A 57671-nucleotide genomic window follows, 5' to 3' on the forward strand; every position below is an offset into this window, starting at 1 on the left:
CCGGCGACGTCGTCGCTGTCGGCGAGAAGTTCCGTGACCTCCTCCCCATCAAGGAGGCCCTGATTTCCTCCGAGCGCTTTGAGGTCCCTGGCTGGCTCGAGGTCGATATCGAGAAGCTGTCTGGTAACGTGCTCGCTCTGCCGACGCGTGAGCAGATCAGCGGTGATATCAACGAGCAGCTCATCGTCGAGCTCTACTCTAAGTAGTCCATCCGGGCTGCTGAGGCTGGAGGTAATACATGTCAGAATTCATTAGGCCTCAGGTTCAGGTCGAAGAGATCAACGAGACGTCTGCTCGTGTCTCCGTCGAGCCGCTCGAGCGTGGTTACGGCGATACGCTGGGTAACTCCCTTCGTCGCGTTCTTCTGTCCTCGCTCGAGGGTGCCGCCGTCGAGGCTATTCAGATCGATGGTGCGCAGCACGAGTTCATGACCATCCCTAACATGGTCGAGGATGTCACCGACATCGTCCTGAATGTCAAGGGTCTTGTCTTCAGGGCTCTCGGCACGACCGACGAGGCGACCGCCACCATCTCGGTTGACGGCCCCTGCGAGGTCACCGGTGCGGACTTCTTTATTCCGTCCGAGTTTGAGCTGGTCAACCCCGAGCAGCACATCGCTACGCTCACCGAGGGTGGCCATCTCACCATGAGCATGCGCATCGGCTATGGCCGCGGCTATGTCTCTGGCGAGGCCAACAAGCGCGACAACGATCCCATCGGTGTGATCCACGTCGACTCGCTGTACTCGCCGGTTTCCCGTTGCGCCAAGCTCGTTGAGGCTTGCCGTGTCGGTCAGCACACCGACTACGACCGCCTTGTCCTCGAGATCGAGACCAACGGCTCCATCGCCCCGCGCGACGCCGTGGTCCAGGCTGCCAATATCATCAATCAGCATATGGCCGCCTTTATGAACCTTGCCGAGACCCCCGAGGTTGAGGAGGAGGCTTCGATCTTCGCTCCCGAGGTCACCAACGACAACGCCGAGCTGGACAAGCAGATCGAGGATCTGGACCTTTCCGTCCGTTCTTACAACTGCCTTAAGCGCGCCAGCATTCACTCGGTCCGTCAACTCGTTGAGTTCTCGGAGAACGATCTGCTCAACATCCGTAACTTCGGTGTTAAGTCGATCGAGGAAGTGAAGGACAAGCTTGAGTCCATGGGCCTGAGCCTGAAGGCTTAATGCTTCGCATATTTGAGGAGAAACTAGACCATGCGTCACAACGTTAAGAAGGGCCTGAAGCTCGGCACCGATGCGAGCCACACCAAGGCCATGAAGAAGAGCCTTGCTAAGGCCCTCTTCGAGAACGACCGCATCAAGACCACCGAGACCCGCGCTAAGGCGCTGCGTTCGGTCGTCGATCCGATCATCACTTGGGCCAAGAAGGGCGACCTGCACTCTCGTCGTCTGGCTATCGCCAAGCTCGGCGATAAGCAGCTCGTTGCCGAGATCTTCGACAAGGCTGCCCAGGGCATGTGGCAGGACCGCAACGGCGGTTATACCCGCATCATGAAGCTCGGCAACCGTAAGGGCGACAACGCTCCTATCGTTATCATGGAGCTCGTCACCGAGCCTTGCACGCCTAAGGCCAAGAAGGCTGCTCCGGCCCCCAAGAAGGCCGCTGCTCCCAAGAAGGTCGAGGCCGTCGAGGAGGCTCCTGCTGAGGAGACCGCTGAGTAGACAATCCGTCTGCATAGGCTATATTCGAGGGGTACGTTCGCGTACCCCTCTTTTTTTGTCGCGATACCGTTGATTGTTTGTTGGGAGCGCCCATGACCGCGCCGTCTGATTTCAATTCGATTCCTGAGCTCGATGCCACGCTTGTATTCTGTGTTGCCTATGATGGCTCGTCCTATAGCGGATTTGCCGAGCAGCCGGGCCAGACGACCGTTGCGGGCGAGTTGCGCCGCGCTATCGAGACGCTGCTGCGCCGCCCGATCGATCTGACGTGTGCGGGTCGTACCGATGCCGGCGTGCATGCGGTGGCCCAGTACATTAGCGTGCCCGTAACGGACGCTGAGCTTGCTCTGACGCGCCGTAGGTGGCTGAGGGCTATGGATGCCCTCCTGCCCAAAGATATCGCCATAAACGAGGTCTACAAGGCCCGTAGGGGCTTTTCTGCCCGCTTTGACGCGCGGTCCCGTACGTATACGTACCGTATTGCCGATCGCGATGCGCGCCCCGTGCTCTCGCGCGGTGCGGTGTGGTGGCATCGCTATCCCCTCGACGTCGATGCGATGGCGGCCGCCTGCCCTGCGCTTTTGGGCGAGCAGGACTTTAAGAGCTTTTGCAAGGTTGCCTCTGCTGTGGGCAAGCCCACGCACCGCTGCGTGATGCGTGCGGAGTTTGGCCACGAGGTCGCTTTTGGCGAGGATATCCTGACCTTCACTATCGAGGGCAATGCGTTTTTGCACTCGATGGTGCGTACCATTGTAGGAACGCTCGTGGAGATTGGCATGCATCGTCGCGATCCCCAGTGGATGCGCGAGGTTATTGACGCCCGTGACCGAACCGCTGCGGGTCCCACGGCGCCTGCCTGCGGCCTTACGTTTATGGGTGTGGATTACGGCCCCGACGAGCTTGTCGTTCTCGACTAGGGGAGTGCTCGGCGCGTCTGTGCCTTGCACATACTATGTGTGAGCTGCGCGTGTGCAACATCTGTTCTTGGCGTGCAACATGTTAGGCGGCTCGTTGCTTTTATAGCTCGGGTGTACCATGAACGACAGTTTGATTTGGTGCTATCGAGAGGATGGAAAACTTGGTTCGACGTTGTTCGCATCCGCGACTTTCGGTGATCCTTGTGGTAGAAGGTTCGCCCAGCTATGCGATGCGTGCGCTCGAGAGTATCCAGAACCAAGACCTCTATGATTTGCAGATTGTCGTTGTCTGCCGCGATGCTGTGCCCGGTGTGCGCCATTCGCTTCAAGTTGCTGCCGACAGGGACATCCATATTGATTTGATTGACGTCGAGGACGCGAAGCGCGGCGCTTGTCTTCGTGCCGGTTTTGATGCCTCGCGCGGCTCTCAAATCATCGCCATGAACGCCGATGAGTGGTTTGCTCCGCAGGCCCTTTCCAAGATGGTCGATATCGCGTGCGATACTGCGGCAGACATTGTGCTCCCCTCGGTGTCGCTCGATCGATACGATGCGCATCGCGAGCGTCATTCGCGCGTCTTGGATGCTGCCTCTATTGCCATAGAAGACGAGTCTTCTATGGTGACTGGGCTGCCCCAGTTGATTTTAGGCGGCTTGGTTGCTCAAGTCTCTGGCGTGATGTACAGCCGTCCACTGTTTGAGGCATGTCTTTTGTGCGATAAGACGTTTCGCACGGTTGGGTTTATGGCGTGCGCGCTCTCGCAGGCACAGCGCGTCTCCGGATGCGGCGACGCTTGTTTCCACGCGGCGGCGCCTAAGCTTACAGATGCCTTTGATCCCACCATGTATGCCAAGGTATCCGATGACGCCCGGGCGCTCGACGAGCTTGCGGACTCACTCTCGGAAGCAGATAGCGGTGGTCGGCTCAAGCTGGCAAGCCAAAAGTTCTACTTTGCCGGACTGGTCGCCTGCATCGAGAATTTGTGTCTGAGCCCGCATGGAGTGTCGTCAATCGAGCGTTCCGCCCGCATGCGTGATATGCTCGAGGCGCCTCGAACCCGTCAGATGGTCGCCGCGCTCAAGGATAACCATCGGGGACTCGGTCTGTTGTTTGGGCCGATCGCCAGCGCCAAGCCCGCGCGCTGCGTGATGTGTACGCATCTGGCAGCTTTTCTTAACCGGACGGGCGCAAAAACCGCCTAAACGGCTCATTACGAAACAAACTTGCATAGAATTGTTTCGAAATGCGTTCTTATACACAAAAGCCTTCAAATAGCGTTAAACTATTCAATCACTGATTGATTGTCTCCGCCATCTTTTGGAGAGAGGGTTTGTATGGCTAAAAAACGCAATGGGCGCCAGGATGCCATTAGAGATATTGTGCGCAATAAGGATGTCCGCACGCAGCGCGTGCTGGTCGATGAGCTCCGTGCTATGGGCTTTGATTGCACGCAGGCGACTGTCTCTCGCGATATTGCCGATATGGGGCTGCGTAAGCTCCCTGAGGGCATCTATGTTCTGGCAGAGGACCTGCACCTGCAGCGTATGGTTTCCGAGCTCGTAACGGGCGTTCTGCGTACCGATAATCTGGTTATGATCAAGGCTCAGCCTGGCACGGCTTCCGGCATCGCCGCCGCCGTTGATGCGGCAGAGTTGCCCGATGTGCTTGGCTCGCTTGCCGGCAACGATACGATTTTGGTTATTGCCCAGACGGCCGAGGACGGCGAGCGCCTCGAGGCGCTGATCAATAAGCTGAGCAATTCTCGCAAGTAGGTGTGCGGGCCGCGCGCTCGGCATTGCGTGCGCTGACATAGTGGCTTGTAAGGGGCATCGACGTTGGTCGGTACCCCTTTTTGTTTGCCGGTATAAAGACCGCCCACCAGGTCGCTTCAAACTAAAAGGCCCCGAGCAGTTCAATAAGCTGCTCGGGGCCTTGTTGGCTTTAGTCGCGTACTTCTTAGCCGACCGTATCGTCAGGCGTGGGCGAGGGGTCGGGAGTGGGCGTAGGCGTAGGCGTGCCGCCATCGCCGCCGGTCGAGCCACCAGTGGAGCCGCCCGTCGAGCCACCAGTGGAGCCGCCCGTCGAGCCACCGGTCGTACCGGTGCCGCCGGTGGTGTCGCCGCCCGTGGTCTCGGTGGTCGTGGTCGTCGTGGTAGTTGTTGTGGTGGTTTCCTCTTCCTCTTCGTCCTCGTCCTTGTCGTCGTTCTCCGACTTCTTGGTGTTGTTGGTGCCGTAGAACTTCCAGACGCTGTTGTTCTTGTAGGTGGGCGCCGTTCCGGTCGCAAACTCCTCGCGCTCGGTACCGGTCAGAACGGTGTTCATAAACCGCTTAAAGACAGGCAGGTTGGTGCTGTCGCCCAGCAGGTCCGTGCCGTACTTTTGGATGGGGATCTCGCCCGCGGAATAGCCGGTCCACAGGGCGCACGCCAGCTGCGGGGTATAGCCGCAGAACCAAAGGTTGGTGGTGTTGTCGGTGGTGCCCGTCTTGCCGGCATAGGGCTGGTTGACACTCAGGGCGCCGGCAGCACCCGTACCGCTGCCCTTCATGACGCCGGACAGAACATCGGTGACCGCGGCGGCCTCGCCCTCGGTAAGCACCTGTGAGGGATTGTCGGTGTGCTGGTACAGCACCGAACCGGTACGAGAATCAATCTCGGTGATGGCGATCGGCTGGCGATAGTAGCCGCCGTTGGCAAACGTCGCGTAGGCGGCGGCCATCTCGAGTGGCGAGATCGAGCCGGTGCCGAGCGTCATGACGGGAACGTCCTCGATGTTGTCCTTGGCGGGGTCGATGCCGAGCTTTTTGACGAGCGAGATGATCTTGCTGTTGCCGACGGCTTCCGCCACCTGGATGTAGCCGGTGTTGGAGGAGTATGCCGTCGCCTGCTTAAGCGTGATGTTGCCGTAGCTCTGGTTGGCGTAATTTTGGACCTCGGTCGTGGTGCCCTTGGCCTTGAGCGGCGAGTTGCAGTTGAGGGTGACGTTGGGGTTCATGCCGTTTTGGATGGCAGTTGCCAGCGTAAAGGCCTTAAAGGTGGAGCCGACGGGACGCTTGGCCGTGGCATGGTTTACGTGGTTCTCGTCGGCGTTGTAGTCGTAGCCGCCCACCATGCACTTGATGTAGCCGGTCTTGGGGTCGACGACGACCATGCCCATGTCCAGGCCGTCAAGCGAGAGCGTGTCGAGCTGCTCGCGGACGGCATTCTCTGCCACCTGCTGCATCGTGGGGTCGATGGTGGTCTTGACGGTCAGGCCGCCCTTAAAGAGCACGTCGGTCGAGAACTCCTGCTCCAGCAGCTGCTTGACGTAGGAGACAAAGTAGGGCTGCGAGTATACGTCGACGCCGCTGCCCGAGATTTCGGTCACATTGAGGGTGATGGGCTCGGCCTGTGCGGCATCGTGCTCCTCCTGGGTGATGTGGCCCAGGCGCAGCATGTTGTCGAGAACCTTGTTGCGGCGAGACAGTGCCAGATCGGGATTGACCGTGGGGTCGTACTGCGAAGGCGAGTTGGGAAGGCCGATGAGTAGCGCGGCCTCGCTCAGGGTGAGGTCGGCGGCGCTCTTGGACAGATAGGTCTCGGCTGCGGCCTCGATGCCGTAGGCGCCGTGGCCGTAATAGATGGTGTTGAGGTACATCATGAGGATCTCGTCTTTGGAGTACATGTCCTCCATCTTGATGGCGATGTAGGCCTCGCGCACCTTACGCTCAATGGTCGAGTCGAATTGCTCCTCCTGCAGGATGGTGTTGCGCACAAGCTGCTGGGTGATCGTCGAGGCGCCTTCGTGCCCGCCGCCGAGGGTTGCCACCGCAGCACGCGCGATACCCCACAGGTCGATACCGCCGTGCTCGTAGAAGCGCTCGTCCTCGACGTCAACGGTGCCCTGCAGCACGTAGGGGGAGACCTCGTCCTTGGTGATGGACTTGCGGTTTTGCGTGTAGAAGCTCGCGATCTTGTTGCCGTTACAGTCGACGATCTCGGTGGGCTCGCTCACCAGATACGCGTTGGCGTCGGTGTAGTCGGGCAGATCGGACAGCCAGCGGTTGACGTTACCGACCATGCCGATGCCAAACGCCACGCCCGCAATCAGCAGAAAGCCCAAAAACGAGAGCAGGATTATGGGCAGGGCGTGCGTCTTTGAACGGCTGTGTCCCTGTCGTTGGCGAGGACCCATATATTGACCTCCAGGTATGTCGTGCCAGACGGTGGATGTGCCGTCGGGGCAGGATGGACATAAGTTATTACACGATAAACCAAACGGGGCGCGCGAGGCCTCGTGTATGCTGGAAGACGGCATTTTTCAGAGTGAATGCATACCTTGGTAAGGAGTTTGTCGATGGCGATTCGGACGATGGGGCCGAGCGGACAATACGAGACTGGATTGGATGTTGTCAGTGCGGCGCTGCCCGAGCTGCTGGCGCCGGCGGGCGGACTCGACCAGATGCTTGCGGCTATCGCCGCGGGTGCCGATGCCATCTATGCGGGGTTGGGCGGCTTTAACGCCCGTGTGAGCGCCCATGGCTTTACGGATAACGAGTTTGCGCGCGGCTGCGCCGTGGCGCATGCCCATGGCGTGCATGTGTACGTAACGCTCAACGTGTTCGTGTTTGACGATGAGTTGTCCGACGCGGTGGCGTTGGGAGCTCATGCACTGGAGCTGGGCGCCGATGCTCTGATTGTCGCCGATGCCGGGTTGGCCTGCGCGCTGCGCGCGGCGATTCCCGGGGTCGAGATTCACCTGTCCACGCAGGCGGGCGCTCATAGCGAGGGTGCCGTGCGGCTTGCCGCCGATGAACTGGGGGTCGAGCGCGTGACGACGGCACGCGAGCTGACGGTCGACGAGATTGCGGCGCTATGTGCCACGGGCGTGCCCATCGAGGTATTCTGCCACGGTGCGATTTGCATCGGCTATTCGGGGGCGTGCGAGTTCTCGGCCCTGCGGCGTGGGCGCTCGGCGATGCGCGGCGACTGCACGCAGCCGTGCCGTCTGGCGTACGACCTAGTGGACGAGGCGGGGCAGAGTGTTGTTGCCGTCGAGGGAGACCGCCTGCTTTGTCCGCGTGACTATCTGGGTATCGCGCACCTGCCCGAGCTTGTTGCCGCCGGCGTGGCATCGCTCAAGATCGAGGGACGCATGAAGAATCCCGATTACGTATTCAACGTGGTGAGGGTGTGGCGTCGGGCACTCGATATGCTGTGCGACGGCGCGTGGGACTCCGGTGCCGTGGAAGAGCTTGAACGCGAGCTGGGAAGGTCGTTTAACCGTGGGTTTACCGATGCTTACCTGCGGGGTCGTTCGGGTGCCGAGCTCATGAGCTTTGAGCGCGCGATCAACCAGGGCGTGCGCGTGGGGCGCTTGGTCGCTGTGGGCCACGAAGAGGTGACCGTTGAGCTCGATGCCGCCGTGGCGGCGGGTGACACGCTCGAGATTCGGTTCTATCCGGGTGTCGACGCGCGTCCCGATGTGCCCAAGCGCTGGCCGCAGGTGCCCTGCCCGGTGGATGCCGCAGCGGGGAAGCGCGTCGTCGTGCATTGCAAGCGTAAGGTGGACGCGGGCTGCGAGGTCTATCTGATTCGCAGCGCCGGCGTGTTGGATCAGACGACGGCGGTGTTGGAGCGCATGCGGGCCGAGGCGGATGCGATTGCGCCCGTTGCGCGTGCCGTTGAGGTGCTGCCCTTTGAGGACGCTGCGGTGGATGGCGGCGCGTCGACGGAGTTGGCGGGGTCGGCGGGGCCGGTAAAGCGCGAGGATTTTGCTCGTATGGTCTTTGCCTGGGAGCTGATGGATGTGGGTCCGCGCGATGAGCGAGATCTGTCCGATACAACGGTGGTGCTCGACGAAGTGTGCCGCGCGGGCGACGCCGAGCGGACTCGGGCGCTTATGCAGCGTGCCGGGCGCGTCGTCTGCCGCAATCTGGGACAAGTGGCGATGGCCCGCGAGCTGGGCACAACGTTTGACGTGGCGGCGCCGGTGTTCTGTGCCAATCGGGCCACGCTTACCTGGCTGCGCGGACTCGGTGCGGGGCGGGTGTGCTTGTCGGCCGAGTTGCTCGGCAATGATGCGGAGCGTGTTGCCGAGCTTGCCGCTTGCCCCGGTGTCTTGGGGCCTGTCGATGCCGACCGTCCCGAGCTCATGGTGTGCGAGCACTGCTTGCTGACTGCCGAGGGCGCCTGCGCCACGGATGCAACGGGGCAGGTCCGTTGCCGTGACTGCTCGCGCCGTCAGCAGGCGCGCTTTTTGGTCGAACGTGACGGCACGCGTTTGCCGGTCGTTATCGACGCGTGCGGCAGGACGAGGATTTTCCTGTCGTAGGTGCCGCGTCGCGCTGTTTTGGTTATTATTAGTGGGTTTATGAACTTCCAGCACCGCCGTATCCGGTGAGGGTGCTATAGCAAAAGGAGGATACCCAATGCTGTCTGTTGACGAGCAAATGCGTATCATCACCTCGGGTGCAGCGCAGATCGTCCCCGAGGCCGACCTTCGCAAGAAGCTTGAGAAGGGCGAGCCCCTCAACATCAAGCTCGGCGTCGATCCCACCAGCCCCGACCTGCACCTGGGCCATGCCGTGCCCCTGCGCAAGATGCGTCAGTTCCAGGACCTGGGCCACAACGTCACCCTTATCATCGGCAACGGCACTGCGCTGATCGGCGACCCCTCGGGCAAGAACTCCACCCGCCCGCAGCTTTCGCAGGAGCAGATCGAGGCCAACGCCGAGACCTACGTGAGCCAGGCCATGAAGATCCTGGACCCCGAGAAGACCACCATCGTGCACAACGGCGACTGGATCCTTTCGATGGACCTGGCCGGCCTGCTGCAGGTGTGCTCCAAGTTCACCGTCGCCCGCATCCTTGAGCGCGACGACTTTACCAAGCGCTACCAGTCCCAGACGCCGATTGCCCTGCACGAGTTTCTGTACCCCGTGATGCAGGCCTTCGACTCCGTTCAGATCAAGGCCGACGTCGAGATGGGCGGCACCGACCAGCTCTTCAACCTGCTCGCCGGCCGCGAGCTCATGGAGAAGATGGGCATGGAGCCGCAGATCGCGCTTACCATGCCGCTGCTCGAGGGCACCGATGGCGTGCGCAAGATGTCCAAGTCCTACGGCAACTACATCGGCCTGACCGATGCTCCCAAGGATATGTTCGGCAAGACCATGTCTATCCCCGACGAGATGATCGGCAAGTACTATCGTCTGGCTAGCTCGCTCGCCCCGGCCGAGGTCGACAAGATCGACGCTGCCCTGGCCGACGGTTCCGCCGATCCCTATGAGCTCAAGCGCGCGCTGGGCCGCGACCTGTGCGACACCTATCACGGCGCCGGTGCCGGTGACGAGGCTCAGGCCGAGTTCGACCGCGTGTTCAAGGAGGGCCAGCTTGCCGACTTCCCCGAGAAGCATGTCGAGCTGACCGTCAACGACGAGGGCCAGATCTACCTCGCCGGCCTGCTTAAGGACCTGGGCCTTTCGGCGAGCGCCGGCCAGGCCCGTCGTGACATTGACGGCGGCGGCGTCAAGATCAACGGCGAGGCGGTGGCTCCCAAGAGCTACAACATCGACCCGAGCGCCCTCAAGCTGGGCGACACCCTCTCAGTAGGCAAGCGCAAGGGCTTCAAGTTGGTCTAACGAGCGAGTTGACCTTACAAGTGCAACAAGGCCGCAGCCGGGATTCCCGACTGCGGCCTTTTTAGGGCACTCATTGGGGACGTACTTAAATGAGTGCCCGCAGATTGAGAGTGGATAATCTCCCGTTTTTTGCCTGTCTGCGGGCTCAAAGTGGGAGATTGTCCACTCTCGTCATTTGCAGGGGGTGTATTCCTGGTCCTCCTTTTGGGCATACAATGGCTATTGGCTTGCTGCGGTGAAGGCCCGTCCGCCCCGCAGCTTTTTTCTACGGTTAAAGGAGTATGTATGTCCGTTGAGGTCATGAGGTCTGTGATCGACGCTGCCGAGGGTCGCGTGCCCGTCGACACGCTGTTTACCAATGCGCAGATTGTCGACGTATATGGCCAGCGCGTGGCGCCCGGTAGCGTTGCCGTCAAGGATGGCGTAATCGTCGGCGTGCTCTACGACGGTCGCGATGACGCTGCTGGCACCTACGAGGCGGCTGAAGTCATCGACTGCCAGGGCCGCTATCTTGCCCCCGGTTTTATCGACGGGCACTTGCATATCGAATCTTCGAACATCCGCCCTGCTGAGTATGCGCGCATGGCGGCGACGCGCGGCACCACCACTGCCATTGCCGACAGCCACGAGATTGCCAACGTTTCCGGCCTGGACGGCCTGCGCTTTATGATCGAGGACGGCCGTCGCGCGCCCATTTCCATCAAGTACATGATGCCCTCGTGCGTGCCCGCGCTGCCCGATGAGCAGGCCGGTGCCGTCATTACCGCCGCCGATATGCAGGCGTTTTTTGCCGAGTATCCGGGCGATGTCTTCGGTCTGGGTGAGATGATGAACCTGCCGGGCGTCTTTATGGGCGACCCCGAGACCTGTGCTCGCATCGATGCTGCCAACCAGACGCCGTCCAAGCAGGTTGACGGCCACGCGCCGCTCGTTGCCGGAAAGGACCTCAACGCCTATGCCGCGGCGGGCATTATCGCCGACCACGAGTCGACGATTCCCGAGGAGGCACTCGACAAGCTGTCCCGCGGCATGTATGTGATGCTGCGCGAGGGTACGTGCAGCCATGACCTGGCCAACTTGTCGCCGATGCTGCTGGAAAACCCCGCCCGTGCCCGCCGCTGCTGCTTTGCGACCGACGACCGTGCTCCCTCCGACGCGCTTTCGACCGGTATGATCGACAACGCCTGCCGTGTGGCTATCGAGGCCGGCATTGACCCCGTGGTTGCCATCTCTATGGCGTCCCTCTCCACGGCCGAGGCGTTTGGCCTGGATCACGGCTGCCGCGACCCGTACGAGCTACGCGGTGCGATTGCCCCGGGCAAGCGTGCCGACCTGCTGGTGCTCAATGATCTGACGTTTGCCACGGCTCCGCATCGCGTATATGCCGCCGGTGCCCTGGTGGCGCAGGACGGCACCTTTGTGGGCGAGATTGCACCCGAGATGGCCGAGGTTGCGGCCCTTGCCGATGAGCTGCGTGCCTCCGTTAAGCTGCCGAAGCTTTCGCTCGATGTGTTCGACTATGCCTTTAAGCCGGGCGAGGCCGTTATCGATGTGATCCCGGGCATGGCTATCACGGGCATGATTCGCCCCGAGACTGACGAGGACTTGCGCCGCATTATGCTGATTGAGCGCCATGGCCGTGGCGTGTCGTTGCAGGTCGAGGGTGTCGACGGCGACGGCCCCGCCGGTCTGGGCTTGGTCGGCAAGCATATCGGTCGCGGTTGGGTGCGCGGTTTCACCATCACCGGTGGTGCCATTGCCTCCACGATCGGCCACGATTCGCATAACGTGTGCGTGGTGGGCGACAATGCGGCGGATATGATGGCTGCCGTTGAGGCCGTGGGCCAGGGCGGCCACGTGCTGGTGCGCAACGGCGAGGTCGTGGCGCGCATTCCGCTGGCGCTCGGTGGCCTTATGAGCGAGGGTACGGCCGAGGACGTTGCCGCGCAGCACGACGACTTTATGGTCAAGGCGCGCGCCATGGGTATTGAGCCGCCGCTCGACCCCATCATGGGCATCATTTTCCTGCCCCTGCCGGTGATCCCGACGCTCCGCATCCGCCCCGAGGGCATGTTCGACGTTACAACCTTCACCTACGCCGACTAGTCATCGGGGACGTTCTTAAACGACTAGTCGTTGGGGACACTCTTTGGCGTGTCGCCTGACGCCGCGACCGTGAGACCTCTGGCATGTGTGAGCTATTTGCCAGGTCCTTGTAACGTTTACGCCCGCGGAGTCTTATTTGAGCTCCCTTTGGGTACGTTGGAATCGGATACACGTTCGATTCCAACAAGCCCGAAGGGAGCTTTTCTATGTTTAAACTGATTGCATCCGATATGGACGGCACGTTGCTTGACGAAAACGGCCAGGTGCCTCCCGAGACCTACGAACTGATTCTGGCGCTACGCGAGCATGGCGTGCATTTCGCCGCATCGTCAGGTCGTCGCTACGATCGCCTGTGCGAGTTCTTTGCGCCCGTTCGCGACAAGATGGACTTTGTCGCCGCTAACGGTGCCCAGGTCTTCGCCGACGGCAAGATGGTAGACCGTGAGGTGTATTCGCACCTGGCGATTCGAAGGCTCGCCCAAGCCGTCGCGACGTTTCCCAATCTGCATCTTGCGCTTTTTGACCGAACCAAGTCCTTCTTGCTCGATGACGAGTGCAAGTTCGTGCGTGAGGTCGATAAGGACCTTCCCAATGCCGAGCGTATTTGGGAGCTGCCCGATCCCAGCGTAAATATCATCAAGGCGAGTATCTTTTGCGATGACGGTGCCGTTATGGACAGCGCTTACGTACTGCAGCGTGAACTCGGTCAGCTCTTTACTTTTGCGCCTTCGGGCAACGCGTGGATCGATGCCATGCAGCCCGGTGTGTCGAAGGCCTCGGGCATCGCACAGCTCATGGAGCACTATGGCGTCGAACGCGACGAGGTCATGGCGTTTGGCGACTCGATGAACGACTACGAGATCATTCGCTTTGTCGGTACGGGCTGTGCGATGGGAAACGCGCGCCCCGCGCTCAAGGCGGTGGCCGATCGCGTGGTGGGTTGTAATCGCGACCACGCCGTCCAGCAGGAGCTCCGTCGCGTGCTGGAGAGTCTCGCTTAATCCGGCAGATGGGGACGTTCCTTTTCTGCCGGCAGTGGGGGACAGTCCTTGCAGCTTTTTCGCGAAGACTGTCCCCAACGACTAGTCATTCAAGAACGTCCCCAGTGACTGGCCAATGACTAGGCGAGGGCGGCCATGATGGTGCGGGCGACGCCGTCGTGGTCGTTGTCGAACTCGGTGATGGCGTCGGCGGCGTCGCGGTCTTCGGGCTCGCCGTTGACCATGGCCATGCCGTGGCCTGCTGCCTGCAGCATGGGAATGTCGTTGATGTTGTCGCCGAACGCCCAGGCGTCGGCGAGACGCTCGCCCAAGTGCTCGCATAGCCACGTGAGGGCCGTTCCCTTGGTGGCGCCCTCGCCCATGACCTCGATATTCATGGCGTACGAACGTGTGACCTCAATGCCTCCGAGCGTGTCGAGCTCCGCCGCGATGGCGTCGCGATCGGCCGGGTCGTGCCAGTACATGGCGATGCGTTCGAGCGTCTCGACCTCGTCGATCTTGCTGTCGATATTCATGTCGATCGGTGTTCGTGTGCGCTTGAGCGAAGCCGCGATGTGGGGGTCGCCGCCGCAGAATTCGTCCAGGCGCGTGTAGAGCGAGCGGGGGAGGAAGCACTGCCCGTCCGCGAAGATATCGAAGGTCACATCGTGGCCGGCGGCAATGCGATGGATGCGGTGGGCAATGCCACGGTCGAGCGGACGGCTCAAGATGCACGTGGCGCGCGAGGCGTCGGTGGGCGTATCCTCGTCGAGCTGCCAGACGCTGGCGCCGTTGGCACAGACCGCGTAGTGCACGGCGGGATGGGCGAGAATGGGCTCAAAGATGCCCGACAGTGGACGTCCCGTGCAGGGAACAAACTCGATGCCACGATGTGCGAGCTCGTCGAGCATCGCCCAGGTGGCATCGCTCATTTGCTTATCGCTCGTCAGCAGCGTCCCATCCATATCGGAAAACACAATCATTTGATGCGGTCCTTTCTACTGGCATAAAAAGCGTGGCCGAGGGCTTGGGTCCCTGGCCACGCTCGAGTTCTATAACGGTCCGCGTCCTAGCGGTCGGCGAGCGGCTTGTACTCCAGCGGCTCGATCACCGGACGATAGGCGGGGCGGATGATACGGTGCGCGCAGAAGAGCTCTTCCATGCGGTGTGCCGACCAGCCGGCCATGCGGGCGACGGCGAATAGCGGCGTAAAGAGCGTTTCGGGCACGCCGAGCATCTTGTAGATAAAGCCTGTGTACAGGTCGATGTTGGCGCAGATGGGCTTGGTCATGCCGTGGTCGCGCATCACCTGCGGTGCCAGGCGCTCGATGCGCTCGATGAGTGCGAACTCTTCGCCCAAGTCCTTCTTGGCTGCCAGTGAGCGCGCGTAACGGCGGCACACCTCGGCACGCGGGTCGCTCAGCGTGTAGACGGCGTGGCCCATACCGTAGATGAGACCCGTGCCGTCGAAGGCCTGCTTGTCGAGAATCTTGCCCAGGTAGGCTGCAACCTCGTCCTCGTCCTCCCAGTTGGAGACATGCGCGCGGATGTCCTCGTGCATAGACACGACCTTGGCATTGGCACCGCCGTGGCGCGGGCCCTTGAGCGAGCCGATAGCCGCGGCGTAAGCGGAATACGGGTCGGTTGCCGAAGAGGACAGCACGCGGCAGGCGAAGGTGGAGTTGTTGCCGCCGCCGTGCTCGGCATGCAGCATGAGCATAACGTCGAGCAGCATCGCCTCATCGCGGGTGAATGCCATGCCGCCGCGCAGGACCTGTAGGATGGTCTCGGCGGTGGAGAGACCGGGCGTGGGGTGCGGCACGTGAACCTCGGAGCCGCGAAGCTTGGCGATCGAGGCCATGTGTGCGAAGGCGGCGATGCGCGGGAGACGTGCGAGCATGGAAATGGCGACGTCGATTTCGTGCTCGGGCGTGATCACGTCTGGTTCGGCATCGAAGGCGTAGAGCAGCAGCACGGCGCGCTGGAGCACGTTCATGATGCTCGACGACACCGTGGTCATAGGGAACTCTTTGACGTACTCGTCGCTCAGATGTCTAAAGGCGCCCAGGCGCTCGCAAAAGCCGTCGAGCTCTTCCTTGTTGGGTAGCGAACCCGTGATAAGCAGATAGGCGACTTCCTCGTAGCCGTAGCGATTCTCGGCCTGGGCATTGTTGACCAGATCCTCGATGCTGTAGCCGCGAAGCGTGAGCTTGCCCTGATCGGGCACGACCTTTCCGTCGACCTTGTTGTAGCCGTGCACATCCGAGATGCGAGTGAGGCCCGCGACCACGCCCGAGCCGTCGGCATTGCGCAGGCCGCGCTTGACATTGTGCTCAACAAACAGGCCCTCGTCATAAGGGTCGGTCGGCAGGCCGTGGTAGAGGTTTTCGCTCTCAGACGAAATCTGGCGGCTTGCTTCGTAATCCAAGACCAGACGGCTCAGGTGGTCGTCGAAGCGGTAGTAGATTTTCTTGGCGTCGTAGGCCATGTGCGCTCCTCTCCGGGCCATGTGGTGACGTTGCGCCTGGGCGCACGTTGGGCCGTCTCCACGCAGCCTGTTCGCTACAGGCGGTACATAAAGTTAAAGACGTCCTCGCGCTGGATGGACACGTTGACGCCCGAAAGCTCGCCGGCCTCGGCCAGGGCCTTCTGCAGCTCGGCAAAGTCGAGCTTGGACTCGGCGGTGTCGGCCAGCATGGTCATGGTGAAGATGTCCTCGATAATGGACTGCGTGATGTCGCGGATGTCGACGTTGGCCTCGCCCAGAACGCGGGTGACGCCGGCGACGATGCCGGGGCGGTTCTTGCCAAGGACGGTGATGACGATACGGGAGGACGAGATCTCGGCCATGGGAAACCCTTTCGCGTGATTGCGGCGCGCGCGGGGCGCTCCGCTACGGTACAGTGTTCATCATTGTACCTGTCTGGCGCAAAAAAGGCGCGCTCGCTGCGGCGTTACATGCCTGCAACATGAGCGTAAGGGGGAAGGCCGCACGGGGAAGAGCCGTCTGGCGCGTGTCCGGCTCGTGTTGGGTTGATTTCCGATCTCAGCCGAACACATTGAGCGGACAGGCCGTTCCCGCAGTCAGCCGAACGCCTCCGACGGCTGATTCCGAACTGGAAGCGGAGGGCATCCCCGCCCTTCGGTAGGGGATACCGCTCCGCGGCGCATGCCGCGGGCGGCGCCCCTATCGGACCACCGTGACCTCAGTTGGGATGGGCCCAGCACTGCCGCGTACTCGGTGAGCTAGAGCCAACTGTTCGTCTTCACGTCGCGTATGGCGATATTTCGGTCGTCCGGCTCGGTGATGCCGTAGCCGAACGCCTGGAGCGTCTCGATGGACTCCTGGATCCTCTGTTGGAACATTGGACCCGGATCGACCCTCGGCCCGAGGTGCCCGCGCCAAAGGCACGGCGTGGCGCGCAGCATGTTATGGATTTTGGAGATGGGCTCGATGTCGGCGTAGACGTTGAGCGTCGCCATGGCGTCCTTGTGGCCGAGGATCGATTGGAGCGCCTTGATATCGCCGCCTTGGCGGATCCACTGCGTTGCGAACGTGTGGCGAAGGCCGTGGAACGTGATCAGCTCATCGTTGGTGCCCATGAGGCCGTTGGTCTCCGAGAACGTCTTGAACGCCCTGCGGATATAGCTTGTCGTCGCGAAGGTCGCGCCCGGCTCCGACAGGATGTAGCAGTCCCCGATCTCGACCGCCCCGGTAAGGCCGCGCAAGCGCAGCTTTCCGCAGTCGATCTCGTGGGTCTCCTTCAGGAAGGGGAGTAGGCCGACCGGGTCGATGGGGATACCCCTGGCGTCATGGGTCTTGGTGTCCTTGATGAACGAACCCATTCCCTTCGCGTACGCCACCGAGTGTCTGATCGAGATCAGGCCCGTCTCGAAATCCACATCGCACCACCGAAGGCCGCAGACCTCGCCGATTCGCATCCCCGTGTGCAGGGCGAGTACGACCGCCCTCTAATCCTCGGCGGACCAATCGAGTCCGAACTCCTTTCGGGCATCCTCTTCGCTCATGACTTCGAGAAGGTCTCCGGGTTGGCAACGAAGGGCGAGGCATAGCTGCTCGAGTGTGTTGAAGCGAATGCCGCGAATATGCCCTTTTTTAATACGGGACAGGTTCACGGGCGTGGTTCCAATCCTTTCGGCAAGTTCGTTCGAGGAAATCTTTCGCTCGGCCATGATCTTGTCGAGGCGAACAATTACGGGCATGGCGTTTCCTTACGCAATCTCGTCGGAGTCGAGGTACAGCTCTCGGGCGTACAAGAAGAGCTGGGAAAGCATGAACAGGACGATGCCGAGAACCAGAGAGGTCCAATCGAATGATGAAGCGATCTCTTGGGCGCCGACGGCCCCCTCGCCGCCAAACATCGAAACGGAGGTTTTGAGTGAGCCGGCGTAGAGGCTGGTGGCAGCTTGAACAACGAAGAGAATGCCGAGCACCTTCAAGCATGTCGCAGACCCTTTCTTGAAGGGGTCTCCGCTCTTGATCGTCCACACGAGAACGGCGCTGAGGATGGTCGTAGCGATACCGATGACGGCAGGGACCAATGTCGAGATCGCAAGGGCTGGATACGCGGGGGAGTCTGCAATTACAGGGTTGTCGAGCACTTCGATTGCTGGCTTTAAGGAGAACGCCACTTGTGCGATGGCGGTGGCGCAAAGGGTCGCAGAGGCTATCGCACATGCGATGCGGAAGGAATGAAGCCGGGGAGTGCGATTGTCGGAACTCATAATAACCTCCGAAGAATTTAAAAAACTCAGGTTACTTTTTAACAGTTTATGTTAAATTGACTTTGCCGGCAAGTAATCACAGCATACTGCAACCGAAACCCCTCTAGATTGGAGAGGATTATGTTCAGTACTGTTAAGTCGTGTAAGCTCTTGGTTTTCCTCGGCCTCGCTCTTTGTTTGTTGCTGCCGGGAGCCCCCGCTTTTGCGGATACCCCGATGCCTCCTTCCCATGAGAGCAGCCAGTGTGCCCTCGTTGAGCCCCTCGGGTATACGGACGACGTCGTCGATACCTACTGGAGCTACAGCTGTCCTCGCGGCGTAAGCGGGCACAGCATCTCGATGTTCAACATCTCTTACAAGACGATTTCCTACCGAAATGGCTATCGCCGATCCGCGCATCATAGGGAATCCCGCCTCGCTGCAATGTGCTCCTGTGGTGTTCTTGGCACAACTGATAAATGGCAATTTGTCTATAGCACCTACTAGATGCGAGGAAGGGCCGAGCATTTTGTTCGGCCCTTCTGTTCCGACTGGATGAGGTTAAGGTTGGCGATGAATATGCTCAAAATCTCGAAGGCGATCTTTAGGTCGCTTCTCTCCTCCAGGTCGCTCTGTGTTGTCGTTGTTGCGTTGATGGTTCTTTGTGCTCTGCCCGTCTTCAGGAGCGCGGCTGGCATCGACGGACGGGTCGAATACCTCGAGTCGGGAATAACCCGTGTTGAGCAGGAATTGTCAGCATCCTATGCGGATGCGCTTGTGAATGCGGGGGAGGACGGTGTCTGTACCTCTTCATCAAGCATGCCCGCGCTTCTGTACCCTCTTGCCGCGGGACGTCTTATCTTGGCACCGCTCTCTCCCCTACTTCCGTTTCTGCAGATATCGGATGGAGAGTACACCTATTATGACGGATCGAAGGAGTACTTGCTATGGGTCGCAACGGCCGTTGCCGTCTCGTTCCTTGCCGCGCGTCTTAACAAACGTGAAAAGCTCATCATCCAGGCACCGATGGGCGAGCTGGGTAGACTTGTTGCATCGAGCGTATGGGCGAGTGTTTTTGCAATGCTTGCCGTCCTCGCCATCAATCTTCCAGGGATAATCGCCGCGCTTGTGAAGAATGGCCCGGGCTCGCCGTTCTATCCGATAGGCTACATTCAATATGCGACTCCGGTTATCAAACCGGCTTGGCTGGTGTTCGCGCAGACGGCCATCTTGCAATTCTTGGTGGCAGCGTTCATCTCGCTTGTCGTTCACCTTGCCGTGAAGATTGCCAATAACCCTACGCTTGGAATCGTGTTCGTATGTGCCCTGATGGGGGTGACGATGGTTCCCGGGTATTACGGAAGATCCATCGCTTTACGTGAGTTCGCCCTGTTGAATCCCCTTACGTATGCGAACACTGAGTTGACCGTCGGCGCCTATAGCCCGTACCCGACAACGCAGATAGTGAATCTGCCTGGACTTTGCTTCGAGCGTGGCGCGATTGCCCTCGTATGCGCAATCGGGATCGAGGTGCTGGCAATTAGCCTGCTTTGCGTTGCTGGAAAGAGCGGCTGCGCGTGCCCGATATCCCCGATTTGTCTTGAGAGAGGTTCCTTCACTGCATCGAGAACGGCAACTCGTTCGAGCGCTTGTGCCTTCGCCGTTGCATACGTAAGAACGATGGGGAAACTGCTCCTGCGTTCTCCTACCCTCGCCGTATGCGCGATTGCAATGTCGACGACGATGCTGGCCCCGGCTCTGGTCGAGATGTTTCCTGACGCTGATAACGTTTCCGCTGTTCGGTATAGGGATGGAGAGCTCCGTTCAATAGATCGGTATCTAGAGCAGAACGCTGCGAATATGGACGTCGAGGGCAAAGCGGCCCTGGAAGACATGCGGGATGCTCTTTCGGGTTTCGTGTACGCGCCTATGCCTGCGGAGGGGTTTCGAAGCCTTGCGACGTACGAGCGCGCTCGAGGTGAGCTGGGCGCGGCAGATGCGACTCTCCTGCAATCGATCGGAATCGAGCCGGAGACTCCTTCTCGTGCGGAGGCGCGCGCCCTTCTGCTTGAGTCGATCGCGAGCTTGCCGGACCCCAAGGTTTACGAGTTAAGTACGAAGATGCCCCCATTAATCCTCCTTTCGTATCTCCAGGCAGCGCTTCCCTCCTTATTTTTGCTGTTGCCCGTGGTTGTCACATCGCTCGCGTGCACCCACCTGCAGTGTCGTTCCCTTCTGGTTCTCCAGATCCCCGCAACAGCGCATGTGCGTTTTCTGACGGCTGTTGCGCTGGCTCTCCTGCTTGGCTTGGTGCTGCTTTTGGTGTCGATGGTTCCCGCTGTCGTTGTGTCCGTGATTAAGAACGGTGCGGGTGGATCGGAGTATCCCGTCGCTCTCATTCGGGCGGGAGCTTCGACAACGTCCACGGTAGGGGAGGCGGTGTTGTGCAGTATTCCGTTGCTGGTCATGGCATACGGCGTGATTTCCGTCGTCGCTGCGTTGACAGCAGCGATTAGCCGCAACTCCGTTGTCACCGGAATGGTTTGCGCGGTTCTCTTGGTGTTGGGTTCGTTGAGCGCTCATGTTGAAAGCGTGGGCATGGGCGTCGCGCTGCTGGCTCCATTCGCCTCGTTTGATCCCGCTTCCCAGGTGGGGACGATTGGGTTCCTTGGGCGAGGGACGAACGCGATGCCTTTTGGAGAGGTCGTCGGCGCATCGGGCGCTCTGCTGGTGGTCTTGGGCGCCGTATCTCCGTTGATGGTGCGCCTGAGTGTTCCAAAGATCGAAAGGGGATGATCTCGATGATTGACCTTCAAACGCTGACGATCTCTTATGGAAAGAAGGTGCTCGTAGATTCGGTGAACGCTGAGTTTGCCCCGGGTACGGTCTACGGTCTCGTCGCTCCGAACGGGCATGGAAAGACGACGTTGCTGCGTGCGATGGCAGGTTTGCCGGGTCCTCGCGTGGACGGGAGCATCGTTCTGGATGAGGTGCAGGGTACGGGTGCGAGAGAGGTCCGTTCTATGATCTTCTATGCACCTGGTGAGGGGACGCTGCTGTATCCCGGATTGCGTGCGGAAGATCACCTCAAGATGGTTTGCGATATGTGGCCGCATGCTCGCGATATCGAAGAGATAGTGGAACAAACGCAGATAGGCGAGTTCGCGAAGATGAGGATCCGCACTCTGAGCCAGGGCATGAAGCAGCAGCTTACCCTGGCGATTGCGTATGCGACGGGCGCGCGGTACCTTCTATTAGATGAGCCCATGAACGCGCTCGACCCCAGCAGGGTGGACTTGCATTCCGAGATTCTCAGGAAGCTGGCCGATTCTGGTACGTGCATCATCATGTCATCCCACATCTTGGATTCGGTCGATAGGCTGTGCGATGAGATTCTGTTTTTGAAGGATGGGAGGCTCATTAGAAGCATTCCGCAAGATGATGCTGCGCCGAAGTCTCCTGGATCCCATTTCGCAAAGCCTGCCGGACGCGCCGAGGGTGCGCTAAGCACGTATCGGCGACTCTACGAAAAGGGCGGGTAGAAATGCAAGTTAAAAATCTATGTGGCCAATGTGATACCGTTGAACCCGCGTATCGATACCGCTCAGCCATTCGCCTCGCCCCCGTCGCACGTATCTTCATCCGGTCTGTTACTTTTAATCTAACGATTCTTTGAGGAACGTAGGTGCTTCTGAATGTACTGTCGACTTCTTCTCAAACTGATCCTAAGAGACAAGGCCGCATGGATTTGTACGCTCGTTCTCGCTGCAGCCTTTTCCGTCCCCATTGCGTTCAATTCACCCATCTACGGGCCCTTCTTTATGAAGCAGGGCATGCAGGGCTTTGTCGACGCATTCAATACGCGCGCGCCCCAGGCCAGCGGCACAGACCTATCGCCAGAGCAGCAAGCTGACGCGGAGCTTGCAAGATACGCGAACGCCGCCCTTGCCGCTCAAACCGACGCCGCCTTTCTCGATTCTGCCGAGAGCTACTACGCGCTCATGGGCGAAGGCTTCCAATCCGGGTCCATCGTGGGAGACCGAGAGACCAATGACGCAGCGCTCGCATATTGCCGTGCCCTGAGCAGCTCCGGCATCACGGATATCCCGGCCTCCGCAAACGACCTGCCATTCCTTTCCTTCCTGCCTTACGCCATTGCCACGGCGCCGTCTTTCCTTCCCTTCATCCCCTTCCTTCTCTCGTCGATACTCGTGCTCGGCGCCACAAGGCCTGCGACCCTGGCGGCAAAGGCGCCCGCGCCCAAATTCCGGCGCCTTATCCAGATCGTGTTTTCGATAATCGTCGCGGGGACCGCGATGCTCCTCGCCGGCCTCGCACCCGGGGGCATTTACGCCTTGGTCCTAAACGGCTTCGGGCAAATTGGGTACCCGATCGCCTTCTTCCATGACGGCGCGCTTACCACCACGACCGCGGGAAACGTCTTCACAGCCCTGCTTCTCGCGCTGCTTGCGGGCGGAACCTTGATATCCGTTTGCTCCGCCGTCCTATCGACCGCAACGAGGCGCGTCCTCGCGGGCCCCCTTACCTCAGCGCTGCTTGTCGCGGCCCCGGCATTCCCGTTGCTGTCCGATTCGGCACTAGGGCATAACGCCGCGCTCAATCTCCTGCCGCTGGCCGTGTTCTCGCCTATCGAGGCAACGGGCTACGTAGGATGCTTCCCGACAGAATTCATTGGCTCCGGTTCAGGCAGCGCATCGATGCTTGCCGTGGCCCTGGCATACGTCGCGGTCCTTTTTGCGGTCGGCGCCGTTGCGACACGTTCCCCCAAACAGCCTGGACCCGCGAAAAAGCACCATGGGCTCGAGCTTCTAGACGCGAGCGTGGGATACGGAAGCACGACGATACTTTCAATCGGGTCGCTTTTCCTGAGCCCGGGAACGGCGGCGGGCCTCGTTGCTCCCAACGGCTCGGGGAAAACCACCCTTCTTGAAGCGCTGTCGGGCCAATTTCCCACCCGCATCCGCTCGGGAAGCCTGGCGGCAGACGGAATCTGCCAACGTCGATCAGCCGAATTTGCAGAACTCGTCTACCTGAGCTCTTCGGGCGGCGCGGATCTCTATCCCACGCTATCGGCCATCGAGCACCTTGCTTTCGTTAGGGAGGCGTGGAAATCGGCCGCCGACATCGACTCGCTCTGCGACTCCCTCGGAATCTCCCCATATCTCGACAAGCCGACCCGTAAACTCTCGACAGGAATGAAGCAGCAGGTAAAGCTTGCCATGGCGATAGCGACCGATTGCCCGTACCTCATCCTCGATGAACCGCTGAACGGCCTCGATCCGGGAAAACGGAAAACCTCCTGCGACGCGATGCGCAGCGAAGTGGCGCGGGGACGCAGCGTGCTCATTTCAAGCCATCTGCTCGACGACCTGGCAGACCTCACCAACTCGTTCTACTTCATCGAGGCCGGCACGCTCGTGGAAAAGATCGAGTCGTCCTCGCAGACGCTCAAGCAGGAATACCTCGATACATACGAGGGAGATGAATGACATGAAACTATTTGAACAGCTGAAGTCCAATGCGTCGCGCATGGCTGTCTACGCCATCCTCGTGGCAACGGCTTTATGCGGAATCGCGGCACCCGTCTATGCGCTCAACGGAGAGAAAGGCGATGTCGAACCCGCGTACATGGCTTCGACGGTTAAAGACCGGTACAAAGCCTTCTCTGGAGACACGTTTTACGTAGCAGAGTACGACACGACCTACCGTCAGCTTCGCTACAACAAGGGCTACGACTATCTAGGCGCAGAGGCAATCAGCTATACGTCGGGTTGGTACCGCTCCAACTATGGACACATAACCCAGTTCAAGTGTAACTACCGTGTGTACAACTAAAGCAACCGGCCGGGACGAGGGGTGACGCAAAAGCGTCGCCCCTCGTTTTTAACCATGTCAACTGAACCTAGTTCAGTTTGGTTGATTTCCGATCTCAGCCGAACACATTGAGCGGAAAGGCCGTTCCCGCAGTCAGTCGAACGTCCCCGGGGCCCTTCTCAGGCCCCGGGGACGGCATTTTCCCAGTTGAAGGAACGGTGGAGATGTGTTTCGATGGGTCAGATTCGTGTCGTTCCGAAAAGACCGTGAACCTTTTGTGGGACGCGCGGCGCCGTGGTACCATAGCCGAGTTTGTTGTCTTGGTCGGAAACCAAGACGCCTTATGCGCTGATCGGTAACCAGCGCCTGACCAATAAGGAGTCCTACCATGAAGCAGGGTATCCATCCCCAGTATGTCGAGTGCACGGTGACGTGCTCCTGCGGCAACACCTTCAAGACGCACGCTACCGTGTCCGAGATGAAGGTCGAGCTTTGCAACGAGTGCCACCCGTTCTACACCGGCCAGCAGAAGTTCGTCGACACCGGTGGACGCGTCCAGCGCTTCGCCGACAAGTTCGGTGGCGCCGCTGCCGCCCAGCTCAAGAAGGCTGAGGAGGCCAAGGCTGCCAAGGCCGCCAAGGCTGCTGAGGCCGAGGCTGCTCGCAAGGCCGCCGCTGAGGCTAAGGCTGCCGAGAAGGCTAAGCGTGCCGCTAAGTTTGCCGAGGAGGCTGCCAAGCAGGCCGCCGAGGCTCCCGCAGAGGCTCCCGTCGAGGAGGCCGCTGCCGAGGCCGAGACCACCGAGGCTGCTGAGTAAATAGCTCGCCGCGGAATCGCTCGCATTCATGGCATAAGGGCCGTGCATCCGTTCGGGTGCGCGGCCCTTTTCTTTTTATTGGTGCAAGCTAGCTCGTCCCCATTGCACCAGATTGGTGCGAAGGGGACAGGTTGGTTTGCACCAAATGGCAGAGTGACGGCGTTTTCCCAGATAAAACCTGCCAAAATAAACCAGTCCCTTTTTGGCAGGTCGGTCGGGTCGTAGTTATTACGTGGCGGTCGAGGTCGACCGTATAGGCCGCGTCCTGTTTGGCTAAAGTACATTTATCTGTGTTTAACTCGCCCGAGGCTGCATGGCGTGGGCGATGGCCAAAAAGGAAAACCACATGGGATTCATGTCAAAGCTGCTGTCCTTTGGATCCGATAAGGACCTTAAGCGCTACTACAAGATCGTCGATCAGATCAACGGTCTTGAGCCCCAGTTTGAGAAGATGACCGAGGAAGAGCTCCGCGCCCAGACCGATAAGTTCCGTGAGCGTTACGCCAACGGCGAGTCGCTCGACGACATGCTCCCCGAGGCTTTTGCCACCGTGCGTGAGGCTTCCAAGCGCATCACGGGCATGCGTCACTTTGACGTGCAGCTCATTGGCGCCATGGCACTGCACGAGGGGCATATCGCCGAGATGAAGACCGGCGAAGGCAAGACCCTGGTCTCCACGCTGGCCGGCTACCTCAACGCTATTGCCGGCAAGGGTGTACACGTCGTTACCGTCAACGATTACCTGGCCAAGCGCGACTCCGAGTGGATGGGCCGCATCTACAAGTACCTGGGAATGACCGTCGGTCTGCTCCAGAACAACATGCCGCTCGAGCTCAAGCGTCCGGCCTACCAGGCAGACGTCACCTACGGCACCAACTCCGAGTTCGGTTTCGATTACCTGCGCGACAACATGGTCACTCGCCCCGAGCAGCGCGTGCAGCGCGGCCACCATTACGCCATCGTCGACGAGGTCGACTCCATCCTGATCGACGAGGCACGTACCCCGCTCATCATCTCGGGTGCCGGCACCAAGTCCGCCAGCACCTACAAGGATTTCGCGCGTGCCGTGCGCGGCCTTGAGCGCGGCGAGGACGTCTCGCACGACATGCTCACCGCCACCGAGGACGTAGAGCCCACGGGCGACTACGTCATGGACGAGGCCAAGCACACTATCGCCGCCACCGAGCGCGGCCTTAAGAAGATTGAGCGCCGCCTGGGTATCGATGACATCTATGCCGATCTCTCCGGTCAGCTGGTCAACCACCTGCAGCAGGCGCTGAAGGCCCAGTACATGTTCCACCGCGACAAGCAGTACGTGGTCACCAACGGCGAGGTCAAGATCGTCGACGAGTTCACCGGCCGCATCATGGAAGGCCGCCGCTACTCCGAGGGCCTGCATCAGGCCATCGAGGCCAAAGAGGGCGTGCTCGTGCGCGAGGAGAACCAGACGCTGGCCACCATCACCTTGCAGAACTACTTCCGTCTGTATGACAAGCTCTCCGGCATGACCGGTACGGCACTCACCGAGGATGCCGAGTTCCGCGAGATCTACAAGCTGCCCGTCGAGGTTATCCCCTCCAACAAGCCCGTTCAGCGTGTCGACCACGAGGACCTGGTGTACCGCACCATCCAGGCCAAGTACAACGCCGTTGCCGACGACGTCGAGCGACGTCACGCCAAGGGCCAGCCGGTCCTGGTGGGCACCGTCTCCATCGAAAGCTCCGAGAAGCTGTCGGCCGCCCTTACCAAGCGCGGTATCGCGCACGAGGTCCTCAACGCTAAGCATCACGAGCGCGAGGCTCATATCGTTGCCCAGGCCGGACGCTACGGCGCCGTGACCATCGCTACTAACATGGCCGGTCGTGGTACCGACATCCTGCTGGGTGGCAATCCCGACGAGCTGGTGCGCGAGCGCCTTGAGTACGAGGGCCTGACCATGGAGGACGTGACGCCCGAGCAGCTCGAGCAGTTTAACGCTGAGGCCAAGGAGACCTGCAAGGCCGAACGCGAGCGCGTGCTTGCCGCCGGCGGCCTGACCGTCATCGGCACCGAGCGCCATGAGTCCCGTCGTATCGACAACCAGCTGCGTGGCCGCTCCGGTCGTCAGGGCGATCCGGGCGAGACTCAGTTCTACCTGTCGCTCGAGGACGACCTCATGCGCCTGTTCGGCGGCGACAAGATGGACCGCGTTTCCAAGATGATGGTTACCGCCGACATGGGCGACGACATGCCCATCCAGCACAAGATCATCTCCAAGGCCGTCGAGAACGCCCAGCACAAGGTCGAGAGCATCAACTTCTCCATGCGCAAGAGCGTTCTTGAGTACGACGACGTCATGAACAAGCAGCGCCAGGTCATCTACGCCGAGCGCAACAAGATTCTGGACGGCAAGGACCTGACCGATCACATCACCGAGGTCATGCACGATACCGTGTACCGCTGTGTTCAGGAGTTCTGCACCAAGGACAGCCACGATGGCGAGCGCGATCTCGAGGGCCTGCGCAAGTGGGTCGTGGAGCTCACCGGGCATATCGACACGCCCAAGTTCCCCGACGAGGACTTCGAGGCCCTGGCTGCCGATGTCCTGGCCTACGTTGAGAAGTGCTACAACATGAAGGCCGAGCGCCTGGGTGAGGACCTCATGCGCGAGCTCAACACCCAGGTCATGCTGCGCGTCATCGATACCCGCTGGATGAACTACCTGCAGGAGATGGACTACCTCAAGACCGGTATCGGACTGCGCGGCTTTGGCCAGCGCGACCCGCTGGTCGAGTACAAGACTGAGGCTTATGGTGCCTTCCAGATGCTCGTTGACACCATGTACGAGGATTACCTGCGCACCGTTCTGCGCATCGAGATCAAGGCCGCCCCGCAGGCCGTGGAGCACAAGGAGGACCCCGCGCTCGAGGGTGCGCGCTTCTCCGGCCCCGCCGACGTCGATGGCGACAACGGCAGCTCGGTGCTGCGCAAGCAGGCACAGGTTCAGGCTCGTACGGCCGTCCAGGGAGGCCCGGCTGCTGTCAACAACGGCGGCAAGGTGACCACCTACCGCAAGTCCGAGAGCGATGACCCTTATGTCAACGTGGGCCGCAACGACCTTTGCCCCTGCGGCAGCGGCAAGAAGTTCAAGTACTGCCACGGCAGGAATCGTTAATGGCCGAGGCTTTAGAGGTAACGCCCGCCGAGCTGGACGCGTTTGCGGACCGGCTCGGCGAGGTCGAGTCGTATCTTCATTTGGACGAGAAGCGCACGCGCGTGACCGAGCTCGAGGCAAAAAGCGTGGCCTCCGGCTTTTGGGATGACGCCGACGCCGCTCGCGCCACCATGGAGGAGATCGCTCGCGCCAAGGAAGATATCGCTGCCGTGGATACCGCGCGCGGCGAGCTATCTGACGCCCGCGCGGCGCTGGAGCTTGCCGAGGAGATGGGCGACGACCCCGATGCCGCCGCATTGCGCGAGGAGGCTGCCGCTACGGCAGAACGCCTGGCCCGCGCTATCGACGAGCTCGAGCTTTCGAGCTGGTTTACCGGTGAGTTCGATCACGGCGACGCGATTGTGACCATCAAGCCCGGACAGGGTGGCCTGGAGGCACAGGACTGGACCTTCATGCTCTTTAAGATGTACATGAAGTACTGCCAGCGTCGCGGCTGGAAGGTCACCATTAACGACTGCCCCGCGGCTGAGGTCATCGGCATCGACCGTGCGACCTTTACCGTCGAGGGCAAGGACGCGTTTGGCATGCTGCGCGCCGAGGCCGGCGTTCACCGCCTGGTACGCATCAGCCCCACCGATGATAAGAAGCGCCGCCAGACCACGTTTGCCGGCGTCGAGGTCATTCCCGTGTTGCCTGACGATATCGACATCGAGATCAGTCCCGACGATATCCGCGTGGACGTGTATCACGCGAGCGGTCCGGGCGGCCAGGGCGTCAACACCACCGACTCTGCCGTACGCGTGACGCATTTTCCCAGCGGCATCGTTGTCACTTGCCAAAACGAGCGCAGCCAGATTCAAAACAAGGCCGCGTGCATGCAGATTCTCAAGGCCCGTCTGTACGAGATCGAGCTCGAGAAGCGCGCCGAGGCCCTGGATGAGATTCGCGGGCCCAAGACCACGATCGGTTTTGGCAACCAGATTCGCAGCTACGTGCTCTACCCGTATCAGATGGTCAAGGACCTGCGCACGGGCGTGGAGACCAGCAACGTCGAGGCCGTTCTCGACGATGGCGATCTGGATCCGTTTGTGATCGGCTACCATCGTTGGGCAACCGGCAACGCCGATGCGGAAGCATCGTCTGCCTAGGCACATGATTGGCTCCGGGTCGATGCAAACACTGCGCAGGGGTGGTATTTGCCCGGTGAATCGGTAGAATCGAATACAGCAAGAAGTTCAAAGCGCACTCGTTTGGGTGCGCTTTTTTGAGGGAGGCAGCATGGCATATCGTCTGGACATCAAGCGCATTCTTTCGATGAACTTCTTTCATGACTTGCCCAAGATTATGTTTGGCTGCGCCCTGGCAGCTATCGCGACAGACTTGTTTTTGATCCCCAACGGCCTTGCCGCCGGCGGCGTCACAGGCCTTGCCACCATTATTCAGGCGGTCGGCGCCTCGCATGGCATATCGCTTCCCGTCGGTATCCAGACCATCGTGATGAATGCCTTGCTGCTGCTGGTTGTTATGCGCGAGGGTGGCATGTTCTACGTGGTGCAGACGGCGACCGGTTTTGTGCTGCTGGGTTTTTTCACCGACCTGTTCGCTCCGTTTGTGGCGCCGCTGGCACATGCCGACCTGATGCTGCCCGCTATGTGGGGCGGCATTATCACGGGCATCGGGTATGGCATGGTGTTGCGCGCCGGTGCCAACACTGGCGGCTCTGACACGATCGGCCAGATCATCTCGCGCAACACATCGCTGCCGGTTGGCTCGACCGTCATGGCGATCGATGTTGCCGTGTGCGCGCTGTCGGCCCCGGTCTTTTCGGTCGAAAACGCGCTGTATGCGGGCCTTTCGATGGTCATTAGCGGCTACGTGATCGATGCCGTGGTCGACGGTGGCAACAGGCGCCGTATGGTGCTCATCATCTCGGACAAGTTTCCCGATATCGCGGCCGACATCATGTATGGCCTGGGCCGCGGCTGCACCAAGTTTAGGGCGACCGGCATGTACTCGGGTGCCGAGAAGCCGGTGATCATGGTCATTGTGAGCCGCCGCGAGCTCAACACCCTCAAAACGATCGTGCGCGAGCGCGATCCTCACGCCATTGTGACGGTCGCCGACGTTACGGAAACCTTCGGTGAGGGATTCAAGGACATTAACGCGTAGGGCCGACTGCGTTCCATCCAAAAGACGTTCACATTGATAAACCGTTTCATCAGCGGTTCTGCCTGCTCAATTGTTCAAATAATGATAAATACTCTGGTAAAGCTTCCAGTTTCCAGCATAATGAATGACGTACGTGCATCGCGGCTGTGTTGGGACTACCTTTCCGTGCCGTGCGCATCTTGTCTTAAGAGGATGAAAGGAAGGCACAATGAGCGACGAAGAGCTCAAAAAGGTTGCCAACGAGGTAAGGAAGGGCATCGTCACCGGCGTGCACGCTGCCAAGTCCGGCCATCCGGGCGGTTCGCTCGGCGCTGCCGACATCATGACCTATCTGTACTTTGAGGAAATGAACGTCGACCCGGCCGACCCCCGCAAGGCCGACCGCGATCGCTTCGTGCTTTCCAAGGGTCATTGCGCGCCTGGTCTGTACGCTGTGCTCGCCGAGCGCGGATTCTTCCCCAAGGAGGATCTCGAGACGCTGCGCCACATCGGCAGCCACCTGCAGGGTCACCCCAACATGAACGACACCCCGGGCGTCGATATGTCCACCGGTTCGCTCGGCCAGGGCATCTCCGCCGCCGTGGGCATGGCCGTTGCCGCCAAGCACTGGGGCGACGACTATCGCACCTACGCCCTGCTGGGCGACGGCGAGAGCGAGGAGGGCCAGGTTTGGGAGGCCGCCATGTTTGCCGGCAACCAGCAGCTTGACAACCTCTGCGTGATCGTCGACCACAACGGCCTGCAGATCGACGGCCCCGTCGAGGAGGTCAACGACCCCATGCCGCTCGCCGACAAGTTCCGCGCCTTCAAGTTCCACGTGGTGGAGCTCGCCGACGGCAACGATTTCGATCAGATCCGCGCCGCCTTTGCCGAGGCCCGCGCCACCAAGGGTCAGCCGACCGCCATCATCGCCGAGACCACCAAGGGCAAGGGCGTTTCCTTTATGGAGAACCAGGTGGGTTGGCACGGCAAGGCCCCCAACGATGAACAGTTTGAGCAGGCCATGGCAGAGCTCACGGCCGCCGGAGAGGAGCTCTAGGATGGCAGACGTCAAGAAAATCGCCACGCGCGTAAGCTACGGTGAGGCCCTCGTCGAGCTCGCCAACGAGCACGATGACTTTGTGGTCCTCGATGCCGACCTGGCCGCCGCCACGCAGACCGGCAAGTTTAAGGCAGCCTGCCCCGACCGCTTCTTCGATGTGGGCATTGCCGAGAGCAATCTGATGGGTGTTGCCGCCGGTATCGCGACCACCGGCCGCGTTGCTTTTGCGAGCACCTTTGCCATGTTTGCCGCTGGCCGCGCCTTTGAGCAGGTCCGCAACTCCATCGGCTATCCGCACCTTAACGTTAAGATCGGTGCCACGCACGCCGGTATCTCGGTGGGCGAGGACGGCGCCACGCACCAGTGCTGCGAGGATATCGCCCTCATGCGCGTCATCCCCGGCATGACCGTTATCGTTCCCGCCGACGACGTGGAGGCTCGTGCCGTGACGTGCGCCGCCTACGAGTGCGACGGCCCCGTGTACATGCGCTTTGCCCGTCTGGCCTCGCCGGTCATCAACGACCCCGAGACCTACAAGTTCGAGGTAGGCAAGGGCATCGTCATGCGCGAGGGCACCGACGTCACCATCATCGCCTGCGGCCTAATGGTCGGCGAGGCCCTCGAGGCCGCCGAGCAGCTCGCTGCCGAGGGCATCGATGCCGAGGTCATCGACATGCACACCATCAAGCCCATCGACGCCGACCTGATCGTCAAGAGCGCCACCAAGACCGGTCACGTCGTGACCGTCGAGGAGCACTCCGTGATCGGTGGCCTGGGCAGCGCCGTTGCCGACGTTCTGTGTGAGCAGTGCCCGACGCCGCTCAAGAAGATTGGCGTCAACGACACCTTCGGCGAGTCCGGCCCGGGTGCCGAGCTCCTGCACAAGTACGGCCTGGACGCCGCCAACATCGTGGCGACCACCAAGGAGTTCTTGGCATAAGGCAAGACGAGGCAAAGTATCGCGTCGACAACCGCAAACAAGCCAGAACAGGGGCGTCCTCAAAGAGGGCGCCCCTGTTTATGCTGAATTTAAATTAGAGTCCTGCCAAGCAAAGTTCCCATGGGGAAACGAGCCCATCCCAGCAAAGTGCAATTCAGACCCTTCCAATTTTGTATGCGCAGCATCTCAAGTTGGTGCGTCGGCCCCATAGTAGCCGCAGGCCGGGCGCAGGGTTACCTCCCAAATCTTTCCGCAGCGCAGGCCGGCGTTTGTCCGCAGCTCCGCAGGAGCAGGACAAATGCCGGCCATGCGCGAGGACGATTTGGGAGGTAACCCTGCGCCCGGCCGGTGAGACCCAAACCCCGCCATGCTTCTTATGTGCAGCAAAGCTAATGCTGCTAAAATACAAAGCGCTCATGTAGTTTAAACGCACGACGATAAGGAGCACCAGTGGGTAACCACTTCCGTACCTCCGGTGCGGGCGATGATGCCCCCAAGACGCAGACAGGCGTCCAGGGCAGTCGTTTCGCCACTCCGGATTCAGAGGGCCAGCTTGTTGCTCAGGCCCCCGCTCAGCCGGCAGATCAGGCACAGCCGGCATCCGATCCCTTTGCCTACAATCCCACCAGCGATGTCGCGCTTTCCGGCACGGCGGGTTTTGAGCCCGTTCAGGCCGTGACCGCTCGCGTGGAGCAGCCTCAGGCTGGCGCTGCCACGCCGCAGCCTACCATGGCCGGCATTCCCGACCCCATGGCCCCTGCGACACCGGCTCCTCAGCCTGCGCAGTCCGGTCTCTTTGCCGCTATTCCCGACCCCACGCAGCCTGCTGCCCCGGTGGTCGAGAGCGATCAGGCGGCCGAGGTCGCAAGCCTCGATAACGCGCTCAACAACCCCGATTTTACGTCGGTGTTTGCGCCCATCGATCCGCAGGCCAGCCGCAAGAAGATGGCCAAGCAGGCCGGTGTCGAGCCCGTCATCCTTATGGAGCATGTCACCAAGATCTATCCGGCACAGCCCAACAAGCCTGCACTCGACGACATCAACATCGAGATCTATCCGGGCGAGTTCGTCTTCCTGGTCGGTCACTCCGGCTCGGGTAAGACCACGCTGCTGTCGACGCTCAACCGCGACGTCAAGCCGACGAGCGGTCGCATCCTGGTTGCCGGTCAGGACCTCATGAAGATCAAGAACCGCAAGGTTCCGTTCCTGCGCCGCCAGATTGGCGCCGTGTTCCAGGACTTTAAGCTCCTGCCGCAAAAAACCGCCTACGAAAACGTGGCGTTTGCTCTGCAGTGCATCGGCAAGCCCAAGGGCGTCATTCGCAGCCAGGTGCCGGAGGTGCTGCGTCTGGTCGGTCTGGCCGATCAGATGGACTCGCTGCCCGACCAGCTTTCCGGTGGCGAGCAGCAGCGCGTCGCCGTCGCCCGCGCTATGGTCAACCGTCCGCCGCTGCTGATCTGCGACGAGCCCACGGGTAACCTCGACCCGGCGATCTCGCTGGGCATCATGAAGCTGCTCGAGCGTATTAACCGCACCGGCACCACCGTGATCGTCGCCACGCACGACCGCGAGATGGTCGATAGCATGCACCGTCGCGTGATCGCCCTCGAGGGCGGCCACGTTATCCGCGACCAGGAGAGGGGAGGTTACGGCAACTATGGCACCAACTAACGTGGGCTACTCCTTCAAAGAGGCAATCAGTCACTTCTTCCGTAACTGGACTACCTCGCTCGGCGCCGTCATCACGATCTTCCTTTCGCTGTTTATCATCGGCCTGTTCATCATGGGCTCCGCGATGCTGAACTCCGTGATCGGCACCGTCGAGGATCAGGTCGTCATCAACGCCTTTATTAGCGATGACGCCGACCAGGCAGATGTTCAGGCCTTTGAGGCTGAGCTCAAGACGTGGAGCAACGTCAAGTCCGTGACGTACAAGGACAAGGACGACGCGCTGGCCGAGTATACGAGCAAGATGTCGGGCAACGCCGACGCCACCATGAGCGCGCTCGATGGCCAGAACCCGCTGCCGGCTTCGTTTGCAATTGAGATGGACGATCCGTCCAAGGTCGAGAGCACGGCCCAGAAGCTCAAGAAGAACGCCGACTTCCAGAAGATCGCGGATGACGGCGACGTCAACGCGAGCGTGCTGTACGGCCAGGAGGAAGTGAGCCGCCTGTTCCAGGTGACCAACTACATCCGCATCGCCGCCGTGGTGCTCGTTGGCCTTTTGACCTTTATCGCATTCATCTTCATCAACAACACGATTCGCCTGTCCATCACGGCGCGTCGTCGTGAGATTGCGATTATGCGTCTGGTCGGCGCCAGCAACGGCTTCATTCGCGGCCCGTTTATCACCGAGGGCGTACTGCAGGCCATTTTGGGCTCGCTGCTTTCCATCGGCGTTCTGGAGCTGCTGCGCAATCTGATGATTCCGCGTTTGCAGGAGAGCATCGGCTGGATGTCGTTTGCCCTGCCGATGCAGTACTACCTGGTGACCTATGCTGCGCTGATTCTGGTCGGCGTGATTATCGGTCTCTTTGGTTCTGCCATCGCCATGCGCCGCTACCTGCGCGTGTAGGCATGCCTGGAATTCATCCCTTCCAACGGGTCGTCTCTTGCGGGGCGGCCCGTTTTTTGATCCCTAGGGGACGGCAGGAAAACGGATCATTTGGGTAGACTCTTTGGAGTTCGCAATCGATAGTTAGGAGGCGCCATGGGGCGCAATAACAAGCATAAGCGTGGAGCTCGCAATAAGCGCGGGCCGGTGCGCAGCGAACGCCGTCCGAGCCTGACCGGGCGCGTGCAGCTCCATGAGCATAGCGCCTACGTTGTAACCGAAAACGGCGACTACAAGGTCATGGGCCGCGGTAAGCGCGAGATCATGGATGGCGATACCGTAGCCGTGAGCATTAAGAACAGCCCGCACGGTGAGCGGCGCGCCGTGATCGAAGGCGTGGTTGAGCGCGCAGCCATAAGCGTGGTGGGTACGTACCAGACCGCTGGTCCGCTCGGTGTGATCGAGCCGCTCGATTCGCGCCTGAAGGCCGACTTCTTCATTCTGCCCGAGGATACCTCGGCGGATCGTCTGGGCGTCCACCCGGGTGATGCCGTTGTCGCGCGCATTTTGACCTACCCGACGCGCCTGGAATCGGGCACCGTGACGATCGAACGCCGCATTGGCGGAGATGACGCGCCCGATTTGGGCGTTCAATACGTGATGGCGCGTTACGGCTATACCGATAGCTATCCCGAGGCCGCGCTGGACGAGGCCGAGGGGCTTTCGCTCGATGTGTCCGCGGCGCTTAAGGACCCGCTCCGCCGCGATCTGCGCGACCGCTTTGTCATCACGATCGACCCGGTCGACGCGCGCGACTTTGACGATGCCATTTCGCTTGAGCGCACGCCCGAGGGTGGCTACAAGCTGGGTGTGCATATCGCTGACGTTTCTCACTATGTGGCTTGGGACGGGCATATCGATCTTGAGGCTCGCCATCGTACGACATCGGTGTATCTGGCCGATCGCGTGCTTCCCATGCTGCCCGAACGCCTGTCCTGTGACCTATGCTCGCTTCGCCCTGACGAGGACCGTCTTGCGTTTACCGTTGACATTGAGCTCGATGCGCAGGGTCGCGTGCGGCATTACGATCCGTACCCCAGCGTGATTCGCTCGCGTGTGCGTATGGACTATGACGGCGCCGAGGCGCTGCTGGTGCGTGCCGACGCGGTTGAGTATTCGGTGCTGGAAGGCGCCGCTGAGGATGTTGCGGCTGCTGAGGCCTCGCGCGAGGAGGCGCTTGAGCGCGGTCTTGCGTGCGAGGAAACTGCTCGCGGCTATAACGTCGACCTCGGCGATTTCCTTGTCGCCGCCAACGAACTCGCCGAACTTCGCCGTCGTATTCGTCGTGCCCGCGGCTCAGTCGATTTTGACACGGCCGAGATTCGCGCTCTATTGGATGAGGACGGAGTACCCGTGCAGATTGTGGCGCGCGAGCGTTCGTGTGCCACGTCGCTTATCGAGGAAGCCATGCTACTCGCCAACGAGTGCGTTGCAGAGTGGCTGGCAGACCGTGATATCGAGGCCTGCTATCGCGTGCATGAGGATCCGAGCCCCGATAGCCTGCACGGTGCCGCCGTTGCGCTGGCGCAGCTGGGCATCATCGACGATCGCCGTGCTGCCGGTATCGCCCTGGGGAGTCCCGATGAGCTACAGGCTGCAGTTGATGCTGCCGCCGGTACGGCCAACGCACCGCTCGTCAACACGCTGCTTCTGCGCAGCATGCAGCGCGCACTGTACAAGCCGCGCAACGAGGGCCACTTTGCGCTCGCCGCGCCGTGCTACTGTCACTTTACGAGTCCCATCCGTCGCTACCCCGATCTGGTGGTGCACCGCGTGCTCAAACTGCAGTTGGCCTATGAGCAGCTCGGCGGCAAGGACGCCCTGGTCCGTACACCGCGGCTGATCGGCAAGGGGCGCGAGTCGCTGCCGCGCATTCTGCCGCAGATCTGCCGCGCATGCAGCGATGCCGAGCGCGCGGCAGATGCCGCTAGCCATGCGACGCAAAAGATCAAGATTGCCCAGTACTATGAGGATCGCCTGGGCGAGCGCTATGCCGGAACGGTCTCATGGGTCAGCAGCATGGGCCTCTTTGTGCGCTTGGACCTGACGCAGGTCGAAGGCTTGGTTTCGATCAAGAGTCTGGGCAACGAGTGGTTCGAGTTCGACGAGGATGCGCTTACGCTGACGGGCGCCGACACGGGGACTCGCTATGAACTGGGCCAGCGCGTGATTATCGAGGTTTCGCGCGTCAATACCACGCGTGGGCACTTGGACTTTAAGCTTATCCATTAGCCAAATCTCGACTCATGGCGGGAGAGCGGAGGGCGGTCTTTCGGGGCCGCCCTCCGCATTTGGATCATAGCTACCTTGCCGTCCGCTCGGCCGCCCGCTTACCTGCTATTCGAGAGGTAAAACCTACCAAAATAAACCTGTCCCTTTTTGGCAGGTTTACAAGAAAGCGGGGATGAGATGGCGACGGTGTATGGTTATGCGCGGGTGAGTTCGCGCGATCAGAATCTAAATCGGCAGCTGGATGCGCTGGGCGCCTATGGCGTGGGCTCGGCGAATATTTATGCCGACCATGCGAGCGGCAAGGACTTCGATCGCCCGCGGTATCGCGAGCTGCTGCACATCCTGGGAGACGGGGACGTGCTGGTGGTGCTTTCTATCGACCGGCTTGGCCGTAATTACTCCGAGATTCTTGAGGAATGGCGACGCATTACCAAGGAGCTCGGGGTTGCCATTGTGGTGTTGGACATGCCATTGCTTGACACGCGCGCCAGGGCCAGCGGCGCGCCGGATGTGACCAATACCCTGATTGCCGATATTGTGCTACAACTGCTGAGCTACGTGGCGCAGGTGGAGCGCGAGAATATTCATCGGCGCCAGGCGGAGGGGATTGCAGCGGCGCGGGCGCGAGGGGTCCGTTTCGGTCGACCTCGCAAGCCGTGCCCTCCTCAGTTTGAGCTGGTGCGCGATAGCTATGAGGCGGGCGATATTACCCGCAGCCAGGCGGCAAAGTGCCTGGGCGTGTGCGTGGGGACGTTCGATCGCTGGATGCGCGAGGCGGGGTAGGGGTTTGCGTCGCTTTGTCGCTTCCTGTTGCGATTCAAATTTTGATACGGTGACGATGCCATTTGGGGCTACACTCGCTGATATTCAAAAAAGGAGGTAGGCCCTTGGCGCGCGTAAAACAAATAATCGGATGGACCGCGATCATTCTGTTCGCTGCAACGCTGGCGGGCATCTGGGTGCTGACGGAGCAAAATGCGGTGGAGACGTCGTTGCTGAGCGAGTCCACCGCGCGCGTGGTGGAGGGTCAGGCTACGGGCGTTCAGGCTGCCGATGTCGCGGGTGAAGCTCAGACCGAGAACGGGATGACCGGGGGCACCGATTCGGCTGCTTCGAATGTCCGGTCTGGCCGACTTGCTTCCATTCGCATGTGGGTGGGCACGAACGTCCGTCGCGTTGCCCATACCGTAGAGTTTTTCTTCGTCGGATTGTTCGCCTCGGTGGTCGTGGTTTGCTTTTCCAGGCGTCCTTGGAGCGTATGCTCCCGTTGCGTGCCCGTGTTGCTCTTTTGCGCCGTCTGCTCCGTTGGCGATCAGGTACATAAGATCTTTGTTCCCGGCAGGCATTTCGACGTTATCGATTTAGGATTCGATGCTGCGGGCTATGTCACCGCCATGCTGTTGGTATTGCTGGCAGCGGCGTTGGTGCGCTATGCGACTCGGCCGATCGGCGCCCATGCGAGGCGCTAGCCTTAAGACGAGACATCGCGACTGCCTATGCTTCGACATTGGCTACAATAACGGCTGCAATCGCGAGTGGTCGTCGATGTGCAGTTTTCCGGACACCTGTTTTCTCTAAGAAAGGAAATCCCATGACCGTACTGTTTGTTGAATATCCCAAGTGCTCGACCTGTAAGAAGGCCAAGGCATGGCTGGACGAACACGGGGTAGAGTATATCGACCGCGATATCGTTTTGGACAATCCCACGGCTGATGAGCTTGCGACCTGGATTGCTCGTTCGGGACTGCCGGTGCGGCGCTTCTTTAATTCGTCGGGCATGAAATATCGAGAGCTGGGCCTGAAGGCGCGTCTAGATGCGGGCATGACGGATCGGGAGTGCTACGAGCTGCTGGCGACCGACGGCATGCTGGTCAAGCGTCCGCTGTTGGTGGGCGACGACTTTGCGATTCCCGGCTTTAGGGAAGCAGCTTGGACCGAGGCGCTGCTGTAGCGGCTGCGGAAAGTGCGACCCGTTTTGAGCGCTCGGGGTGGGACGTGTTTTCCATCGGAGGGCTCGCTCGGCTCAATCCTTGAGCTGTGCCCATTCGTGCGGACCGTAGACCTTTACGTGCTTGTTGGGCTTGCCGCTCCAGTACTCCTCGTCCATAAAGGGCAGATATGCCTGAACACCGGGGCAGATAAAGGGAATCCGCTGCTGTTGCAGTCGCTCGCGTTGGCGCTGCTCCAGGTGCGCCTCGGATATGACAGTCGGCATACCGGACAGCTCGACGAGGCTTGCCTGGATTCGCTTAAGGTCGGGGAGTCCCGCGTGCCATGACATCCGCATGATCAAAAAGGATGCACGGCGGTATTTTGCCTGCATCACCGTGATGGCGGGGCGCAGGGTGGGATGGATTTTGTCCCGTTCGGGCCAAAGGTCAGCAGTGATCTCGAGGCCCAGGGTCTCCCATAGGTAATCAAGCTCTTCGTCCATGGCGCCTCGATATCTACGTGATCATTGATACTTCGATTGTGTTGCCTGGTGCTATCGTTTTCGCGGTAGAATCTGCCAACGGTTGACGGCTACCGCTCGCGGCGTTTTGCCCTTCGTGTGCAGCGGTCGACTTCACAGGTCCTTCACGTGTCGGCCGTATTTGACTGAATTTCAAAAAAGTCAAAATTAGGGCTTGCGTCACGGCGGGACTTCCCGTATATTTCTTTCTTGCGCAAAGGCACAGCCGAGCGCAGCGATGCAGTCATTGGGATGTCGTCTAATGGCAGGACAGCGGATTCTGGTTCCGTCAATGGGGGTTCGACTCCCTCCATCCCAGCCATTGCATTTGCTACATATGGCCCGTTCGTCTAGCGGTTTAGGACGCCGCCCTCTCAAGGCGGAGATCACCAGTTCGAATCTGGTACGGGCTACCAAAATTGAACGCCCGGGCCTCGTAAGAGACCCGGGTTTTGTGTATTGACCGATATTTAAGGCGCGCGTTGAGTCTGCCGCCCGGACCGAGGAGTTGTCATGGACCTGCCTATCAGCTTGGAAGACATCACGTATGCCGAGAACTATCTGGCGCAGGGCGACCTGGCTACGGCGACGCCGCTGCTTGAGCGTCTGGTGGAGCTCGCCGAGGAGTATATCGACGCTGAGTGCAAGACGGAGGAGAAGCGCCAGTACTTTAGCTTCGACAGCAAGTTTGAGCGCCTGGCCTATCGCCGCGTGGAGAAGGATCCGCGCGAGCTGGTGCAGGTCGAGGTTCCCTTTGACCGCCTGTACTCCGACATGGCGTTTGCCTACATTCGCCAGCAGGATTATGTGAGTGCTCGGAATGCCCTGATGCAGGCCGTGCGTTGGGATCCCATGAACTGCAACTATCGCTTGGACTTGGCCGAGCTGTTCCGCGCGCTCGAGGACAAGCAGGAGTGGGCATCGCTCTCGTTCTCGGTGCTGGAGCGCGCGAGCGACGGTAAGTGCGCCGCACGTGCCTACACCAACTTGGGTCAGTACTTCTTGGAGCCCGAGACCGAGAACATTTCGGCAGCCGTGGGCTGCGCGCGTCTGGCGCTGCGCCTGGCGCCCAATGATGCGCATACGACGCGCCTGCTCAACAAGATCCATACCACCTATCCGGATGCCGCGGACGAGAGTGACGACCATGTGATGGGTGAGCTCGCCCTGCAAGGCGTGCCGACTTCGCCTTCGGCCGAGATTGCCATCTGCCTGATCATGTGTGCGACCGATGCTGCAAGCGACGGCGACAAGCAGGAGGCGACGCGCCTGACGGTGCGCGCTCGTGATTTGGTGGGCGAGGAGGCCTGCGCGGCGATTATCAAACTGGTGCGCGAGAGCGACGCCGAGCTTAACGCCGAGCGCAAGGCAAAGCGCGAGGCTGCGGGCTCAAACGCCGACGACGTCAAGGAGGCCGGCGATGCCCAGTAAGCGCGAGCGCAAGCTCATTTCCAAGAATCGCTCGGCACATCACGAGTACTTTATCGATGAGACGTTTGAGTGCGGTATTGAGCTGAGCGGTACCGAGGTCAAGTCGATTCGCGAGCGCGCGTGCCAGATTACCGATACCTTCGCGCTGATTCGTGGTGGGGAGTGCTGGCTCGTCGGCCTGCATATCCACCCTTATAGCCATGGTGGCGTGTGGAATCGCGATCCCGACCGTCGGCGCCGTCTGCTGCTGCACCGCAAGGAGATCGACTTTCTTGACGGCAAACTTCGCAACCGCGGCTATGCGCTGGTGCCGCTGGAGCTCTACTTTAATACCGACGGCCGCGTAAAGCTGCTGCTGGGCCTAGGCCGCGGCAAGAAGCTTTACGACAAGCGCGAGGATATGGCCAAGCGCGATGTCCAGCGCGAGATCGACCGCGCCCTCAAGGAGCGCAATCGCTAGGCGTTCTGTATAAGTTGCGGTGGAATACGGACTGTTTTGCCTGTTTGAGGGGCTATTCAGTCCTTATTTCACCGCAACTGCGGGCCTCTCATCTTGCTTATACTGTTTTGACACATATGTCTCAAAGGTGGTGTCCGTTGTGGGCGCCGCCTTTTTTTGTGGGTACATACATCCATGAGGTTCCAACCCGCGTTAGGGGAGTGATTGTTATGGACAAAACTGCGTACTTTACCATGCCGAGCGGTCTGTACGTGGTGAGCGCCGCGGCAGACGGGCTGCGCGCCGGCTGCGTCATCAACACTGCGGTGCAGGTGACGTCCATGCCGCCGCGCATTTCGGTTGCCGTGAACAAGGACAACGTCACCTCGGGCGTCATCGCTTCGGCCAAAGCGTTCGCGCTGACCGTGATCGATCAGACCGCCGATATGCTCTACATCGGTAACTTTGGGTTCCGCACCAGCAGCGATTATGACAAGTTTGCCAAATACGAGGCCCGCGAGACGGCTCTGGGCATGCCCTATGTGCCCGAGCACGCGGCGGCCCTGTTTAGCTGCCATTTGATCGACACTGTGGATGTTGGCACGCATCTACTGTTTATCGGCGAGGTCGAGGATGCCGAGCGCTTGAGTGACGAGACGCCGCTCACCTACGATTACTACCATAAGGTCCTGAAGGGCAAGACGCCTCCGAAGGCGTCCTCGTATCAAGGCTAGAAATGTTTTAAAAATACTTGCATTATATTATTGAGAATCTATACTGATAAATGAAGTACATCACCAGTCGCGTTTGAGAGGAGAACATCATGGCTGAGGAGAAGAAGACGTATAAGTTCGTGTGCGTCGTTTGCGGTTACGAGGTTGAGGTCGATACGCCCGAGCTGCCCGAGGATTATGTGTGCCCGGTGTGCGGCGTCGGTCCCGATCAGTTTGAGCTCGTCGAGGAGTAGCTCGCAGACACACGGCGAAAGCCGAACATAGCTCTGTCCAAGGGCCTCGGTCGAATTCTCGGCCGGGGCCCTTTTCCTCCGCCCCCAAGGGATCACGGTTGCTGTTGGCCGATCCTGTCTGTTGTGAGTCCGGCCGACCTTTTGTCTCAATCTGTAACATCTAACGGTGGAAATTGGGCCCACTTGTTACATATCGAGACAAACCAAAACCGTCCGGCAGAAGATCTCAATCTGTAACATCTAGACATCGAAAGCGGGTCTAGATGTTACAGATCGAGACGTTTGCCTGAGTAGGTGCCCCGCCCCATTACATCCCTGTCAACAACACGACATCGAGAATCGTCACGATGGCACCGATCCCTACGAGCAGCGCGTTGAGTGGACGCGAATTGGCGTATTTGCCCATGACGCGGGGTGAACTGGTGAGCCGTATGAGCACAAAGACCGTAATCGGTAGCTGAAGCGACAGCAGTGCCTGACTCCAGATGAGACCTTCAAAAGGATTTGGGACGACCAGGCACGCCGTCACTGCGCCGACGAAACAGGCCGCCACCCCGATCGAGGAATGTCGGTCGTGGATATCGTATTCCTCGTCGAACATGCCCGCAGTGATGGTCCCCGCCGCCATGCCCGCTGTCACGCTGCTCGATAGTCCCGCGAACAGCAGCGCTACCGCAAAGATGGTCGAGCTCGCCGGGCCCAGAATGGGGGAGAGCGTGGCCGCTGCGACGGCGAGGTCGTCTACGACCATGCCGTGCGCAAAGAAGGTCGTTGCGGCCAGGATGACCATGGCCGAGTTGATTGCCCAGCCCACGCCCATCGAAAAGAGCGTGTCGAAGAGCTCGTAGCGCAGACGCTCTTCGATAACCTGCTCGCCTTGGCCTTCGAAGTGCATGGATTGGATGACCTCGGAGTGCAGAAAAAGGTTGTGTGGCATAACGACCGCACCCAGGACACTCACGATAATCGCGGCAGAGCCAGTGGGCATACTGGGCGTGATCCAGCTTGCGGCGGCTTGCGGCCAGTCGACCTTGACTAGTGCAAGCTCGGCCAAAAACGAGAGTCCTACCACGCCTACGAAGGCGATGATCCAGCGTTCGGCTCGCTTGTAGGAGTTCGTCATGAGCATCGCCATCGATACTGCCGCCACGATGACGCAGCCCGCACGCACGGGCAGCCCAAAGAGCATTTGAAGGGCAATCGCGCCGCCCAGGACTTCGGCCATGGCGGTGGCGATGGTCGCGAGATAGGCGCTGCCGAGCACCGCGCGTCCCACGATGCGGGGGAGAAAGCGGGTCGTGGCCTCGGCAAGGCAGGCGCCCGTGGCGATGCCCAAGTGCGCCGCGTTGTGCTGCAGCACGATGAGCATAATCGTGGACAGCGTGACGATCCACAGCAGCGCGTAGCCAAACTGCGAGCCCGCGGCCATATTGGAGGCCCAGTTGCCCGGGTCGATAAAGCCGACGGTCACGAGCAGCCCGGGGCCGATATGCCGCGCAATGTCTAGGCCTCCGTGACCACCGGTGCGTCGGGAGCCAAAGTGCTGTTTGAGATGGTTGAGCATGGTGCGCTCCTGCGTATGGGCGGCGTGACGTCGCATCTGGGTCGTGCGGCGCCACGCGTCGGATTTGGGTTGGGGCTACTTGTGCGCTTTGCCCTGATTGGCCACGGCGTCGATCTTGGCGGCGATGGTCGCCGGGTCGCCGATGTAGCGCTTGTCGAGGACGTTGAAATCGGTGTCGAAGGTGTAGACGAGCGGCACGCCGGTGGGGATGTTGACCTTGAGGATCTCCTCGGGCGTGAGGTGCTCGAGCTTCATGACGAGTGAGCGCAGGGAGTTGCCGTGTGCGGCGATGAGTACGCGCTTGCCGGCGAGCATCTGGGGGCGAATCTCGTCTTCGAAATAAGGCCAGGCGCGGGCGATCGTGTCCTTGAGGCACTCGGTATAGGGCAGCTGATCGGGCGCGACATCACGGTATTGCTCCTGGGTGTGGGGATCGCGCGCGTCGTCCGGCTCGAGTGCCGGCGGGCAGACATCGAAGGAGCGGCGCCAGATGAGCACCTGCTCGTCGCCGTGCTCCGCTGCGGCATCGGCCTTGTTGAGACCCTGCAACGCTCCGTAGTGGCGCTCGTTGAGCTTCCAGGATTTGATGACGGGCAACCACTCGCGATCCATTTGGCCGAGCACGATGTCGAGGGTGTGAATTGCGCGCTTGAGACGCGAGGTGTAGCAGACGCCGAAGTCGAAGCCCGCTTCTTTGAGGGCTCGACCGCCTGCTGCGGCTTCTTCGCGGCCCGTGTCGGTGAGCTCAACATCGGTCCAGCCGGTGAACAGGTTGAGCTTGTTCCACTCGGACTCTCCGTGACGGATAAGGACGAGTTGCATCGTCTGCTGGTCTGCTTGGTGCGCCATAGGGGCCTCCTTGATCTGGCACGGTGTGCGTGTCGTTTGCTTGACGCCGCAAAGGATACCCGTTTTAAGCTTAAAAGTTAACCAAGACTAACAAAATTGTTGTATTTGAATGGGATGGTGAAAGGGGGCTGCCGAAATGTCTCGATCTGTAACAACGAGGGATGGAAATTGGGCCTAGGTGTTACAGATCGAGACAGGAAGAAATGGTCCTATGGAATGTCTCTCGAAAACATCTCAATCTGTAACAGTTAGTCGTCGTAATTGGGCCTTCGTGTTACAGATTGAGATGTTTGAAGTGGTGAGCTAACAGGCCGAACTTGGGGCCTATGTTGTCGCCCTTGAGGTCGGCGGTGTCCACTCGTAGGGCGTGCGTTACGCGATTGTTTCGAAACGGGTGGGAAACACAACGGGTCGGCGATGCTCCTAGTATGCCTATTCAACTGACTGTCTAAATATCTAGGGGAGGATCGCGATGCAGGCAGATTCCGCTCAGCAGCAGGGCCTTTATCGCCCCGAATTCGACCACGATGCATGTGGCATCGGCGCGCTTGCCGATATCAACGGTGAGCGCCATCACCAGATTCTGGACGACGCGCTGTCCATTCTGGTCAACTTGGAGCACCGCGGCGGCACGGGACTCGAGAAGAACACCGGCGACGGCGCCGGCATCCTGTTCCAGGTTCCGCATCACTTTTTCCGTAAAGAGGCTCAAAAGTGCGGTCAGATTCTGCCGGCAGAGGGCGACTATGGCGTGGCCATGCTGTTCTTCCCGCAGGACGACAAGGGCGTAGAGGATGCCCGCCGCGTGTTTGAGGAGGGCTGTGCCGAGGCCGGCGTGCCGCTGCTCTTTTGGCGCGAGGTGCCCGTCGACCCGCACGACCTGGGCGAGACGGCCCGCGCCTGCATGCCCACTATCCTGCAGGCCTTCCTGGGCCGTCCGGACGACACGCCCGCCGGCGATGCCTTTGAGCGTCGCCTGTACGTGTGCCGCCGCACCATCGAAAAGAAGGCCGATGCCGAGTTTGCCCTGCGAGACAAGATCTTCTACGTGTGCTCCATGAGCTCGCGCACCATCGTGTACAAGGGCATGCTGGTCGCCACGCAGATGCGCCGCTTCTTCATCGACCTCAACGACGCCGCCGTCAAAACGGCCGTGGCGCTCGTCCACTCGCGCTACTCCACCAACACCACGCCCAGCTGGGAGCGTGCGCACCCCAACCGCTTTATCATCCATAACGGCGAGATCAACACCCTCAAGGGCAACGTCAACTGGATTCGCGCCCGCGAACCCAACCTGTACAGCCCCGTGCTGCAGCACGATCTTGAGCGCGTGATGCCCATCATCAACCGCGAGGGTTCCGACTCCGCGATTCTGGACAACGTGCTCGAATTCTTGGTCATGAACGGTCGCCCGCTCACGCGTGCCGCGTCCATGTTGCTGCCCGAGCCGTGGGACCACAACGATAGCCTGAGTGAGGAGCGCCGCGCCTACGACGCTTACCAGTCCATGCTCATGGAGCCCTGGGACGGCCCGGCGGCCATCGCCTTTACCGACGGTCGCACGCTGGGCGCCGCCCTCGACCGCAACGGCTTGCGCCCCGCCCGCTACTACGTGACGCGCGATGGCCGCTTTATGCTGGCAAGCGAGGTGGGCACCATCGAGGTGAGCCCCGAGAACATCCTGACGAGCGGCTGCCTGGGACCGGGCCAGATGCTCGAGGTCGATTTTGCCCGCGGCCGCGTGATCTACAACGACGAGCTGCGCGCCCGCTATGCCAAGGAGAAGCCCTACCGCGACTGGATTGCCGAGGAGACACTGACCGTCGACGCGCTCGATGAGCCCGCCGCGCCCGCGCCCGCCGAGGATGCCGAGGTGCCCGCCGCCGTGCGCATGGCCAAGCTCGGCTATCACTGGGATGATGTTGACGAGGTCGTGCGCCCCATGGCCCAGCAGGGCAAGGCCCCGCTCGCCTCGATGGGTATCGATGCGCCGTTGGCCTGCCTGTCCAAGAAGACGCGTTCGTTCTTTGACTACTTCTATCAGCTGTTCGCTCAGGTCACGAATCCTCCGATCGATGCCCTGCGCGAGCACATGGTGACTTCGACCACGCTCTACCTGGGCAACCACGGCAACCTGCTCGAGGATTCCCGCACGGCCTGTCAGCTGGTGCGCTTGGAGCGCCCATTGCTCAACGAGGAAGAGTTCGAGCATATCTGTGCCATCGACCGTGTTGGCTTTAAGACCCGTCGTTTCCGTGCCGTCTACCGCCGCGATGCCGGCGAGGGCGCGCTGCAGGCTGCGCTCAAACAGCTTGCCGAGGACGTTGAGGCTGCGGTCCGCGACGGCGTGAACATTGTGGTGTTGAGCGATCGTGCCGCTGCGGGCGAGGTGCCCGTGCCGTCGCTGCTCGCCGTGGGCTGCGTGCACAACCACCTGATCCGCGCCGGCGTTCGTACTTTTGCCGACATCGTGGTGGAGTGCGGTGACGCCGTGTCCCCGCACGACTTTGCGGCACTGGTGGGCTACTCCGCGAGCGGCATCTATCCGTACAACGCACATGCGTGCATCCGCGATCTGGCGGCACGCGGCGACCTGGACGTGACGGCCGAGCAGGGCATCGCCAACTACAACAAGGCTGCGACCGCCGGCATCGTCTCCATCATGTCCAAGATGGGCATCTCCACGGTGCAGAGCTACCATTCGGCGCAGATCTTCGAAGCCGTGGGCTTTACGCCGGAGTTCGTCAACGCGTACTTTGCCGGCACGGTGAGCCGTGTGGGCGGTATGGGTGTCGAGGACGTTGAACGCGAGCAAAACGAGCGCTACGACGCCGCGCTCGCTATCCTTAAGAGCCCGGCTCCCGATCAGCTGCCCACGCTGGGCCTGACCAAGTGGCGCCCGCTCGGCGGCGAGGAACACCTCATCGACCCCCAGACCGTCTACCTGCTGCAGACCGCCTGCCGTGAGGACAGCTACGACACCTTTAAGGAGTACAGCGCCCGCCTGCACCGCACCGGCCGTACCGTGCGTCTGCGCGACTTGCTCGACTTTGATGCCAGCGGCCGCACGCCGGTTTCGCTCGACGAGGTCGAGTCCGCGCTCAACATCGTCCGCCGCTTTAACACCGGCGCCATGTCGTACGGCTCCATCAGCAAGGAAGCACACGAGTGCATGGCCATCGCCATGAACCGCCTGCACGGCCGTTCCAACTCGGGCGAGGGCGGTGAGGATCCGCGTCGCGAGACCCCGCTGGCTAACGGTGACTCCAAGAACTCCGCGATCAAGCAGGTGGCAAGTGCGCGCTTTGGCGTGACGAGCCGCTACCTGTGCAGCGCCTTCGAGATTCAGATCAAGATGGCCCAGGGCGCCAAGCCCGGCGAGGGTGGCCACCTGCCCGGCAAGAAGGTCTACCCCTGGATTGCCGAGGTCCGTCAGTCCACGCCCGGCATCGGCCTGATCTCGCCTCCGCCGCATCACGACATCTACTCCATTGAGGACCTGGCCGAGCTGATCTTCGACCTTAAGAACGCCAACCCCGGTGCGCGCGTGTCGGTCAAGCTGGTCAGCGAGGCTGGTGTCGGCACCATCGCCACCGGTGTGGCCAAGGGCGCTGCCGACAAGATTTTGATCAGCGGCCACAATGGCGGCTCGGGTGCCGCTGCGCGCGATTCGATCTGGCACGCCGGTCTGCCGCTGGAGCTTGGCCTTGCCGAGGCTCAGCAGACGCTGCTGCAAAACGGCCTGCGCTCGCGCGTGGTGCTCGAGGCCGACGGCAAGCTCATGGACGGCACCGATGTTGCTGTCGCCTGCCTGTTGGGCGCCGAGGAGTTTGGCTTTGCGACCATGCCGCTCATCTCGATGGGCTGCCTCATGCAGCGCGACTGCCAGCAGGATACCTGCCCCGCCGGCATCGCTACGCAAAACTGCCGCCTGCGTCGCGGCTTCCGCGGCAAGCCAGAGCACGTCGAGCACTTTATGCTCTTTGTTGCCGAGCAACTGCGCGAGGTCATGGCGAGCCTGGGCTTCCGCACCGTCGACGAGATGGTCGGCCATCCCGAGTGCTTGCGCCAGATCGAGGTCCCGGGGAACCGCAAGGCTAACCTGCTGGATCTGTCGCCCGTGCTGGCGAGCGCGACCTGTGAGTTCGGTGCCCATATCCCGGGTGCCGACGGTCGTCACTTCCTGCCGCAGATGGCTGCCGACAGCGAGCTCGACAAGACGCTCGACTCCACGTTGTTTGTGCCCTATACGGCCGATGCCCGTGCGCACCTGCGTCCGATACGCTTCCGCGCCGATATCGCCAACGTCAACCGCTGCGTCGGCACCATCTTGGGCAACGCGGTGACCAAGGCGCATCCCGAGGGCCTGCCCGCCGGCTCCATTACCATCGATTGCGATGGTTCAGCCGGTCAGAGTTTTGGCGCGTTCCTGCCGCGCGGCATTACGCTCAACGTGTGCGGCGACGCCAACGACTACTTTGGCAAGGGCCTTTCGGGCGGCGAGGTGTCGGTGCGCCCCAATCCGCATGCGACCTACAAGTTCGACGAGAACATCATCGTGGGCAACGTTGCGTTCTTTGGCGCCACGAGCGGCCGTGGCTTCATCAACGGCCTGGCCGGCCAGCGCTTTGGCGTACGCAACTCCGGTGCCACCGTGGTGGTCGAGGGTTGCGGCAACCACGGTTGCGAGTACATGACGGGTGGCCTGGCGCTCATCCTGGGCGAGGTCGGGCAGAACTTCGCTGCCGGCATGACGGGTGGCGTGGCTTATGTTTTTGACCAGTACGGCACGCTCGATGCCCGCGTGAACCACGAGAGCGTTGAGCTCAAGGCCCCGACTGCCGGCGAGCTGGCGCAGATTCGCGAGCTCATCCAGGAGCACGTGGACGCGACGCAGAGCCCGCGCGGCATCAAGCTGCTCTACAGCTTTGAGACGATGAGCAAGCACTTTGTGAAGGTCATTCCGACCGAGTACGAGCGTGTGCTGGCGATTGTCGCTGCGAGCGAGGCTGCCGGTAAGACGCATGCGCAGGCAGAGGAGCTGGCGTTTGACATCGTGACCGGTCGCGCGAGCGCCGCGGATGTCGCTCGCTTCGATATTGCGGGCGGTGCTGCGGGTGCTGCGTCCGTGGCTGCCAGCCCTGTTGCTTCGACCAAGAAGGAGGCGTAAGTGCCATGGATAAGCCCGGTGCTTTTCTTGATATCGATCGCGTGACCCACGAGCTGCGTCCCGTGGAGGAGCGCAGTCATGATTTTGATCCCCTGTATGTGGAGCTCGATGACGACGCACGTCGCGCCCAGGCGAGCCGCTGCATGATGTGCGGCGTGGCGTTTTGCCAGATGGGCGCGAGCTTTGGCAAGGCACGTCCGAGCGGCTGCCCGCTGCACAACTTGATTCCCGAGTGGAACGAGCTGGTGTACCGCGGCCGCTGGGTTGAGGCTGCCGAGCGCCTGTCGCTCACCTCGCCCATGCCTGAGTTCACGAGCCGCGTGTGCCCGGCACTGTGCGAGGCCGCGTGCAACCTGGGCTCGGTCGACGGCCAACCCACGACGATTCACGATAACGAGCGTGCGATCAGCGACCATGAGTGGGCCAACGGCGGCCCACGTCGCTTTGAGCCGGCAGGGGAGGACGCGCCCTCGGTCGCCGTGGTTGGTTCTGGCCCGGCTGGCCTGGTGGCTGCGTGGGAGCTCGCGCGTCGCGGTGCCCGCGTGACGGTGTTTGAGCGCGACGACCGCCCCGGCGGCCTACTCATGTACGGCATTCCCAACATGAAGCTCGAGAAGTCCGTGGTTGAGCGTCGTGTGGCGCTCATGCGCGAGCTGGGTATTGTGTTCGAGCTGGGCGCCGACGTGAGCGATCCCAAGGTTACCGCCAGGCTCGACGACTTTGACGCCGCCGTGGTGGCTGCCGGCGCCCGTGCTCCGCGTGGACTTTCGGCTGCGAACATTGATGCCCCGGGCGTGGTGTATGCCGTGGACTACCTGACGGCTTCGACCGTCTCGGTGCTCGATGGCGGCAAGCCCGCGGTGAACGCACGCGGCCTGGACGTCGTGGTCATTGGCGGTGGCGATACCGGCAACGACTGCGTGGGTACCGCGGTGCGTCAGGGCGCGCGCAGCGTGCGCCAGTTTGAGTTCTTGCCGGCTGCGCCCGATAAGCGCGCGGCGAGCAACCCCTGGCCGCAGTGGCCCAACGTTAAGAAGACCGACTACGGCCAGCAGGAGGCTATCGCTGCGATGGGTGGTGAGATGCGTGCCTGGGGCGTGGATACGCTCGAGGTGCTGTTGGACAAGAAGGGTGCGGCTGCGGGTCTGCGCGTGGTCGATCTGGACTGGTCGGCGGGAAAGCCCGAGCGCATCGCGGGCTCCGAGCACGAGGTGCCGGCGCAGCTGGTGCTCATTGCCTGCGGCTTTACGGGTCCGGAGCACGGCGTGTTCGATGCGGTGAGCGTGCCTGTTGCCATCGCTGGTCGTCCGCTGCCGGTGATGGCTGCCGAGGGCTCGCATCTCGCGGCTCGCACGGAGGGCGTCGCCGCGGATGCCGCGCCGGTGTATGTTGCCGGTGACGCTCGCAACGGCAGCTCGCTCGTGGTGAACGCTATGGCCGACGCCTTGGCCTGCGCTGCCGAAGTCGCCGACGCGCTGGCGCTGTAAGGCTGCTGCCCACAGCTGAATCGTCAAGGGCTGTCCCCAACGGCCGGCACAAAAGGAACGTCCCTAAGTGCCGCCTAAGTGCCGGCAGTTAGGGACGTTCCTTTTCTGTCGGCACTCGGGGACACTCCTTGCGGATTTGCGAGCAGTTTGCTCGTTTGTCGACGTACGGATGTTCATTTGTCGACTTCTCGGGCTGTGGTCACCTGTTGTTTCTGTGGTGGCTGCGGGCATCTGGCTCAAAAGGGCGGGTTGGCCGTCTATGTCTACCTGCGGTTTTGTTGCGGTGCGCATTTTCGATCAAGCTTTTCGTCAAGTGTTTGGTCAGTATCTGGTTTGCAGTCGGAGGCCTATTTTGCCCGCGCTGGTCGTGGCTGCCCACCTTCCTCGTAAGCTCAAATTGAGGTCCATCAGTTTGAGGAGGATGCCATGACTGACCACGCTTTTGACAGAGCAGAGCTAGCCGAAGCCGTCGGCAACGATATTGCCGACATGGCCCATTTTTGGATGCTGCGGAAGTTCCAGTTTTTGGAGCCGGCGCGCGAACAGTTCGAGATCATTGTCGACCCGTGGCTCAGCTATTGCACCGAGCCTTCGCAAAACGAAATCATGGCCTACAACATGGCATTTACCGATTGGCTGCTCTTCGAGCGCCCCTATCGCCATGGCAAGACGCTGCTCGAGCTGTATGTTGACGAGCCGCCGGCATCGCTTTCGCCTGCCTCGCTCAAGCGGCTCGAGCAGGTACGCGACACGCAGTATTTCTCGCGCTTTGGCATTTTGGACAAGGATCCTGCGAACGGCATGGTTGCGCTGAAGGACACACGCACCGATCATCGCTTTGATGTCTACGATCCGCATATCGTGCAGAAGGAGCACTGGAGTGACGGCGCGATTGCGGTGCGCCTCGCCTGCGTCGACGATGTCTGGCTTACGGCGGGACAGCTCTACCTGTATGACATCGCGCGGCTGAGCGATACGGCGGTCGATGGGCCGGGTGCGGTGCATCCGGAGGACCTGCAGGACGGCTTTGACACCTCGTGCATCAGCTTCTTCTTGCGTCTGGTCCGCGACATCATGGGCGCCCAGGGGCGGTACGTAAAGTCGCTCAACATCTACGAACAGGAATGGGAGTAGGGGATGGACGGTTGTCGCCTGCCTTGCCTTCTGCCTTTATGTCTCGATCTGTAACGTTTAGGGACAAAAAACCGGTCTACCTGTTACAGATCGAGACGAATACCTGGGCGCCGCTGGTTTGTCTAAATCTGTAACGTTTAGGGGCCTGGAGAACGTCTAACTGTTACAGATCAAGACGTTTATCAGCGGAGGCAACGGTGACAATGGTCCATTTGTCCGATGTGGTGGTGATGGAAGTGTCTAATACCGTTCTCAAACACAAGCATACGGCTCGCAACACGTTGGCGCGGAATAGGATGCTTGCCAGGCTCACGGAGGCGGCTGAACTAGGCGTGCTGCTTGTGACGCACGACAATGCCGAGCTCATGTGGCTGCGGCGCCATGTGGGAACCGACGATATCGCGGAGCCTGAGTCGCACCTGTTCTGTTTTCAGCATGATTGGGATGCGTTGACGCCGACGGAGCGAGCGCTGCGGACCATCAAAGGGCTTGCGGAGTTTCATCCCGATTGGGCGTTTTGGGGTTACGACGCGGCACTTTTGTGGGGTCTGGAGGTGCCAAATGATCTGCTTGGGCCGCGATTTCTTGTTAAGACAGGTTGCTCGGTGCCGCTGAGTGCAGGATGCCGGCTGTTGCGTCCGCAGGCGGCGGGTGCGCTTGAGCGCGTCGACGGCGTGCGAGTGACGCCGTTTTGGCGCACGGTGAAGGACTGTCTGCTGCGTGCGCCGTTTTCGTATGGTCTGGCGATCGCCGATTCTGCGCTGCGGGCGAAGGGCATATCGCGCGACGACCTCTGCGAACGGCTCCAGGCCGATTGCGAGGGCAGACGCGGATATCGCAGAGCTCAGGTGATTGCGTCGCATGCGGACGGGCTGTCCGAAAACGGTGGCGAGTCTCGGTTCCGGGCATTCTTTATTGCATACGGTTTTCCGGTGCCAGAGTTGCAGGTGGAGTTTCGTGACCCGCTTGATTCGAGCCAAGTGTTTCGCGTTGATTATTTCTGGAGGCTCGAGGACGGGACGTGCGTGATTGGCGAGCTCGATGGAAAGGGAAAGTATGCCTTACAGAACGACGAGGGTCGGGAGTCGGTCGACCCGTTCGTGGCAGAACGTCAGCGAGAGTCTCATCTGACGATGCTCGGACATAAGGTGCTGAGGTTTACGTTTGATGAGCTCAAGAATCCGGGGAAGCTGGCTGAAAAGATGAGACTGGCGGGCATTCCGCAGTGGGCCGATTTGGCTGAGCAGTGGAGGCGGCAGTGGTATGGGCGCTGAGGGGTGTAACTGACGCGGATGTGGTTGTTCCTGCCGAGTTTGTCTCGATCTGTAACAACAAGGGGCCGTTTGGCCTCGCAACTGTTACAGATCGAGACAGAAGGTTGGCTGCCGCTAAAATATCTCGATCTGTAACATCTAGAGGCCGAAAACCTGTCTACTTGTTACAGATTGAGACAAAGGTTGGACGCGGTGCCGAAAGATCTCGATCTGTAACATCTGGCTGCTAAAACCCGGTCTACCTGTTACAGATCTAGACATTTCCCGGATGTCGCTGGGATGGGACTGCAATGCATTCCGTTCTCCGTGTCTCATCCTTTCTCCGTTAACCGATATGTCCGCAGCAACCCTGCCGCACTGGGTGATAATGGACAAATGTTCAAGTTGCTCGTGAGGGAGGAGCTCGATATGGCATCTGCCGATCGTCCCACATTGTTTATCAATGCGACCGTTCTGGATGGTTCGGAGCATATGGAGCCGCAGCCCGATATGGCCGTGGTCGTCGAGCGTGGCATCATCACCTGGATGGGACCGAGCGCTGTGGCCCAAGCTCCAGCGGGGGCCGAGGTCATCGACCTGGCAGGGGCGTATCTCATGCCGGGCCTCATCAATATGCACGTGCATCTGTGCGGTTCGGGCAAGCCGGTCTCGGCGGGTGATGCGGGCGCGCTGATGAAGAAGCTCGACAATCCCGTGGGCCGCGCCATCGTTCGCCACATCCTCAAAGGCAGCGCCCAACAGCAGCTGGCAAGCGGCGTGACTACGGTGCGCGGTGCGGGTGACCCGCTGTTTGCCGACATCGCCGTGCGCGATGCTATCGATGCCGGCAAGTATCAGGGTCCGCGTCTGGTAGCGCCGGGAACGGGCGTTACAGTGCCGGGTGGCCACGGCGCGGGGCTGTTCGCGCAGGTCGCCAATACGCCCGACGAGGCGGCCGAACAGGTGCGCGACTTGTACGCTCGTGGTGCCGACGTCATCAAGTTGTTCGTGACGGGTGGCGTGTTCGACGCGACCGAAGTTGGCGAGCCGGGCGTGCTGCGCATGCCGATCGATGTTGCCGCGGCGGCGTGCAAGGCGGCGCACGAGGTGGGCCTGCCGGTTATGGCTCATGTCGAGAGCACCGAGGGCGTGAAGGCCGCGCTTGAGGCCGGGGTCGACACGATCGAGCACGGTGCCCCGATGACGCCCGAGATCCTGGAGCTGTATCGCGGCGCCGCGGGCACACAGCTCGAGGGACGCGCGCCGAGCGTGACCTGCACGATCAGCCCGGCGCTGCCGTTTGTATTGCTCGACCCGGAAAAGACCCATTCGACCGATACACAAAAGAAGAACGGCGACATCGTGTGCTCGGGCATCATCGAGAGCGCCCGTGCCGCGCTGGAAGCTGGCATTAAGGTGGGCCTGGGCACGGACTCAAGCTGCCCGTTCGTGACGCAGTACGACATGTGGCGTGAGGTGGCCTATTTTGCCAAGTATGTCGGTGTGAGCAACGCCTTCGCGCTGCATACGGCTACGCAAGTCAACGCCGAGCTGCTGGGGCTGGGCGGCGAGACCGGTACGATCGAGTGCGGCAAGGCCGCCGATATCCTGGTGACGCGCAAGAATCCGCTCGATGACCTGTGCACTCTGCGTGAGCCGACGCATGTGATGTGTCGCGGTGATTTGGTACGCAAGCTCAAGGTGAAGCGTATTCCCGAGGTGGACGCCGAGCTCGACGCGATTATGGCCATGCCTGCCGAGGCGTTGGCCGAGGAGCTTGCCCGCGACGGTGTGGCGTAGATGTGACAAAGGGGCAGCTCCGTTGCCGCATGCAAAAAGCTGAGGTCTCAACACGAGGCCTCGGCTTTTTTATCGAACAAATACTTAAGATTTGGGACAAACAAACCTGATTAATTTGTCCCGCGTGCGGGCGTTAGGAGCGGGTTTCCATCTTGGCGTGGCACTTGGGGCAGGTGACGCGGATCTTGCCTTTGCCCTTGGGGACGGAGAGCATCTGGCCGCAGTTGGGGCACTTGAGGTATGCTGTGGTCTTGCGACCCTTCCACATCTTCTTGGCCGTGCGCTTGGCACGCTCAAAGTCTTCCTTGCTGGTACCGGCCGTGCGCGAGGCGTTGGCAGCCGCGGCGCCGCTACCCAAGCTCGCTACGAACTTGCCCAGGCCGGGGACGTTAGCGGTCGCGGCGACAAAGGCCGCGTTTTCCTTGCGACGTGCGTCGATGTTTTTGGACAGGCCGCGCAGCACGCCAATCACGATTACGGCGATGGCAATCCAGCTGAGCCACTGGATATGGGCTATCGATCCGATCATCGCGATGACGATGCCGACAAAGCCCATAACGATGGTGAGCTCATCGGCGCCATTGCGGCCCTTCATAAAGTCATTCATGCAAATTGCCTTTCGTTCGATATGCTGCACGCCTTTATACCCGATTTAGAGCAAGGGGGACAGGTCAATCTGTACCAAGGTGGTGCAAACATACCTGTCCCCGATGCACCAAGAAGGTGCAAAGCAGTCCGTCCCCAATGCCCCAATTACTTGGAGAGCTTGTCGACGACGCGTTCGATCTCGGCGAGCTTGGCGGCCTTGAGGTCTTCGTCGCCCGATTCGATTGCCGAAGTCACGCAGCCCTCGATATGCGCCTTGAGCACGTCGGCGTTGATGCGCGCAATGAGCGCCTGCGTTGCCATGAGCTGCGTGGAAATATCGACGCAGTAACGGTCCTCATCGACCATCCGCAAGATGCCGTCGATCTGGCCGCGTGCCGTCTTGAGCATGCGGGTTACCGATTTGTGGTCTGCCATCATGGCGGGTCCTCGTTTCTGGTCGGGGGGGGTACCTGCGGGTCGTTACGCGGCGGTCACCGAAAGGGCGTGGAACTTCTCACCCGCGGCCTCGACAGCGGCGGCGAGCTGCTCGGCGGTCACGGTGTCGGCGCACTCCACCTGGACGGTCTGAGTCTCGTGATCGGCATCGGCGTCGGTCACGCCGGCAACGTTGAGCAACGCCGTCTCGACGGTGGCGTCGCAGTGGCCGCACATGAGGCCGGAAGTCTTGATTGTGTATCGCATCGGTATTCCTCTCTGTTGTGTCGGCTTTCCCAGACACCCGACCTTGACCTTCAAGCCGTCGCTCGCGTACCAAAGTACGCGTCGCTCCTCTTTCAGGTCAATCTCTGGCACCTGGAAAACCCGTTCTAAATGGACGTAATAGTGAGCCTATTTTGCCACTTTAGGCTTAAAGGTTCGCAGGCGCAGAGCATTGCTTACGACGCACACGCTCGACAGGCTCATGGCCGCGGCGCCAAACATCGGCGAGAGCTGCCATCCGGTGAGCGGGAAGAACACGCCCGCCGCCAGCGGAATGCCGATGCCGTTGTAGAACAGTGCCCAGAACAGGTCCTGCTTGATGTTGCGGATCGTGGCGCGTGAAAGCTCGATGGCTCGGGCGACGTCCATGAGGTCGCTGCGCATGAGTACCACGTCGGCGCCCTCCTTGGCGATGTCGGCGCCGGTGCCGATAGCAAGGCCCACGTCGGCGCGCGCCAGGGCGGGGGAGTCGTTGATGCCGTCGCCCACCATGGCGACCTTGCCGCCCGCATCCTGCAGTTCGCGCACGTGGCGTTCCTTGTCGGCGGGGAGGACGTCGGCGATGACCTGCTCGCTGCTCAGTCCCACGCGGCGGGCGATGGCCTCGGCCGTCACGCGGTTGTCGCCAGTGAGCATGCGCACATCGACGCCGAGCTTGCGGAGCGCGGCGATGGCCTCGGCGCTCGTCTCCTTGACCTCATCAGCCACGGCGATGGTGCCGACAAGCTCGCCGTTCTTGGCAAAGAACAGCGGCGTCTTGCCCTCGGCGGCAAATTGCTCGGCAAGGCCGGCGGGCACCTTCGCGCCCAGCTCGACCATCAGGCGCACGTTGCCGGCAGCGATGACGTTTTGTCCCTCGCGCGCCGTAACGCCTCGTCCAGGCACGGCGGCAAAGTCCTCGACCGTGCGCGCCACGATTCCGCGCGACTCGCACTCGGCCATGATCGCCTCGGCCAGCGGGTGCTCGCTCGAGCGCTCCAGCGCGGC

Annotated in this window: 49 protein-coding genes and 2 tRNA genes (2 of these 51 only partly in view); 37 read left to right on the forward strand and 14 right to left on the reverse strand. The window is 60.9% G+C overall.

From position 1 onward, the window contains the following. From rpsD to DW899_RS00910, 6 genes are all read left to right on the forward strand, one after another. On the forward strand, positions 1-206 hold the 3' end of the coding sequence (rpsD, locus tag DW899_RS00885; protein ID WP_006235275.1) for a 30S ribosomal protein S4. It extends 391 nt beyond the left edge of the window; only the last 206 of its 597 coding nucleotides appear in the window; its start codon lies off the left edge, out of view; the stop codon is at positions 204-206. Between the two features lie 32 nt (positions 207-238). After that, positions 239-1180, forward strand: coding sequence for a DNA-directed RNA polymerase subunit alpha (locus DW899_RS00890; protein ID WP_006235276.1), 942 nt, complete (start codon positions 239-241; stop codon positions 1178-1180). Positions 1181-1210: 30 nt separating this feature from the next. Beyond that, the gene (rplQ, locus tag DW899_RS00895; protein WP_006235277.1) at positions 1211-1678 is read left to right on the forward strand and encodes a 50S ribosomal protein L17; all 468 of its coding nucleotides are present in this window, start codon (positions 1211-1213) and stop codon (positions 1676-1678) included. A gap of 92 nt (positions 1679-1770) precedes the next feature. Beyond that, positions 1771-2595, forward strand: a complete 825-nt coding sequence (gene truA / locus DW899_RS00900) for a tRNA pseudouridine(38-40) synthase TruA (protein ID WP_117629206.1) — start codon at positions 1771-1773, stop codon at positions 2593-2595. A 161-nt stretch (positions 2596-2756) separates the two neighbouring features. Then, positions 2757-3797, forward strand: coding sequence for a glycosyltransferase (locus DW899_RS00905; protein ID WP_158566539.1), 1041 nt, complete (start codon positions 2757-2759; stop codon positions 3795-3797). A 132-nt stretch (positions 3798-3929) separates the two neighbouring features. Continuing rightward, a complete protein-coding gene (locus DW899_RS00910) occupies positions 3930-4367 on the forward strand; it encodes an arginine repressor (RefSeq protein ID WP_006235280.1) in 438 nt (145 codons plus the stop codon). A gap of 184 nt (positions 4368-4551) precedes the next feature. Here DW899_RS00910 and DW899_RS00915 read toward each other — a convergent pair whose 3' ends face one another. Then, the gene (locus DW899_RS00915) at positions 4552-6768 is read right to left on the reverse strand and encodes a transglycosylase domain-containing protein (RefSeq protein WP_117629204.1); all 2217 of its coding nucleotides are present in this window, start codon (positions 6766-6768) and stop codon (positions 4552-4554) included. A gap of 162 nt (positions 6769-6930) precedes the next feature. Between DW899_RS00915 and DW899_RS00920 the strand changes: the two genes are divergently transcribed. The 4 genes from DW899_RS00920 to DW899_RS00935 all read left to right on the forward strand — a co-directional run bounded on the left by DW899_RS00920 (position 6931) and on the right by DW899_RS00935 (position 13323). Then, the gene (locus DW899_RS00920; RefSeq protein WP_158551615.1) at positions 6931-8907 is read left to right on the forward strand and encodes a U32 family peptidase; all 1977 of its coding nucleotides are present in this window, start codon (positions 6931-6933) and stop codon (positions 8905-8907) included. Positions 8908-9004: 97 nt separating this feature from the next. Continuing rightward, the gene (gene tyrS, locus DW899_RS00925) at positions 9005-10216 is read left to right on the forward strand and encodes a tyrosine--tRNA ligase (protein ID WP_117799733.1); all 1212 of its coding nucleotides are present in this window, start codon (positions 9005-9007) and stop codon (positions 10214-10216) included. A gap of 285 nt (positions 10217-10501) precedes the next feature. Then, entirely contained in the window at positions 10502-12322 is a 1821-nt protein-coding gene (locus DW899_RS00930; RefSeq protein ID WP_117630078.1) for an adenine deaminase, read from the forward strand. Between the two features lie 206 nt (positions 12323-12528). Continuing rightward, positions 12529-13323, forward strand: a complete 795-nt coding sequence (locus tag DW899_RS00935) for a Cof-type HAD-IIB family hydrolase (protein WP_117630077.1) — start codon at positions 12529-12531, stop codon at positions 13321-13323. A gap of 119 nt (positions 13324-13442) precedes the next feature. On the opposite strand, the gene DW899_RS00940 is transcribed toward DW899_RS00935, so the two are convergent. From DW899_RS00940 to DW899_RS00965, 6 genes are all read right to left on the reverse strand, one after another. After that, a complete protein-coding gene (locus DW899_RS00940; protein ID WP_117630076.1) occupies positions 13443-14285 on the reverse strand; it encodes a Cof-type HAD-IIB family hydrolase in 843 nt (280 codons plus the stop codon). Positions 14286-14371: 86 nt separating this feature from the next. Beyond that, the gene (locus DW899_RS00945) at positions 14372-15790 is read right to left on the reverse strand and encodes a citrate synthase (protein WP_117630075.1); all 1419 of its coding nucleotides are present in this window, start codon (positions 15788-15790) and stop codon (positions 14372-14374) included. A gap of 74 nt (positions 15791-15864) precedes the next feature. Next, a complete protein-coding gene (locus DW899_RS00950; protein WP_006235289.1) occupies positions 15865-16152 on the reverse strand; it encodes an ACT domain-containing protein in 288 nt (95 codons plus the stop codon). Positions 16153-16548: 396 nt separating this feature from the next. Beyond that, positions 16549-17256, reverse strand: coding sequence for a site-specific integrase (locus DW899_RS00955; protein WP_255360342.1), 708 nt, complete (start codon positions 17254-17256; stop codon positions 16549-16551). Positions 17257-17274: 18 nt separating this feature from the next. Beyond that, positions 17275-17526 carry a helix-turn-helix transcriptional regulator gene (locus DW899_RS00960; RefSeq protein ID WP_006235292.1) on the reverse strand — a complete coding sequence of 84 codons (252 nt, stop codon included), beginning with the start codon at positions 17524-17526 and terminating at the stop codon, positions 17275-17277. Positions 17527-17535: 9 nt separating this feature from the next. Then, a complete protein-coding gene (locus DW899_RS00965; RefSeq protein WP_006235293.1) occupies positions 17536-18048 on the reverse strand; it encodes a DUF2975 domain-containing protein in 513 nt (170 codons plus the stop codon). A 552-nt stretch (positions 18049-18600) separates the two neighbouring features. On the opposite strand from DW899_RS00965, the gene DW899_RS00975 reads away from it, so the two are divergent. The 16 genes from DW899_RS00975 to DW899_RS01050 all read left to right on the forward strand — a co-directional run bounded on the left by DW899_RS00975 (position 18601) and on the right by DW899_RS01050 (position 38781). Beyond that, complete coding sequence (locus tag DW899_RS00975; protein ID WP_117630073.1) at positions 18601-20823, forward strand: hypothetical protein; 2223 nt, start codon at positions 18601-18603, stop codon at positions 20821-20823. A 5-nt stretch (positions 20824-20828) separates the two neighbouring features. Next, positions 20829-21569: an ATP-binding cassette domain-containing protein gene (locus tag DW899_RS00980; protein WP_117769450.1), complete on the forward strand. Its 741-nt coding sequence runs from the start codon at positions 20829-20831 to the stop codon at positions 21567-21569. 279 nt (positions 21570-21848) lie between these two features. Then, the gene (locus DW899_RS00985) at positions 21849-23537 is read left to right on the forward strand and encodes an ABC transporter ATP-binding protein (protein WP_158566540.1); all 1689 of its coding nucleotides are present in this window, start codon (positions 21849-21851) and stop codon (positions 23535-23537) included. Position 23538: 1 nt separating this feature from the next. After that, the gene (locus tag DW899_RS00990) at positions 23539-23883 is read left to right on the forward strand and encodes a hypothetical protein (protein ID WP_006235302.1); all 345 of its coding nucleotides are present in this window, start codon (positions 23539-23541) and stop codon (positions 23881-23883) included. A gap of 367 nt (positions 23884-24250) precedes the next feature. Beyond that, entirely contained in the window at positions 24251-24676 is a 426-nt protein-coding gene (rpmE, locus tag DW899_RS00995; RefSeq protein ID WP_006235303.1) for a 50S ribosomal protein L31, read from the forward strand. A 346-nt stretch (positions 24677-25022) separates the two neighbouring features. Next, positions 25023-27830 carry a preprotein translocase subunit SecA gene (secA, locus tag DW899_RS01000; RefSeq protein ID WP_117583027.1) on the forward strand — a complete coding sequence of 936 codons (2808 nt, stop codon included), beginning with the start codon at positions 25023-25025 and terminating at the stop codon, positions 27828-27830. Beyond that, positions 27830-28978, forward strand: coding sequence for a peptide chain release factor 2 (gene prfB / locus DW899_RS01005; RefSeq protein WP_117799735.1), 1149 nt, complete (start codon positions 27830-27832; stop codon positions 28976-28978). The genes secA and prfB overlap by 1 nt, the downstream gene beginning before the upstream one ends. Before the next feature lie 130 nt (positions 28979-29108). Then, positions 29109-29999: a YitT family protein gene (locus DW899_RS01010; RefSeq protein WP_117583025.1), complete on the forward strand. Its 891-nt coding sequence runs from the start codon at positions 29109-29111 to the stop codon at positions 29997-29999. A 208-nt stretch (positions 30000-30207) separates the two neighbouring features. Beyond that, positions 30208-31038 (forward strand): transketolase, encoded by an 831-nt coding sequence (locus DW899_RS01015; RefSeq protein ID WP_099432020.1) that lies wholly within the window; start codon positions 30208-30210, stop codon positions 31036-31038. Position 31039: 1 nt separating this feature from the next. Further along, a complete protein-coding gene (locus tag DW899_RS01020) occupies positions 31040-31981 on the forward strand; it encodes a transketolase family protein (RefSeq protein WP_117799736.1) in 942 nt (313 codons plus the stop codon). Positions 31982-32431: 450 nt separating this feature from the next. Then, positions 32432-33652, forward strand: coding sequence for a cell division ATP-binding protein FtsE (gene ftsE, locus DW899_RS01025; RefSeq protein ID WP_117629495.1), 1221 nt, complete (start codon positions 32432-32434; stop codon positions 33650-33652). After that, positions 33639-34559 (forward strand): permease-like cell division protein FtsX, encoded by a 921-nt coding sequence (gene ftsX / locus DW899_RS01030; RefSeq protein WP_099432018.1) that lies wholly within the window; start codon positions 33639-33641, stop codon positions 34557-34559. The genes ftsE and ftsX overlap by 14 nt, the downstream gene beginning before the upstream one ends. A 135-nt stretch (positions 34560-34694) precedes the next feature. Beyond that, positions 34695-36830 carry a ribonuclease R family protein gene (locus DW899_RS01035; RefSeq protein WP_117629496.1) on the forward strand — a complete coding sequence of 712 codons (2136 nt, stop codon included), beginning with the start codon at positions 34695-34697 and terminating at the stop codon, positions 36828-36830. Positions 36831-37007: 177 nt separating this feature from the next. Then, positions 37008-37613, forward strand: coding sequence for a recombinase family protein (locus DW899_RS01040; RefSeq protein WP_117629497.1), 606 nt, complete (start codon positions 37008-37010; stop codon positions 37611-37613). A gap of 104 nt (positions 37614-37717) precedes the next feature. Then, on the forward strand, positions 37718-38299 hold the full coding sequence (locus DW899_RS01045; RefSeq protein WP_158551657.1) for a VanZ family protein: 582 nt from the start codon (positions 37718-37720) through the stop codon (positions 38297-38299). Positions 38300-38421: 122 nt separating this feature from the next. Further along, positions 38422-38781: an arsenate reductase family protein gene (locus tag DW899_RS01050; protein WP_117583016.1), complete on the forward strand. Its 360-nt coding sequence runs from the start codon at positions 38422-38424 to the stop codon at positions 38779-38781. Positions 38782-38853: 72 nt separating this feature from the next. Here the strand turns inward: DW899_RS01050 and DW899_RS01055 are convergent, their stop codons facing one another. Continuing rightward, positions 38854-39264, reverse strand: a complete 411-nt coding sequence (locus tag DW899_RS01055; RefSeq protein WP_117629499.1) for a hypothetical protein — start codon at positions 39262-39264, stop codon at positions 38854-38856. A 266-nt stretch (positions 39265-39530) separates the two neighbouring features. Here DW899_RS01055 and DW899_RS01060 point away from each other — a divergent pair. The 6 genes from DW899_RS01060 (at position 39531) to DW899_RS01085 (ending at position 42119) form a co-directional block, all read left to right on the forward strand. Continuing rightward, a tRNA-Gln gene (locus DW899_RS01060) sits at positions 39531-39604 on the forward strand. A 17-nt stretch (positions 39605-39621) separates the two neighbouring features. Next, a tRNA-Glu gene (locus tag DW899_RS01065) sits at positions 39622-39698 on the forward strand. 97 nt (positions 39699-39795) lie between these two features. Continuing rightward, a complete protein-coding gene (locus tag DW899_RS01070) occupies positions 39796-40713 on the forward strand; it encodes a hypothetical protein (protein WP_117629560.1) in 918 nt (305 codons plus the stop codon). Beyond that, the gene (smpB, locus tag DW899_RS01075; protein WP_006235325.1) at positions 40703-41173 is read left to right on the forward strand and encodes an SsrA-binding protein SmpB; all 471 of its coding nucleotides are present in this window, start codon (positions 40703-40705) and stop codon (positions 41171-41173) included. Before DW899_RS01070 ends, smpB begins: the two co-directional genes overlap by 11 nt. A 209-nt stretch (positions 41174-41382) precedes the next feature. Beyond that, entirely contained in the window at positions 41383-41886 is a 504-nt protein-coding gene (locus DW899_RS01080) for a flavin reductase family protein (protein ID WP_117716912.1), read from the forward strand. Between the two features lie 89 nt (positions 41887-41975). Next, positions 41976-42119: a rubredoxin-like domain-containing protein gene (locus DW899_RS01085; protein WP_055251878.1), complete on the forward strand. Its 144-nt coding sequence runs from the start codon at positions 41976-41978 to the stop codon at positions 42117-42119. 307 nt (positions 42120-42426) lie between these two features. Here DW899_RS01085 and DW899_RS01090 read toward each other — a convergent pair whose 3' ends face one another. Both DW899_RS01090 and gpmA read right to left on the reverse strand, forming a co-directional pair. Then, the gene (locus tag DW899_RS01090) at positions 42427-43683 is read right to left on the reverse strand and encodes an Nramp family divalent metal transporter (RefSeq protein WP_117716911.1); all 1257 of its coding nucleotides are present in this window, start codon (positions 43681-43683) and stop codon (positions 42427-42429) included. 75 nt (positions 43684-43758) lie between these two features. After that, positions 43759-44505 (reverse strand): 2,3-diphosphoglycerate-dependent phosphoglycerate mutase, encoded by a 747-nt coding sequence (gene gpmA / locus DW899_RS01095; RefSeq protein ID WP_199412252.1) that lies wholly within the window; start codon positions 44503-44505, stop codon positions 43759-43761. A 499-nt stretch (positions 44506-45004) separates the two neighbouring features. Between gpmA and gltB the strand changes: the two genes are divergently transcribed. From gltB to DW899_RS01120, 5 genes are all read left to right on the forward strand, one after another. After that, complete coding sequence (gene gltB / locus DW899_RS01100) at positions 45005-49702, forward strand: glutamate synthase large subunit (RefSeq protein WP_117716909.1); 4698 nt, start codon at positions 45005-45007, stop codon at positions 49700-49702. Between the two features lie 5 nt (positions 49703-49707). After that, positions 49708-51189: a glutamate synthase subunit beta gene (locus DW899_RS01105; RefSeq protein ID WP_117716908.1), complete on the forward strand. Its 1482-nt coding sequence runs from the start codon at positions 49708-49710 to the stop codon at positions 51187-51189. 426 nt (positions 51190-51615) lie between these two features. Beyond that, positions 51616-52323 (forward strand): hypothetical protein, encoded by a 708-nt coding sequence (locus DW899_RS01110; RefSeq protein ID WP_117716907.1) that lies wholly within the window; start codon positions 51616-51618, stop codon positions 52321-52323. Positions 52324-52535: 212 nt separating this feature from the next. Continuing rightward, positions 52536-53597, forward strand: a complete 1062-nt coding sequence (locus tag DW899_RS01115) for a hypothetical protein (RefSeq protein ID WP_147349508.1) — start codon at positions 52536-52538, stop codon at positions 53595-53597. Positions 53598-54005: 408 nt separating this feature from the next. Beyond that, on the forward strand, positions 54006-55376 hold the full coding sequence (locus tag DW899_RS01120) for an amidohydrolase family protein (RefSeq protein WP_233509051.1): 1371 nt from the start codon (positions 54006-54008) through the stop codon (positions 55374-55376). A 133-nt stretch (positions 55377-55509) separates the two neighbouring features. Here the strand turns inward: DW899_RS01120 and DW899_RS01125 are convergent, their stop codons facing one another. The 4 genes from DW899_RS01125 to DW899_RS01140 form a co-directional block, all read right to left on the reverse strand. Then, positions 55510-55983, reverse strand: coding sequence for a hypothetical protein (locus tag DW899_RS01125; protein WP_117716904.1), 474 nt, complete (start codon positions 55981-55983; stop codon positions 55510-55512). 146 nt (positions 55984-56129) lie between these two features. After that, on the reverse strand, positions 56130-56402 hold the full coding sequence (locus tag DW899_RS01130; RefSeq protein WP_055285698.1) for a metal-sensing transcriptional repressor: 273 nt from the start codon (positions 56400-56402) through the stop codon (positions 56130-56132). 42 nt (positions 56403-56444) lie between these two features. Next, positions 56445-56666, reverse strand: a complete 222-nt coding sequence (locus tag DW899_RS01135) for a heavy-metal-associated domain-containing protein (protein ID WP_055310331.1) — start codon at positions 56664-56666, stop codon at positions 56445-56447. Between the two features lie 147 nt (positions 56667-56813). After that, positions 56814-57671, reverse strand: partial view of a cation-translocating P-type ATPase gene (locus tag DW899_RS01140; protein WP_117790259.1) — the end only. The gene runs 1482 nt beyond the window's last position; the window shows 858 of its 2340 coding nt (coding positions 1483-2340); its start codon lies beyond the right edge, outside the window — the gene reads right to left on this strand; the stop codon is at positions 56814-56816.

This window comes from Collinsella sp. AM41-2BH, assembly GCF_003468085.1.
Lineage (GTDB): Bacteria > Actinomycetota > Coriobacteriia > Coriobacteriales > Coriobacteriaceae > Collinsella.

Bases quoted from the DNA above. Each gene is read 5' to 3' on its own strand.
- DW899_RS00935 (WP_117630077.1), top strand. From the start codon at position 12,529: ATGTTTAAACTGATTGCATCCGATATGGACGGCACGTTGCTTGACGAA.
- DW899_RS01105 (WP_117716908.1), top strand. From the start codon at position 49,708: ATGGATAAGCCCGGTGCTTTTCTTGATATCGATCGCGTGACCCACGAG.
- DW899_RS01010 (WP_117583025.1), top strand. From the start codon at position 29,109: ATGGCATATCGTCTGGACATCAAGCGCATTCTTTCGATGAACTTCTTT.
- DW899_RS00930 (WP_117630078.1), top strand. From the start codon at position 10,502: ATGTCCGTTGAGGTCATGAGGTCTGTGATCGACGCTGCCGAGGGTCGC.
- DW899_RS00945 (WP_117630075.1), bottom strand. From the start codon at position 15,790: ATGGCCTACGACGCCAAGAAAATCTACTACCGCTTCGACGACCACCTG.
- DW899_RS01020 (WP_117799736.1), top strand. From the start codon at position 31,040: ATGGCAGACGTCAAGAAAATCGCCACGCGCGTAAGCTACGGTGAGGCC.
- DW899_RS01055 (WP_117629499.1), bottom strand. From the start codon at position 39,264: ATGGACGAAGAGCTTGATTACCTATGGGAGACCCTGGGCCTCGAGATC.
- DW899_RS00950 (WP_006235289.1), bottom strand. From the start codon at position 16,152: ATGGCCGAGATCTCGTCCTCCCGTATCGTCATCACCGTCCTTGGCAAG.
- rplQ (WP_006235277.1), top strand. From the start codon at position 1,211: ATGCGTCACAACGTTAAGAAGGGCCTGAAGCTCGGCACCGATGCGAGC.
- DW899_RS01135 (WP_055310331.1), bottom strand. From the start codon at position 56,666: ATGCGATACACAATCAAGACTTCCGGCCTCATGTGCGGCCACTGCGAC.
- ftsX (WP_099432018.1), top strand. From the start codon at position 33,639: ATGGCACCAACTAACGTGGGCTACTCCTTCAAAGAGGCAATCAGTCAC.
- DW899_RS00910 (WP_006235280.1), top strand. From the start codon at position 3,930: ATGGCTAAAAAACGCAATGGGCGCCAGGATGCCATTAGAGATATTGTG.
- DW899_RS01090 (WP_117716911.1), bottom strand. From the start codon at position 43,683: ATGCTCAACCATCTCAAACAGCACTTTGGCTCCCGACGCACCGGTGGT.
- DW899_RS01085 (WP_055251878.1), top strand. From the start codon at position 41,976: ATGGCTGAGGAGAAGAAGACGTATAAGTTCGTGTGCGTCGTTTGCGGT.
- truA (WP_117629206.1), top strand. From the start codon at position 1,771: ATGACCGCGCCGTCTGATTTCAATTCGATTCCTGAGCTCGATGCCACG.
- DW899_RS01035 (WP_117629496.1), top strand. From the start codon at position 34,695: ATGGGGCGCAATAACAAGCATAAGCGTGGAGCTCGCAATAAGCGCGGG.
- DW899_RS01080 (WP_117716912.1), top strand. From the start codon at position 41,383: ATGGACAAAACTGCGTACTTTACCATGCCGAGCGGTCTGTACGTGGTG.
- gpmA (WP_199412252.1), bottom strand. From the start codon at position 44,505: ATGCAACTCGTCCTTATCCGTCACGGAGAGTCCGAGTGGAACAAGCTC.
- DW899_RS00990 (WP_006235302.1), top strand. From the start codon at position 23,539: ATGAAACTATTTGAACAGCTGAAGTCCAATGCGTCGCGCATGGCTGTC.
- DW899_RS00960 (WP_006235292.1), bottom strand. From the start codon at position 17,526: ATGCCCGTAATTGTTCGCCTCGACAAGATCATGGCCGAGCGAAAGATT.
- secA (WP_117583027.1), top strand. From the start codon at position 25,023: ATGGGATTCATGTCAAAGCTGCTGTCCTTTGGATCCGATAAGGACCTT.
- DW899_RS01130 (WP_055285698.1), bottom strand. From the start codon at position 56,402: ATGATGGCAGACCACAAATCGGTAACCCGCATGCTCAAGACGGCACGC.
- DW899_RS01040 (WP_117629497.1), top strand. From the start codon at position 37,008: ATGGCGACGGTGTATGGTTATGCGCGGGTGAGTTCGCGCGATCAGAAT.
- DW899_RS00985 (WP_158566540.1), top strand. From the start codon at position 21,849: ATGAAGCAGGGCATGCAGGGCTTTGTCGACGCATTCAATACGCGCGCG.
- DW899_RS01110 (WP_117716907.1), top strand. From the start codon at position 51,616: ATGACTGACCACGCTTTTGACAGAGCAGAGCTAGCCGAAGCCGTCGGC.
- DW899_RS00975 (WP_117630073.1), top strand. From the start codon at position 18,601: ATGAATATGCTCAAAATCTCGAAGGCGATCTTTAGGTCGCTTCTCTCC.
- DW899_RS01015 (WP_099432020.1), top strand. From the start codon at position 30,208: ATGAGCGACGAAGAGCTCAAAAAGGTTGCCAACGAGGTAAGGAAGGGC.
- DW899_RS00920 (WP_158551615.1), top strand. From the start codon at position 6,931: ATGGCGATTCGGACGATGGGGCCGAGCGGACAATACGAGACTGGATTG.
- rpmE (WP_006235303.1), top strand. From the start codon at position 24,251: ATGAAGCAGGGTATCCATCCCCAGTATGTCGAGTGCACGGTGACGTGC.
- smpB (WP_006235325.1), top strand. From the start codon at position 40,703: ATGCCCAGTAAGCGCGAGCGCAAGCTCATTTCCAAGAATCGCTCGGCA.
- DW899_RS01050 (WP_117583016.1), top strand. From the start codon at position 38,422: ATGACCGTACTGTTTGTTGAATATCCCAAGTGCTCGACCTGTAAGAAG.
- DW899_RS00915 (WP_117629204.1), bottom strand. From the start codon at position 6,768: ATGGGTCCTCGCCAACGACAGGGACACAGCCGTTCAAAGACGCACGCC.
- DW899_RS00980 (WP_117769450.1), top strand. From the start codon at position 20,829: ATGATTGACCTTCAAACGCTGACGATCTCTTATGGAAAGAAGGTGCTC.
- DW899_RS01120 (WP_233509051.1), top strand. From the start codon at position 54,006: ATGGCATCTGCCGATCGTCCCACATTGTTTATCAATGCGACCGTTCTG.
- DW899_RS01070 (WP_117629560.1), top strand. From the start codon at position 39,796: ATGGACCTGCCTATCAGCTTGGAAGACATCACGTATGCCGAGAACTAT.
- DW899_RS00890 (WP_006235276.1), top strand. From the start codon at position 239: ATGTCAGAATTCATTAGGCCTCAGGTTCAGGTCGAAGAGATCAACGAG.
- DW899_RS00940 (WP_117630076.1), bottom strand. From the start codon at position 14,285: ATGATTGTGTTTTCCGATATGGATGGGACGCTGCTGACGAGCGATAAG.
- tyrS (WP_117799733.1), top strand. From the start codon at position 9,005: ATGCTGTCTGTTGACGAGCAAATGCGTATCATCACCTCGGGTGCAGCG.
- DW899_RS01125 (WP_117716904.1), bottom strand. From the start codon at position 55,983: ATGAATGACTTTATGAAGGGCCGCAATGGCGCCGATGAGCTCACCATC.
- prfB (WP_117799735.1), top strand. From the start codon at position 27,830: ATGGCCGAGGCTTTAGAGGTAACGCCCGCCGAGCTGGACGCGTTTGCG.
- gltB (WP_117716909.1), top strand. From the start codon at position 45,005: ATGCAGGCAGATTCCGCTCAGCAGCAGGGCCTTTATCGCCCCGAATTC.
- DW899_RS00965 (WP_006235293.1), bottom strand. From the start codon at position 18,048: ATGAGTTCCGACAATCGCACTCCCCGGCTTCATTCCTTCCGCATCGCA.